Consider the following 57,671-nt stretch of genomic DNA (forward strand, 5'->3'; position numbering starts at 1 on the left):
AGGATGACTTGCCACAGATAGTTGTCCTCTGGTGCCGCTTCCTCAGGCACATAGAACGGAATGGCGATCGAAGTGGAACCATCAAGGACGGGTTCCCATACTTGGTCGATGAAGGCCCAAGAGTTTTCAAGCATTTGAAATAACTGGACTTGAACGATCGCATCGTCAGCAATGCTGTACGCGACGTCTATCTCGTAGAATGTTTCGGTTGTGATTTGAGTGGGCGGATTAGTGGCAACGATTGTCTGTGCATGCGATTGATCGGGTGGCATCGCGGCCAGTGCTATGGCAATGGACCATAATCCAAAGAACCCCTGCGAACGCTTGCATAGATAGCTGCGATTCATAACAAAATCCTTCTAAGAGAGACGCTCATTCGCAGGCGAGCTTCTGTCGCACTTTGCGCGATGAGGCATAGACAAGACCAAGCACGATTGCTTGGTGCATTTCTGAGCGTAACGAAGCCAACATCGCAATGCAAAATGTTGATCGCATCGTTCGCCAGCCTAGGGATGGTTTGTTAACAACGAGTTAGCATTTGGGTTCTGCGTGTCTCGCGAATCACTGATTCAAAAACTCGAAAGTGACTTTGTCATCGGCGGTAACTGCATCCGTAACGAGACAAAAGATGATGGCTGATGCAGCGTCAGCAGGAGGTTGGAAACGCAGAATGCAGCGTCTCGATTCCGACGGGGTTCCATCCTCAGGATAGGCGTAGAAGAGATCACCCGATGGCTGCGTGGGAAGTTGACGTTTATTTGAAATGGGTTCGCCGTCTTCGGACTGAAATTGAACCATCAATCGCGGCATGCCACGACCCGTTTGTGTGATCTGAGATTTAACCGAGTAGTGCATGCCGGCTTTGACCGAAGCGGTAGCCGTCGCGGCACCACCGACCGGGCCAACAATTGAAACTTGTTGATTGGCGATCTCAATTCGTGCGTTCGTGGTGGATCCATCGCTTGTCGCGTCTGAATTGGCAATCACCGCTTTCCAAGCGAGGTCGTTCAGCGGGGTTACTTCAATCGCATCCTCGTTGGATGGCAGGTTTAAGGCTGGCTCGGATGCGGTTGCCTGGTCGTCGGTTCGGTCTTGCACCAATTCTTGTGACGCTTGCAACGCTGTTGTGATTGCATCGTTACACCCCGGTAAGACCTCTTGCCAATCGCGAAAAACGTCTTTCCCGTTCCATAGTGCAGTACTGGTTGCCTCGGGCCACCATCGCCCGCGTTCGCTGTAAATCCAAACCAGTCCATCGGAAGACTGTTGAGCCCATCGAACTTGGTTTGTTAGAACCTTCAACCGATCCGTTTCCGCCGGATTGAGCGTCCAGTGGGGGATCGCATCGGCGGTGACCAAGTCCATGAATATGGGAAAGGCAAGTCGTACTTTGGATTGGTACTTCGATCGAACTTCGGGCTCAATGATATTGCAGCCGGAGACTCGAACCTGACGTGCATGTTCAATCATCTGCGATCGCGATTCCATCCAGTAGCCGAATTCGCAACCATCAAAAAACGTGACTGAGTCATCGGATGCTTCGAGCAAGCCAGCTAGGAATGCGGGCAGCAAACCATATTGATGTCCAGCCAAGCACCACTGGAAGTCGTCCCGTCTCTGCCCAGCGGAATTCACTGGTGAAGGCCCCATCATCAATCGATCATTGACCAGGAAACTCATTAGGAAGTACGAAAGGATCTCGATGTTGGGTGATTCTTTATTCACCGCGGTGATCACCTGACGACCGCGTTGACGCGCGGCCGCAGCGTAGTCCTGGAAAGAATACGAAGCGGCCGAGGCTTGGGCGGAGTACTGAAATTGGGAATGTGGAAGTGTGTACGCTTCGGGGTCGAATGCGATGCCTCGCAGTTTGCCGTTCGCGACAAGTCGCGCGGCGATTCGCCAATGTTCGGTAACCTGTTTCCAGCCTTCGTCATCAAAAAAGTCCACGTCCCCCGGGTTTGCGTTCAGTCCCAGATAGCACTGGGCCGCGATCTTGGGGTGTACGGTTTCCAGGATCTCGGTCGCGGATTCAAATACGCTCGCGTCCCATGGTGAAGCTGAATGGGCGACAGAGAACAAGTCGGGCGGATTGGTTTCGGTGCGAATCGAAACGACAGAACCGTCGATGGGAAGCTTGGGCAATTCATTCTGATCGCGAGCCAGTTGGTCGAGCGTGGGCTGGTTCCATCCCGCCGATATGATTCGCGTCCGTGTCGAGACGCGCGGTTCAACCGCGATGACGTTCAAACTGACAAAGCACAGGGCAACGCTCGCAAAAGTAACAGTGCCACTAAGCGGTAGCAGTCTCGTCACGTTGGCCTCCTTCCTGTTCTTCATCGTCGGCCCGATCAACTTCAGCTTCAACTTCAGCTTCAACTTCAGCTTCATCTTCATCAACTTCACCATCATCGTCCGACGTCGAGTCTGCGTACGCTAGGCCCGATAGGTTGGGTTGCTCGGGTGCGTCTTTCAGCCACAAAGGAACCAGCAAGATGATGGCTGCCCACGCGAGGACGACCATTGGTTGGCTAGTATCCGATGGCCAGTAAGGCGAGTCATGCAAACGCCACCAGGCGAACAAGTGAACCGAGAGTGATATCGGGATAGCGATTGCAAAGCTGCCGAGTCGATCGGTCTGTCGCAAAAAGAAACGTTGCAGTAACACGGCGAGAATCGATGCGGCGACCACCAAGGCAATCACCGACTGCCAACCGATGATCAAGCCGGGAACGGAGATGATCAAAATCACGTCCACCAATCTTGCTGTGGACTTGCCTAACGGATCAAGTTTCAGATCGGCCCTGGGGCACAGGCCTCTCGCGAGAGATCGGCCGATGATTGCTGCCGCCACGAGACCCGTGACAATGCGAATCGCGGCATCGATTCGCAGACTTGAACCGAACAAGCTAGGCAGGTCTGCATCGCCAAGCGTTCGCCAGGACACGATCATGAGCGGTGGGAACACCAACATCGCAAGGATGATCGGCATGATGCCCCACGCGACCAGTCGAGCAGGAATGCGATTGCGGTCATAGCGAATCAGGGCGAACGCCCACGAAATGGTGACCGCATAGATATGAAAGAACAGCGTCGTCAACACGTAACGGTCGACGATGGGCTGCCAAAGCGGTCCGCCACCATAGCGGCTTGTCACGTAGGGCAAGCTAAGTTGATAAAGTTGGCCAATCGCAATCAACGTTAGGCTTAGCCCGACCACAAGTTCAACGATTGGGTAACGGCGTGAAATCGGCAGGCGACATTGTCGGCATCGGCCGCCAAGCATGAGCCATCCGAAGACAGGGAAATTGTCTCTTGCCTGAAGTCGCGTTTGGCAGCGAGGGCAGTACGAACGTCCGTTCACGCTTTCGCCCCGCGGCATCCGCCAGGCAACGACGTTCAAGAAGCTTCCGATGGATGAACCAATCCAAAAGCACCATCCAAAGACGATAACGTCGATGAATCGCGGGCCGTACAAATCGCTGGGCCCGAGGAAAGCAGCGTGGGCAGCTTGAAGGTGTGCCAGACCGAAAACGTAGCCGAGGACTGCGGTTGCCAAGCCCAGCAAGGCTATCAACAGCGGAAATCGCGAACGGAGACGCTGGCCGAGCAAGGTAAATCTCTTGGGGGAAGTAGAATAAAGGGGCGAGGAAGCAATTTGCCAGATCTTACCCGTTCGTTAAGACCTGCATGAGGGAGCGGTGTCTTTCGGGCGTTCATGTTCCTGGGCCCCCATCGGCACTGGTTTGCCAGTAAGATAGTGAAAAGTCACGCCCCTTTTAGTATTTAGCTGCGTCACGCAAAGCGTCCCCGCAACCGCTCGGAAACGGTATCCGTGTCGGGATTCGGTTACGACATTCAGGCCTCCATCAACCTGTTGACCCTATAACTTTACTCTATGGCTGGTCCTTCTCATATTCTTGTCGTCGACGATAGCCCGACCCAGCTACGTCAGATGCAGATCCTCTTGGAGCAGGACGGTTACCAAGTTGAATCGGCTGTCGGCGTCGAAGAAGCGCTCGCCGCAATCGCCGAGAAGCCTCCGTTGCTAGTGGTCTCTGACATGCAGATGCCGGGAATGAGTGGCTTGGACTTGGTCGAAATCTTGCGTGGCACGAATCCCTCCTTACCGGTTGTATTGACCACCAGCGAAGGAAGCGAGGACGTGGCCGCCGATGCACTGCGTCGTGGCGCGGCTAGCTACGTTCCCAAGCGAGACTTAAATACGACACTGGCGCCAGTGGTGCGACAGGTATTGTCCATCGGAGAATCCCAGCGTTCCGTATTGGAAGTGGCTCAGTACACCAAAGAAGCGATGTTGACGCTTGAAATCGACAATCAAGAGTCCATTGTTCCCGCTGTGATCGCACGGCTGGAAAAAATGCTGATCGAGATGGATCTCTTTAGTGAGTGCACTCGAATGCAAATTGGCATGGCATTGGACGAAGCTTTGCTAAATGCGATTGTTCACGGCAACCTCGAGATTTCATCCGAACTTCGTGATCACGGCGAAGGTGATGAATACAACGAATTGATTGCCGTTCGCAAATCTGCCTTACCGTATGCGGATCGCCGGGTGACAATCATTCTGCACGCCACTCGCGACGAAGTTGCTTTTACGATTGCCGATGAAGGCCCAGGGTTTGATTTCTCGAAAGTCGGTGACCCAACGGATCCGGAAAACCTCGAGTGTGCTGGCGGTCGTGGTTTGTTCATGATTCACGCCTTCATGGATGACGTGGTGTACAACGATAAAGGCAACTGCTTGAAAATGGTTAAGTACGTTGCTTCCGAGGACGAGGAAGACGAGGAAAAAGATTGCCACGACGAGAGCGATTAATAGTTCGCCAAGCCGTGGGGTTTTGACCAGAAACGCGTTGGGTATATCCGCCTTGGTCATCTACTGACTGGGCTGCTCGCTACAGTAATTCATGTCTATTCCCAAAATCCGGCACTCCCACGCCAACGACCACGAAGTTCGCGAAGGTGGCGACTACGTCCTGTATTGGATGATCGCGTTTCGCCGTCCAAGGTACAATTTTGCTCTGCAGCATGCTGTTGATCGAGCCAAGGAATTTGGAAAGCCGCTGGTCATTTTCGAGCCTTTGCGAGTACGGTATCGCTGGGCCAGTGATCGGCTTCATCGTTTCGTTATCGAAGGAATGCGAGACAACGCGAGGCACTTTCAGGATCGTCCCGTTACCTACTTCCCGTATGTGGAACCGAAGCCCGGGGCGGGCACTCCGCTGTTGCATCAGCTAGCCAAGTCGGCATGCACGGTTGTGACCGATGAGTACCCCTGTTTTTTCCTGCCGCACTTGATCGAAGCCGTCAAAGATCGGATTCCTGCTCGGCTTGAACTTGTCGATTCCAACGGTGTGATGCCACTTCGCACGCCGGAGCGGACTTTCACCGTCGCTCACAGCTATCGACGTTGGATGCAAAAGAACATTCTGGACGCACTGACCGAGATGCCTCGCGAAGATCCGCTCAAGCGGGTCAAACTTGCCAAGCTCGAATCACTTCCGTCCAAGATCCTTCGGAAGTGGCCGGCAGCGGACTTTGATTCACTCCTTGATGGAGACGGTCTTTCTAAGATTCCGATCGACCATTCGGTTGTCCCAAGTCCCGTCGTTACTGGAGGTCACATCGATGCTGGAAAGCGATTGGCCAAATTTGTTGACGAAACACTGGACGTGTACAACGACGACCGAAATCACCCCGATGAGCACGCCACGTCTGGGTTGAGTCCCCACTTGCACTTTGGGCACCTATCGGCACATGAAATTGTGGCCGAGATTTTCGACAAAGAGGAATGGACGCCGGATAAGGCATCAGCCGCCAATGGCAAGAACAGCGGATTTTGGAATACGAGCGAGCCAGCCGAAGCGTTTCTCGACCAAGTCCTTACCTGGCGAGAAATGGGGTTCAACCTGTCGTTTCGTCATCCCGACACGTACGACAAATTCGATTCACTGCCTGATTGGTCAAAGAAAACTCTTTCGGAACACGAGCAGGACGAGCGGCCAGAGGTGTACTCACTCGAAGAATTTGAAAACGCTCAGACCCACGACGAACTTTGGAATTCGGCCCAGCGAGAATTGGTGGAAACCGGAGTCATGCACAATTACATGCGAATGCTGTGGGGCAAGAAGATCCTCCACTGGACTGAAAACCCTCGCGACGCCCTCGAGGTGATGGTGCATCTGAACAACAAATACGGCCTCGATGGTCGCGATCCGAACTCCTACAGCGGCATTTTTTGGGTGCTTGGTCGGTACGATCGAGCGTGGGGACCCAAGCGGCCGGTGTTCGGTAGCGTTCGTTACATGACCAGCGACAGCGCCCGAAAGAAGCTGCGTTTAAAGGAATATTTGAAGCGTTTTCAGGCCGATTGAACGCTCGCGGTCGCTCCGTCGGCGACGATGGAAGGCGAAACCGCCGCTCAGAGTGGCCCAAAACGCCTATCTCCTAAGGATTTTCTTTAAAAGGCCTTGCTGTTTGGTTGGCTTACCGATAGATTCCTCGATTCAAATTTTCCGCCAAATCACCGTTTTCCCGCAGAAATATCGTGGTCGCTCAAGCTTCTTACATGGCCAAGCCTGGTCAAGTCGAAAAACAATGGCATATCGTCGACGCATCCGACGAAGTTCTCGGTCGTTTGGCCAGTGATATTGCTGTCGTTTTGATGGGCAAGCATCGCCCCCAGTACACACCTCACGTGGACTGCGGCGACTTTGTGATCGTCACTAACGCTGAGAAAATCGCGATGACGGGTCGCAAGATGGATGTCCGGCACTACACCTGGTACACCGGTCACCCTGGACTTCGTTTGGAAAGCTACGGCGATCGTCGAGACCGTAAGCCCGAAGATTTGATCTTCCACGCTGTTCGCCGCATGTTGCCTAAGAACAAGCTGGCGACTCAAATGCTCAAGAAGCTGAAGATCTATGCAGGTCCCGAGCATCCACACACGGCGCAGCAACCGTCCGAATTGAAGCGGACCAGCAAGAAGGTCGGCTAAACGACTCTTTCGCGTCCTTTGTTATTAATCCAATATTCATTTCTAACGAAATCAACTTTCCATGTCTGTCGTAGCTAAAAAAGACAAAATCAACGGCGATTGCCTGGGTACCGGTCGTCGCAAGAGCAGCGTTGCCCGTGTTCGCGTTCGCCCCGGCAGCGGAAACATCAAAATCAACAACGTTCCTTTCGAGGAATACTTCGTCAACGACACTCACCGCACTCAAGTCATGCAAACACTTGATGTCGTTGAATGTGCCGGCAAGGTCGATGTTCTCGTCCGAGTCGGTGGCGGTGGAATGACTGGGCAAAGCGGTGCAGTCCGAATGGGATTGGCTCGTGCGTTGGTCAGCTTTGACGAATCCCTTCACGACGTTCTTCGTGAAGGCGGTTTCCTAACGCGAGATTCTCGCATGAAGGAACGTAAGAAGCCGGGTTTGCGTGGCGCACGTCGTGGCGTCCAGTTCAGCAAGCGTTAATCTGTTGCCGATGTCTTCGGTGGCAAGGCTCGACAGCGTTGTCATACTGATAATGTTGTTCCATATGTCACCAGAGGTTTAAGTTTTGGGAAAGAAAGAAGATGCCTTCGAAGTCGAAGGCACTGTTACACAAGCACTCGCTAACACACGGTTCCGTGTCCAATTGGAAACGGGATCCGAGGTGATGGCGCACGTAGCTGGCCGAATGCGAAAGCACTTTATTCGTATCGTGCCCGGCGATAAGGTTCGCGTTGAGTTATCGCCCTACGATTTGACGAAAGGTCGAATCGTTTACCGGGAACGCTAATTATCTAAGCGTTCTGTATTGAGTCGGCTCGTGACAAGGGCCGACCAAAGCTTGAGCGACCAACTGCTTTTGGTCGCTGGCTGTTTCTGGCACTTATGCTCGGCACGCCCCTACCGCACGTCAAGCAATTCATGCGGCACGCCAATTTGAGCAGTGCAGGCATCCCGTCTCGGGAAGAGCCTTATCGCTACTCGGTCTGGGAAACGGACAGCATTGGATAATAGTCGTCCCTTGCCTTTGGCTATGCCTGATATGGTTGTCGTTGCTAGGGCTCGCTGTCGTTGTCTCAGTTCTATTTTGTCTTGGTTGTCGTGGCCCAAACTCTCGGTCGACGCATTGCCCAGGCAATAAGTCCAGATTCTGAGTCGTGGCTCTGAATCCAACGTCGCTAAACCTGGGCTTTAGGCTCAGCCGCTGGGATTAATTGTTGGCTACGGCTCTATGATTAGACTCGCCCCGATTAGATGCGCCCCGTTTACACAGGCCCCAGGCCTATGAACTTGTGCCCTAGAGACATTCCGTAATTTTGCGAGAATAACGAAACTCTTGGATGATCACTGGGGTAAACCCAGCATCAACGGTATCTCAATATCAGTCACGGTTTTCCAAAACCCCAACTCCTTAGGACGAATTTCATGCACAACGGATTCCGAAATCTCCACCTCAAGCCTGTTGCAGGAAGGCTGACACGCGTCGCCGTCGCTTGCACGATGGCGCTAAGCCTCGCATTGGCTCCCTGCCAGGAATCCTTGGCTCAGGAGAAATTCCAACCCAAGGCGTCGCCCGGTGCCACCGCCAACGCAACCGAACCCGTGTTGGTCGTAACGCTTGGTTCAATCAACAAGCTGATGCAGGACATCAATTATGTTACGGCGGCCGTGGGGCAACCGAATGCCGGAATGACCTTTGGGATGTTTGCCGGGATGTTCGCCCAGGGCATCAATTTAGATCAGCCCATCGGTGTGCTAGTACCATTGGTCGACGGCGCACCTCAGCCCATTGCATTGCTTCCGACTAACGACATCAAGGCCACGCTAAAGCGGCTCGAGGCGCAAACTGGTCCCGCCGATCAACTTGATGATGGCACTTTTGTGATCTCGGTCGGTGCCAACACGATCTTCATTCGCCAAATGGATTCGTGGGCAGCGCTGGCTCCGCAAAAGGATCTGTTGGACCTTGCACCGGCCGATCCGAGCAGTTTGTTTGACGGAATGGGCAATAAGTATGACCTCGCGTTTCGCATCAAGTTGCAGCAAGTTCCCGCAGAGACGCGCAACATGTTGGTTGCTCAAATCCGCCAAGGATTTGAACAAGCGATGCAAAAGCAGGCTGGTGGCAACCCAGACCAAGCTCGCGACGTCGCCGAAACAAGCATGAAGCAGCTAGAGCAATTCATCAATGAAACCGATGAGCTCAATTTCGGGCTGAACATCGATCAAGCGAACAAAGAAATTGTCGCGGACACTGCTTTTGTCGCCGTCGACGGTACAAAGTTGGCATCACTTTACGGCGGGGCAAAACCGATTCCCTCTGCATTCGCTTCAGTCATTCGTGAGGATGCAGCCGCTTATTACCATGCGGCAACATCGATTAGTCCAGAAGCAATTGATCAAACTCGAGCGAGCATGCAATCGAGTTTGGGCACTCTGGCGAGTGCACTTGAAAATGAAGATGACTTGAATCCTGCTCAACGGGCCGACATCAAAGAGATGATCGATCGTATTGCCGAGCTCGCCATGGATTCGATTGCGGAAGGACGTGCCGATGTGGGAGCTCTGTTGCTGACCGATACCGAGAAGTTCCAGTTCGTATTTGGGTCCTTCGTCTCGGACGGTTCTGAAGCTGCCCAGATTGCAAAAGACATTGCAGCCAAAGTCGAAGATGACGCTAGTGCACCGCGATTTGAATTTGATAGAAGCGTCTACAACGGTGTGACCATGCACCTGATCGAAGCCGACGTTCCCGAAAGTGAAGACGAAGCTCGCCGCGTATTCGGCGATACGCTCCAGGTTCATATCGGTACCGGAGAAAAGTCCGTTTACGTCGCTATCGGACCTGATAGCGAGAATCTGCTGAAGGGTTTGATCGACAGCAAGGACGCCGACAAAGGTGCCGATCGTCCGATTGGTCAATTGAAGTTCCGCTTGTTGCCTATCCTAGAGTACGCCAACGCAGTGGAAGCCAACGACGCTATCTCGGCCATGATTGCTGAATTGTCTCGCTCCGCTGACCCAGGCTTGTTGACGGTTGTTCAGGATGTCATTCACAACGGTCAAGAGACAAAGATTACCGTTGGCGAAGGCTTGTTGAAGGCGATTGGTGCAGCCATCCAGCAGGCCCAGCAAGCGCAAATGCAGCAGGGGCAATTCTAGTCTGGATATCTCTGGGGCAAACCGGATTTTCGCCACGGCGTGACTCACTTGCCTATGCAGAACTTACATGAACTTGAAACGCTGGCCGGACATACGGCCAGCGTTTTTTAATGCTCTTTTCATTCTCGTTTTTGGTCATCGGTTTCTTGAAACGCATACTACTGATTACGGTTCCAATCATCCTGGCTACCGTTGCATTGCTATTGGTGCGTTCGCGCAACCTCGATGCGCGGACAACGACCATTTCCTCTCCTGCTCCCATTTCAACATCAGGCGTTGTTGAGTCGCCTCGTTCGGCAAGTGTCGCTGGTGCGTCGGGCGCAATTGCTTCTGCGGGGGCATCGGAGGCGTTGGGCAGCCATCGCGACATTCAAGTGCTGACGATGGCTCAGGTGATCGATCGAGCCAAGGCTGTGCGAGAATCTATGTCCGAAAATTTGTCGGACTACACGGCTCGTTTTGTTAAGCAAGAACGCGGCGACACCGGAGAGCTTGGCGAAGAAACCGTCATTCGTTTGAAGGTGCAAACGCGACTACGCAATTCTAGTGATGATGCTCCTATGCGTGTCTTCCTCCGCTTTGAAGCACCACAATCACAAGCTGGTCGCAAAGTGATATGGGGCAGCGATCTCTATGATGGCAAGATGGCTGTCCACGAAACGGGAATGCTTCTGGGGCTCAAGACGATCTATCTAGATCCCAATGGAATGATTGCGATGCAGGGCCAAAAGCACCCGGTAAGCGAAATCGGATTGGTCAAGCTGGTTGAGAAGTTAATCGAACGAGGAGGTGAAGATATTGATGATCCGGACCTTCAGATCACGCTCACGCCGAACTACGAATTTGATGGTCGGCAAGTTGAATTCTTGCGAGTGGTGAGAACGAAACGCAAAGAGAAAAAGACTGACGACGACTATCAAACTGCCGAAATTTTCTTGGACGTCGACCGTCAACTCATTCTTCGTTATCGCAGTTTCGGTTGGCCGACGATTGATGGCGAGGAACCACCACTGCTGGAATCCTACACCTACGAAAACGTCGAGTTAAACGTTGGTCTGACGGACACCGATTTTGATGTTACCAACCCCGAGTACGGTTATCCGGCATTCTAAAAGTCGTGCAGACCATCGTCCATTCGTAACCGGTAAGAAATGCTTCATTGCGGGCGTTAAGTCGGCGGATGCTATTGTTGCCATCGCTTGCATTTGCACGCCTAAGTAATTCCTTCTCGCGCAAGAATGGTGATCCAAGCAGTCTCAATGAATCTATGGAATGCTTGGTTTCCAATGGCGAGTGAAGCACGCCGCTTAGTTCAGCTCATTAGGCAGCCGGATGCGGATGCGTCGATACTCGACTTGTCCTCGGTCGCCTTCTAGTCCGATCGGTCCCTTCGCGGGCAGTGGCAAGGCTTGCTCTAGGACTTCGCCGTTGCATGTGCAATGGGCTACGTCATCTTTGACCGTGATCTCAAGTTCGTTCCATTGCTGCGGTTGATATCGCTTGAGGTTCTTGTAAGGGCCGGCAAGTGAGTAATCGCGTACTTGTAATTGCGGCATGCGGATGAAGACGCCACTGTCGCTATTGACTGAAGCTCGAAATTCCAATCGTAACGTAAAGTCGCCATCGAACTCTTGCTTGGTCCACAATTGCTCGATCACTCGACCGCTGGATGGAGTGGTCACCACAATACGACCGGGCATCGCAACGAAACGACCGTTGGGTGACTGCGTTGAGCCGTCAAAATGGGTCACACTTTCAACCAATGGCCATGTGACTCCCTTTGGGTTGGATCCAAGCCAGCGTGCCCTTCCCTTTCGCATTGGTTCAGGAGTAGGTCTGAACTGCCATCCGGTGAGATCCTTCCCGTTAAAAAGGCTTACGAATCCAGGCTCAACTTCGAAGTCATCGGCAACAAGATCAGTGAAGCCTAAAGTCGCAAAGATCGGTAGCAATGCAGCTCGCCATTTCGCGTAGCCAATTCCATTGGGATGGAGAAGGTCTGGAAATTCAGCCTCTTTGGCATCGCCGTTTTCATCAGCGAACAGTGTCCAGGTGTCGACAATGGTAACCTGGTCGTTCCCGCGAACTAGATCGCGAAGACCTTCATTGATTTGCTTGATTTTCTCGGCGGGACGATTCTTGGTTTCGCTGCTTGGCATGACGAGGCACAGCACAATCGGCATCTCGGAATTATGTTCGTTCATCCGCTCTAGAATCAGCCCAATGTTGCCGACCGTGGACTCGGGCGTCGCACCTTCGTCAAGGTCATTGGTTCCCATCAGCATCACCACCGCAGTTGGCTTGAGTGATAAAACATCGTCTTCAAGACGCAGTAGCATGCCACGCGTCGTGTCGCCACTGATGCCTCGGTTAGCGACTTTGAATCCGTTTTCGGTGATCGGCGAGAAATCGTCTCGAAAATCATCGGCCCATCCCTGAGTGATTGAGTCGCCCAGAAAAACGATGGCACCCGTACTTTCAGCGGCGTTCTTCGCAAACGTCGTGCGTCGCTCATTCCAAATGTTTTTCATCCAGTCGTAGCGACGAATCGGACCGGTACCGGCAAGTCCTTCGTCGGTGGCTGGGATTTCGAAAGTGAGCGGCGCTAAAGTGGCTTCCTGGCCAACAAGCGGTTTGCCGAGCACGAGTAAAGCGAGAACTAGCGAGTATCCGATTGCAGCACGCAACATGGGACATGACCTTCAGTAGGCGAGAAACAAAAGTACGATGATAACAAACACAGCCTGGGCAGGCTCGATGGTAGTTCGTAGCTCGTCTTGCCACGAACCATTTTATGGTTGGGGTCGGCGGAATGCCGACCGCGGGTTTGCGGCGACGTCCTTGGCTGATAAAGAGCTCAGCCCGGTCGTTTGCTCTTCGCTTTGTTTAGCTCTCCCTGTGGGAGAGTGATGCCATGGAAAGCTTGAGTGCGAGTGCTCGGCTAGCTCTTTCGCGTCTTGTCTTGCGATGGATGAAAGTTGGTGACCAACGTTGATGATCCATTAGGGGACATGGCTAGCCGAGGCTCAAAGAACGTTTGAGTCAGCTTTCGGTGACTTCGTCTTCGCGAGCTTTTGCCATTTCAACGACCTGAGCTTCGAACTTTTTCGTTAGCTCTTGGACTTCTTCTTTCAGGCGATCGCGATCATCTTCGCTAATCTCTTTTGCCTTCTCGGCCGTGTCGGCTGCTTTGTTGGCATCACGACGGATGTTGCGAATCGAAATCTTAGCTTCCTCGGAAAGCTCTTTGATTCGGGCAACCATCTTCTTGCGAACTTCCGTCGAAAGAGGCGGTACGTTCAGACGAATCATGCGGCCATCGTTTTGAGGGTTCAGGCCGAGGTCGCCAGCTACGATGGCTTTTTCAATCTCTTTGATGGTCGAAGTGTCGTAAGGGCGAATGACAATTTGCTGAGGTTCTGGTGTGCCCACCGAGGCGAGTTGTTTCAAAGGTGTTGCGGAACCATAAACATCAACTTTAATGGAATCGACAAGTCCTGGTGTAGCGCGTCCGGTACGAATGCCCGATAGGTTGTGTTGCAGAACGGCGATTGCCTTATCCATACGTTCTTCTGCGTCGACGAGGGTTTCTTCAACTGACATCATGCGTCCCTTTTTCCGAGGTGTGAAATAGCGTTTGAAAAGTTTGATACAGCGTGCAAGATCATGTGCGTCTTAAGAACGCTTGCCAATCCACGTTCCTACGGTGTCGCCTGAGATGGCTTTGACAATGTTGCCATCCTTTTTGAAATTGAACACCAAGATTGGTTTGGAATGTTCGTGGCAAAGAGCAATCGCTGTGGCATCCATGACTTTAAGGTTTTTGCGGATGACGTCTTCATACGAAAGCGAGTCGTAGAGTACAGCGTGTGGATTTTTCTCGGGGTCTTCGCTGTAGACTCCATCGACACGAGTCGCCTTTAAAATCACGTCTGCATCGAGTTCCAAAGCCCGCTGCGCCGCTGCTGTGTCGGTTGTGACAAACGGGTTTCCGATCCCCGCAGCCAAGATCACGATGCGACCTTTTTCAAGATGGCGAATGGCGCGTCGTCGAATGAATGTTTCGGCAAATTTTTCAATTGGTACGGCCGACATCACTCGGGTCTGCAGCCCAATGCGTTCGAGCGTATCCTGCATCGCCAAGGAGTTGATTACTGTCGCGAGCATTCCCATGGAATGGGCGGTTGCTTCTTGGACGAGCGAATTGCTCCCTGAGAATTGAGCACCGCGGAGTATGTTGCCGCCGCCGATGACAATCGCGATCTGGCAACCGCTCTTATGAGCTTGAGCAATCTGCTTGGCAATCTGGCCCGATTCTTCGCTGCTGATTCCTCGGCCTCCGGCATCCGCGAGACTCTCGCCACTGAGTTTTAGAATCACACGATGGTATTGTAGGGCAGGCGATTCCGGGTCCGAGTCTGTGGTCATGAGAGGCGTTCAAAAAGAGGGAAATCATGGGCACGGTGCCTTGGCACCGACCAGTCTATACCGAAGATCATAAACAAAAAAACCTCGTCGATCCGCTAGGGGGCGACGAGGTTCAAAATTCAACGATATTTGTTAGTCCCCAGGAGAAAGGGGCTTAGCTATACTAGCCGACCGAAACGCGTCGGAATTGAACGACTTCAGCTTCAGGGCTGAATTCTTTGACTGCAGCTTCGACAGTTTTGGTGTCATCGAGAGCATAGAATTGGCTCATCAAGCAACGCTCTTGGTCAAGCAACGTGTTGTCGGCAACAAAGCGATCGAGCTTTCCTGGAACGATCTTGTCCCAAATCTTCTCGGGCTTGCCTTCAGCGGCCAATTCGGCCTTGATCGCGTCTTCTGCTGCTTTCATTACTTCAGGGGTTAGCTGACGACGGCTGGCGAATTGAGGCACGGTCTTGACGGGTTTGCCAAGGTTTTCCTTTTCGTTCAATTCGTTCTCGGCGTTGATTTGGGCCTGCAACGCTTCGGTTTCCTTCTGCACGAAGTCTGCGTCGAATTCGTCTGGATGCAGGATGGAAGGCTTCATTGCAGCGATGTGCATTGCAACGCCACGGAAGAATTGATCCGCGCCGTCTTTGCCGCCATCCTTGAACGAAACAAGCACGCCAATCTTGCTGCCTGCGTGGATGTACGACGCGATGTTGTCGCCTTCGACAACTTGCAAGTCCGAGATTTGAATCTTCTCGCCGATCTTGCCGGTTTCGTCGATCAATCGCTCGCTGACCGTGCTGTTGCCAATCTTCAGCTCGTTGAGAGCTTCGATGGTGTCGACTTTGTTTTCCATCGCCAGCGTTGCAATTTGGTCAGCGAGTTCGATGAAGCCTTCGTTTTTGGCAACGAAGTCAGTTTCGCAGCACAGTGCAACAAGGATGCTGCGATTGCCATCGGTTTTGGCAACGACAACACCTTCACTTGCTTCGCGGTCGCCACGCTTTTCGGCAACTTTCTTGCCTTTCTTGCGAAGGTAGTCCAGAGCGCCGTCGATGTCGCCACCGGACTCTTCGAGGGCTTTCTTGCAGTCCATCATGCCTGCGCCGGTGGACTTTCTCAGGTCACTGACGTCTTTTGCTGAAATCGCCATAGTCTTCTTACTCGTTCTTATCTCTAACTGAAACAATGATTGGGACAGGTACACCGCGAACTAAGTTCGGGTGGTAAACAAAACGGGAGAACGCATTTGCGAGATGCAAAGTGCGTTCTCCGCGTGAATACAGGGGGGATCGAACGTAAGACGTCCGAAAGCCTAGGCTTCAGGTGCTGATTCTGCAGCAACCGGTTCGGCAACCACGGGCTGTGGTGCAGCGGAGGCAGCAGATGCTGTCGGCTTGTCCGAACCCTTGTTCATGGCAGCTTGGCCCTTGCCAGCGTTTACCGCATCGGCAAGTTGCTTCATGATCAATTCGATGCTGCGAATACCGTCATCGTTGCCAGGAATTGGCAGGTCGATTTGCGACGGGTCGCTGTCGGTGTCGATCAGGGCGACGGTCGGGATGCCAAGACGCTTAGCTTCGCGAACTGCATTGCGTTCCTTGCCTGGGTCGACGATGAACAGACACTCAGGGAGGCGGTTCATGGTGCGAAGACCGTTAAGGTTACGGTACATTTTGCGATACTCGCGGTTCAGCGAAGATTGCATCTTCTTGCTGTACTCGTTGATTCGTTCGCTGCTGCGAAGTTCTTCGAGTTCTTCCAAACGGCCCAATCGGCTGCGAATGGTGCGGAAATTGGTCAGCGTTCCACCGAGCCAACGTTCGCTAACGAAAGGCATTCCACAACGAAGAGCCTGTTCTTCGACAGCTTCACCCGCTTGTCGCTTGGTACCGACGAAAAGGATCAGGCTACCGCCGGCGGCAACTTGGGAAAGGTATTTCTTGGCGCGGAGCATGCCACGAAGTGTTTCGCGGATGTCCATGATGTGGATTTGGTTCTTTTTGCCGAAGATGTACGGGGCCATCTTCGGGTTCCACAGGCTGGTACGGTGTCCAAAGTGGACGCCAGCTTCGATCATGTCTTTGACGATGGGATTGGCCATGGGCGCAGGTTCCTGGTCGTTGTTCCATAGCGGGCTACGAGAGCTAAACACTGTTTTGCCTGCGATTTACAGTAAAAACAGTACTCCAGGGCATTGGAATGGGCGTCAAAACGCTACCAAACTGCTCGCCCTTCGTCCCAGATGCTATGAATGGGAAAGGGGAAATGTCTGCCAGATATGAAGTTCTGGTCGGACGTTGAAGCGGAGGAGCGTAGCGAAAAAATTGGGTTCCAGCAAGGCTTCCCGGCGATTTGACGAGGGATACAGTGATTTCAGCCAGGTATATGGTTCCTCGCCGAGGACCCCTAAGAACGCCTTGAATGAATCTGTTTCCAAGTCATCGCCCAACAGGCACCTGATAGAATGGTTTCCGCCCGCCTTTTCTGGTCCCCGCCCTCCCCTTCCCTCCCATTTTGCAGGCCAAGCACATGGTGTTGAGTTGGTTCCCTTCCGCCTTTCCTTTCGCCCGGGGAAAACGTTGCAGTGCCATATTTCTTTCGCTGCTCGTTTGGTGGGGGCCCGAAAGTGCTTGCGGAGAAGACGATCTTGTTGAGTACAACCGAGACGTGCGGCCAATCCTGGCTGGCCATTGCTTCGCCTGTCACGGTCTGGACAACTTGGCTCGCCAAGCCGACCTAAGGCTTGATCTGCGTGACGATGCGATTGATGGCGGGGCGTTGGTCCCGGGGGACCCGGACGCCAGTGAGTTGATCGCTCGCGTTCTAACCGACGCCTCCGACGAAGTGATGCCGCCGCCGGAATCCAAGAAGTCGCTGACCGATGCGCAGAAACAAACACTCGTTCGCTGGGTCGAGCAAGGTGGCCACTACGAGCAGCACTGGGCTTTGATTAAGCCAATCAAAACTACTCCACCGGAATCGGTCGATACTTCGTGGACGAAGAATCCGATCGACAGTTTTGTTCTCAAGCGTCTGACTGAGCAAGGGCTCTCGCCAGCGCCAGAAGCCAGTCCCCACCAACTGTTTCGGCGTCTCTCGCTCGACATCACTGGCTTGCCACCTACACCCGAAGATTCCCAATTGTTTGCGAAGACCTACGAGGACAATCCTGACCAGGCCATGTCCGAATGGATCGACCGCTTAATGCAATCGAAGGCTTGGGGAGAACATCGAGGACGCTATTGGCTTGATGCTGCGCGCTATGCTGACACGCACGGAATGCACTTTGACAACTATCGAGAGATGTGGCCGTATCGTGACTGGGTGATTCGGTCGTTCAATCGCAACCAACCGTTCGATGAGTTTACGATTGAACAACTTGCTGGTGACCTGCTCGACGAATCCACCACCGATCAATTGATTGCAACCGGATTCCAGCGATGTGCGATGACCACCAACGAAGGCGGCACTATCGATGAAGAGAACTTGGCGATCTATGCCGCCGATCGAGTGCAGACCTTTGGTTGGGTTTATTTGGGACTAACAACGAATTGTTGCCAATGCCATGATCACAAGTTTGATCCCATTTCAATCAAAGATTACTACTCACTCGCGGCGTTCTTTCGTAACACGACACAACCTGCCAAGGATCGCAACGCCAAAGATGGTGGGGGGCCGACGATTGTGGTGCCCAGTGAAATGGATATGCCGCGGTGGTCAGTTATAGACAACGAAATCAGCACCGCAAAAACCAAGCGAGATGATCACGTGGTCCAAGCAACCACGTCATTCGAACAGTGGCTCGGCGGTGCTTCCGTGGAAGCAAGCCCATCCAATGCGTCCAGCGCAGTGCTCGATTCCATTGAGCGATTGGAACCTGTTCTCGGGCGTCTTGCTCGCATCCGATTGGATGGAGATCAAAAGGAAGATCTGAAACTGGCTTTGAACCGGCAATCGGCTTCTTACCTCCCCGCCGCCACAGGCGAACTGGAATGGGTTTCGGAGGGGGCAAGCGGCGAATCTGTTCGATTTCGATCGGGACATACCATCGAAGTCGGCGAGCTTGGCGATTTTGCAGTCCAAGATGCATTCTCGGTATCGGCCTGGGTTCGTGTTTCAAACCTAGACCAAAGTGCTGCGGTGGTCGCAAGGATGGATGACCAAAACAAACATCGCGGTTGGGATCTATTTACCAGTGCCGGTAAGTTGAGCTTTCATTTGATCCACGCTTGGCCCGAAAAGGCCTTGAAAGTTTCGACAAAGGCTAAGGCGTTAAAGGCTAACCAGTGGCATCATATTTGTGTGACATATGACGGCAGCACCAAGCCAGACGGCGTGAAAGTTTATATCGACGCATCAGATCAGCCATTGCAGGTTGACAATGATTCGTTGGAGATCAACTCCGACGTGCGAACGACGACGCCATTTCGAATCGGACAGCGTAGTCATGGCTCGATCTTTGAAGGTGGCTCTGTTCAGGACGTGCAGATCTTCAGTCGAGTATTGGAACCAAGCGAAGCGGTATTCATTGGAAACGCCCCTGCCTTGAAGAAAGCGTTGTTAAAGAAGGCCACCGATCGCAGCGAAGAAGAGCGAAAGCAGTTGCTTGATCATTTTCTCAAGCACAACGATCCCACTTACGTGGCATTGAACGACGAGGTCGTTCGGTTGGAAACCGAGCGTGCAGGGATTGTGGATCGAAGTCCATTGACCCATGTCCAGGTGGAACGCGACGATCGGCCCGCGATGGCGAACATACTCTTGCGTGGAGCTTATGATTCGATCGGTGAGGAGGTCTTGGCGGAGACTCCGCAGGCGCTTCATCCGATGGATTCTGCACTTCCCCGCAATCGACTTGGTTTGGCAAAGTGGGTGGTCGCGGATGATAATCCACTCACCGCGCGAGTCACGGTCAACCGCTTTTGGCAGGAAGTGTTCGGGCAAGGAATTGTCACTACCGCCGAAGATTTCGGAGTCATGGGAGCCCCACCATCGCATCCCGAGTTGCTCGATTGGTTGGCGATTGACTTTGTCGAAAGTGGCTGGGACGTCAAACGCTTTTTCAAGCAGATCTTCATGAGTGCGACGTATCGCCAAGCAGCGGTCACGACAGCCGATAAATTGTTGAGAGACCGCGACAACTTACTGCTATCCCGCGGCCCTCGCTTTCGTATGGACGCCGAGATGGTTCGCGACCACGCTCTCGCAGCGAGCGGGTTGTTGTCGTCAACGATGTTTGGTCCGGGAACGCGTCCCTACCAACCTACCAATATTTGGAACATGGTTGGTTTACCCGGTGGCGACACTCGTGAATATGAACCCGATACGGGTGAGGGAGTTTATCGACGTTCGCTCTACAATTTCTGGAAACGCATGTCGCCGCCGCCAAGCCTCGAAACTTTCAACGCTCCCAATCGCGAAGTGTGCACTGTTCGGCGCGAACGAACCAATACTCCGCTGCAGGCACTTGTGACGCTGAATGATCCGCAGTTTGTTGAAGCGGCGAGAAAGCTTGCCGAGTTGGCCATTGCGCAATGTGGCGACAATGATCGAGAAATCTTGGGTCTAATGTATTGGCGAGTGCTGGGCAGGCCGATTCACGAGGATGAATTCGAAGTCATCATGCAAACCAAACGAGACTTGGTTGCCCACTACAAGGCTCATCCAGGCGATGCCTCTAAGCTCCTTAACGTTGGCCAGTCAGACATGAATCCTAAGATCGAGCTTGTTTCGCTTGCGACCTGGACATTGACGGCAAACCAACTCATGAACCTTGACGAAACGCTTTGCAAGTAATTCCAGACCGCCCTTTTTTATCCGATGGCTATGAATCTTCACGACCAAATGATGGCTCAAACGCGTCTGGCTCAAACACGTCGCCAATTTCTGACCAGCGGCAAGCACTTGCTAGGTGGGGCTGCGTTAACGTCACTTGCGGGTGCGGGGTTAGCATCCCTGGTTGATCCAGCGAATGCCCTTGCATCACCCGGTGCAATGCCGATGCACTTCGCCCCCAAAGCGAAACGCGTGATCTATTTGCACATGGTTGGCGGGCCGTCGCAGATGGACTTGTTCGATTACAAGCCAGCGATGAACACGTATTTTGACAAAGACCTACCTGAGTCCATTCGACAAGGACAGCGATTGACCACTATGACCAGTGGCCAATCTCGCTTTCCAATCGCTCCGTCAAAATTTGCGTTCCAACAATACGGCGAATGTGGAATGTGGATGAACTCGGATCACTTGCCTTGGCTATCTAAAAAGGCTGATGAAATTTGCTGGATGCGAAGTTTGCACACCGAGGCGATTAACCATGAGCCCGCGATCACGGCAATGCAGACTGGTAATCAAATCACCGGGCGGCCCTGTTTAGGGTCATGGGCGTCGTACGGACTGGGTTCGATGAACGACAATCTGCCCGCGTTTGTCGTGCTTGTCGCGATCCCGACCAATCGTGAACAGGAACAGGCCATTTCATCGCGACTTTGGAGTGCAGGCTACTTGTCAGGAGAACACTCGGGAGTGTCATTTCGCAGCAGCGGTGATCCGATCCTATACATCAACAATCCCCCGGGCGTTCCCGATGCCATTCGCCGCCGCACGATTGACGGTCTCAACGCGTTGAATCAAATGACGTATCAATCGCTCGGTGATCCAGAAACGCATACACGGATTCAGCAGTACGAAATGGCCTTTCGCATGCAGGCGAGTGTGCCAGAGCTAGTCGATATCAATTCCGAATCGCAGCACATATTTGACCTTTATGGCGAGGACGCCAAGAAGCCGGGCACCTTTGCAAACACGGCGCTAATGGCACGCCGCTTGTCAGAGCGGGGCGTGCGGTTCGTTCAGGTCTATCACAACAATTGGGATCACCACGCCAACGTGGCAACCCGCCTGCCCGATCAATGCAAAGACGTTGATCGTCCGTGCTACGCGTTGTTGGAAGATTTAAAGCAGCGTGGAATGCTCGACGATACCCTCGTGATCTGGGGAGGAGAGTTCGGTCGCACGATTTACACGCAAGGCAAGCTGACGAAGGAAAACTACGGGCGCGATCATCATCCGCGTTGCTTCACGATGTGGATGGCCGGTGGCGGAGCGAAAGGCGGTACGATCTATGGCGAGACAGACGATTTTTCGTACAACATCGTCAAAGATCCCCTGCACATTCGAGACTTTCACGCCACTGTCCTGCACTTGCTCGGTTTTGACCACGAGCGATTCACCTACAAGTATCAAGGCCTCGATCAGAAACTCACTGGCGTTGAACCGGCGCACGTTATTCGCGATTTAATTGCCTAACGCGGATGCAGATCGGGATCGGGTTTACTCGTCCTGCGGATCCAAGTCATTGAGTTCAATGTCGATCACTTGTTCTCCTTCGGTGACCTCGAAGGAAAGCGGTGTCTTGGCGGGATTGACCCACTCGATATTGGTGCGGCTTTCAGGGATTTTTCCGTCGCGATTGTTCTCTAAAGACAAGTCCTCGAGGACCACTTTGTGCCAACCGAGTTCGGCTCCGTGCTTAGAGGGGTCCGAAGCATAAGTCAGGTCGTATTCGCCCTGGGCATTTGTGATGCCAGTCGACATAAGTCCGCCGACCACGGGTTGGTCGCCGCCCTCGCGTTTGTCGGGATCGGGCATGAATCGAACGCGAATCTCACTGAGAGGTTCACCGCCTCGAGTCACCTTTCCCATGACCTTCGAAATGTTCGGACCAGAATCGCAACCAGCGATCATGCCGACAATGACCAGAGCGAGAGCCATTGCTGAGTGCGCTGTGATGTGCATTCCCGCCATTCTTGAGAAACCTAAGTTTCGCTTTCCATTCAAGTTTGAGGTCATCAACATTTACACGCTCCGGGAATTAGTTTGGTTCGCTTCAGGGGTCGCTGGCGTGACTAGGGCGGCCACGCGACATTTCAGTGTGTTCGATTCAACGAACCGAATTCAAAATCGCGAATTCGACTAGTTAGGATCGAACTGGTTTTCAGCTTGGTCGTTGCCACGCTTGGTGCTTAAGGCACGGTAGAGCACCATGTTGATGCTGTCGGTGATGAAGTGAACGCTACCGTCTGCAAACGCAAAGTTTGCTCCACCGGTGTGTCCGCTACCGTAGGCAGCCATGCGGTCGTTCACTGACGCGTACGACGCAGGAGCGTCTTCGGGAGTTTTGTAGTTCAGCGGTGATCGAGTGGAAGCGAACACATGAGTGGTTCCGTTGCCTCCGCCAGTCCAACCCCATGTGCCCCAACCTTCAATCGGATAGCGGGAATATCGTGACGGGTGGTTGTAGAGCTTTTGGTCAAAGATCGGGTCGTAGTGGAAACGTTCGCCGAACAGCATCGTGTGCGAAGTTCCGTCGAGCACGTCCGAGAACTTTGCGGGAACGGCATCGTCCTGCAAGAACTGTTGGAAAGTCTCTGGTTGGCTATCCATTCCGGTCATGTAGAACATGCCGTCATCTTGCATCAGCGGATCACGGAAGTAGGTGCTATGTGTTCCGCCGTTAGCGACGTAACTTGTCATTCCGAAGTACCCGGTTGGATAACCGGCAAGGACGAAATCCAAGAGCTGTGGAGTGTTCTGGATCAAGTCGGAAGGACACAGAAAAGCTTCGGGTTGGTGAGCCGATGGAGCTTCAAGGCTGTAGTCATAGCGATCAGCAGGATTGGTGAAGCTCGCGCCCGGTCGGCGAGTGTTGGACCATGCTGCTTCATAGGTGTCGTCGAAGTCCCAGTTCTCGTACGCAGCAGATTCTTCCAGGTAGGGAAGCAAGTATGAGAATACCGTGTTTCCGTACCAATCTCGCGGGCGATTTCGAATGAAGGTGGTTAGCCCGGCGGGGAACTTTCGGTTCGCCGATTCAAAGTTGTGGCTGGCCAGTGCGATTTGCTTGATGTTGTTTTGGCAACTCATTCGGCGTGCCGCCTCTCGAGCAGCTTGAACGCTAGGCAGCAACAAAGCGACAAGAATGCCAATGATCGCAATGACAACAAGCAACTCGATCAGCGTGAACGCGAAGCGTTGGTGAGCATGTTTGTTCATGGGAAGGGTCCACATAGATGGAGGTAAAAGGTCAAAAAGAAAATGCAGGGGTCAAAAGGAAACGTCGCTCAAGATGATGAGTAGAGTTCGCCGAATCTCTCTAACCCACATATCTTGCCTGAAAGGAGGTAGTCAAGTTCATGTTTGCATCGGACGCTGTCGTAGTTGATACGCGTCGTTGACTCGTCTGATCCTCAATATGATACCGGTCGTTGGCAGAAATCAACGGATCTTTATCGGATCTTAAACATCCGCCGCAGGTCGCTCCGTTGATGGCGCTTAACAGCGGATCTTGGCCCATAGCCTTCGCGGTTTCTATCAACGTTCACGCTGGGGAAACTGACTTTGTCAATGGCCGCCGTCTTGTTCTTCCAATTGCAATTGCAGATTCGACGTAGCTTCATCCAACAAATGCATCGACTTGACAGTCGATGGTTTCGTAAACCTTGGTCAACCATGGAAGCACACATCGCTCCGATTCTTCGGACTCGGCATGCTTACCGTTGAAATGAATCCCGATTTTGAAAGCGTTCTTATCTGTTGTTGGGATCGAACATTGCCGTCGGAATGACTCGAGAGTCTTTCCAGATTAGAACTCTCCCTAAACCGATGAAGGGCTCGCACTTAGCCTGGGTTCCGGTTGGGCCGGTGCGAAACGACCCAACCGTTGCTCCAAGTTGTCGATCAGAGCAATTCTATAGTTCTGCAAGAATTGCTTCGTCGACGGCTTCAGCTTGCCACTGGAACTCATCGTCGTCATCGTCTTCGCTGGTCCACGACAGCAGCGGTTGCTCGGACGACGCGGCCGCTATTTCAGCGACTTCAACGTCCACCGTAGCGGTCGACGTTCTGAGGTCGAAGACGTAAGCGCCGCCCGTGTTGTTGGACGGGCGATTGTCCAACCATGAACCCACCACCGCGACGCTCGCGTCGACCGCTACCGCGATGCCGTACTCGTCAGCCGTGGTGACCTCGTCATTGTTGAGCACGCGTGTTTGCATCCACGTGCCACCGACGTTCTCAAACAGGTAGGCGTTGCCGGATGCGACACCACCGATGTCCGAACCGATCGCACCGGCCACCAAACGATCGCCCGACAGATCGACTGAATAACCCAACCGGTCACCGGCCACACCGTCAGAGGCCAGCAACTTGGTGACTTGGCCCCAGTTGCCCGCGCCGCCTTCGTTCTGATCGAACAGATACACCGAACCGAGTTGGTTCAGTCCACCTTCATCGTCAAACCGCGAACCGATCGCAACCCTGGTTCCGTCGATCGACAACGCGTAAGCGAAGTGATCGTTTGCTAAGCCATCAGCAGCCTCGATGATGGCTTCCTCACCCCAGTTGTCGGCTCCACCGTTATCACGAGCGAAGATGTAAGCAGCACCCGTGTTGCTGGCGGTTCCGTCGTACTGGAAGGCACCAACCGCGATCAGATCGCCATCGATCGAAACGGTTTGTCCAAACCGATCGCCGGCTTCACCATCACTGGCAACCAGTTTCATGGATTGGCCCCAGTTTTCCACGCCACCGAGGTCACGTTCGAAGACGTAGGCTGCACCGGAGGAGAGTCCTACGGGGTCAGCCACACTGGCTCCGACAACGAGCGTGTCTCCCGAGAGTGCCAGCGAGCGACCGAACAGATCACGCTTGACCGTGTCGCTGCCAGCCACCTTGGAAACTTGTCCCCAGTTGTCCGCTCCACCTTCGTTGCGATTGAAGATGTAAACCGCACCGGCCTGGAATCCGTTTTCACGATCCCGTTGGGCGCTGACGGCCACCGTGTCGCCGTCGATGGCGACCGAGTAACCGAACTGTGCAGCGACGCCGTTAGGTGCACCGTCACCGCTTAGTTCCGCGACTTGCGTCCAAGTGGTATCGTCGGTGCGATGATAAATGAACGCCGATCCGGCACTGTTCACCCCATTTGGATCATCAAGGAACGATCCCACCACCGCGTAGTCACCATCAATGGCAACGGCGTTTCCGAACCGGTCACCACCCGAGGCAGCCGAATTAGTCAGTTCGACATCGTTGAGCGTGATCGTGTAATCGAACGAGTCGGATCCAACGAAGCCGTTGTCCGGTGTATACGTGATTACGCCGCCGGAGCCGATTGTTGCTATTCCGTTGGCACCATCGGTCGTTGAAAGAATCTGCGTTTGACCGTCTGGCAAATCGTTCAGCAACACGTTTACATCAACGGGTGTGTTGACGTCAGTATCGGCTACGTCATCGATCGCAATGAACGTTGGGATAGGCGGTAACTCATTGGTTTCACCGGCTGTATCGAGCTCTGCATCGGCGAAATTCAGTAACGCAAATGGTCCCGTCTCATCGGTCGTTCGGTAGCCGCCCGCTGGCGTGAAATTGCCATCGGGTCCGAAAACCTCGGCGGAGTAATTCACGTCTGCGTTGGCGTCACCGTCAACGATCGAAAGCGAAGCGAGGATCGATGTCCATGGCACGATGTCGAATGTTCCATCATTGTCCGTGTCGAGGTCATCCCCCGCAACAGCCGTTGGCGAAAGGCCGTCCACGACAAGAATCGTTTGTGGTGAACCGAACGGATTGAAGCTTGCGTCCAGGACATCGCCCGGATCGGTAGCAACCGATGTTCCATCGTCAGTGACTAGCAAGAAACCGTTGGCATCGGTAAAGCCCGAGGACAGATCAACGATGTCGTCAATCGAACCCGGAGAAAATTCGCCGCTAATTAAGACCAGCGAGTAGCCAGTGAATCCAGAGTCCGGATCGCCGATGAGTTCGACGAAATCCGTGATCGAACCGCCCGAGCTGTTGACGCGGAACTCGTTGATCGCAACCGAGGTCGTTTGAGGAGCCGAGTCGTTATCCGAAATCGTCACTGCGATATCTGGCGAAGTCAAAGCGTCGAACTGAGTGTCCGAGCTTGTGATTGCCACTGAAAACGCACTGGCGTGAGTGCCTTCGACGGCTGAATCATCATCCGCAACAACCGTTACGCTTTGAGGCGTACCCGCGTTGCCGCTGTTGAAGGTAAGCGTGGTCGCGACGCCAGCACCTGCACCTAGGTCGATTTGCGAATCGGTGGGGGTCAACGTGACCGTGACGGTCGACGTTGGAGTGCCGGTGAATGAGAACGCAACGGTGTCACCCACGGCGTCACCCTCGGTCACGTCGGTCGAGCCATCCGACTCAGCCACGATCAGGCTGGCACCAATTTCAAACTCGATGCCGTCCGTATTGGTCAGGCCGGGCGTTTGCAAGAACTGTCCCGCGGAGAACTCGGAGTCCAAGAAGTCGCCGGTACCGTCAGCTTGCAAGCGAGCAAGGGATTGGTCCTCTCCATCGTTGAACAAAAGGTCTTCATTGTCATCGACCGCCCATGACATGAAGTCGAGGGTTCGGACGGTGTCAAAGAGCGTGACGGAGTCACCATCATTGCTTAGGCCCAGGCCACCTGAGGACGCAGTTTGAGCGAGCGAATTGCCATACGTTCCCAGCGTTCCGCCACCGAAGACGACGATGGCTTGCCCAGCCGCCAAGGTGGTTCCAGCAAGGAACTCATGCTTGACACCGGCGGCGTCACTGAGGGTCCAGCCACTAATGTCGATTGTCGAAGTGCCGGTGTTGAGCACTTCAACGAACTCATCTTGGGTCGGACTGAATGTTCCATCACCGTTGGCGTCGCCACTGTACAGGTTGTAATCCGGGTCGCTTGGCAAGGGATCAAACTCTGACGACGGTGCAGGATCCTTCAAGACTTCGTTGATCACGACGGCGTGATTGACGTTGTCGTTGTCGACGATCGAGGCGGTCACGTCCGGAGGCGTCAGTGCCGCGTAGTCAACATCGCCAGTCGCCGAAACGCTGATCAAACCTTGGTGGTCCCCTTCGTCCGCAGCGTCATCTTCGGCAGCGACGGTGACCGTTTGCGGAGTGAACCAGTTGCTCGTGGTGAACGTCAATGTGATCGCTTGATCGCTAGGTGAACCATTGAGGCCAACGTTAGCGTCGGGATCCAAAGTGACCGTGATGGTCGCAGTCGGAGCCGCGTCGAGCACCACAGCGAAGCTGTCCGTCAGGCCGTTCTCGCTGAGATTCAAATCAGCGTCCGTTCCAGGATTGGTGTCCTCATCGGCGTCGACGATTCGAATGGCCGCTGGCAAGACGTTGGTAAAACCAGGAGTGTCTTGGCCTTCGTCAGCAAAGCTGAGGGACAGGAAGTTGCCAGTGCCATCTGGGACCCGGCGAATGCCCGAAGGTGCATTGTCATCGGTCGAATTAACGGTGGTTGACGTGCCGTACTTGAATGCTGAATTGGCGGCCACGTCCAGCGATACGGAGTCGAAAACGGTAACCCATGGCTGAGTATCAAGGATTCCATCGTCGCCCGGATCCAAGTCCGTGCCAGCGGTGCCCGTGAATCCGCTTACCAAGAACAGCGATTGAGGCGATCCAAACAGGTCGAGGCTAGGGAATTCCAAGTCTCCGACGTCCTTCAAGATTCCTGCATCGGAACCATCGTCGTGCAGCAACAAGAACCCGTCGTCATCGGTCAGGCCACCGTCGAGTGGGAAGGCGAAGTCGATCAGCCCAGGGTTGAAGGCCCCTGAGACAACCACAAGGGTCAAGCCATCTGACGATGTCGCAGCACCCGCGGTGGTGTCGAACAATTCAATGAAGTTGTTCGAAGCGTTGTCCGCAGTTGAGTGCGAGATACGAGCTTCGTTGATCTTCAAATTCGTCGAAGCAACCGCGTTATCGGCAATCGCAACATTGATATCGCTAACGCTGAGGGCATCAAACTTAGGATCGGTGGACGATGAAGTGATCGAGATCACTCCACTGTGCAAACCTTCGGTATCGTCAACATCGTCCACTGCCGTCACCGTGACGGTTTGAGCGGTGCCGAAATTACTAGGGGTGAACGTGATCGAGTTAGTCGAGGTCGTCGTTTGACCATCGGCAATCGTGAAGGTGAAAATCACGTTGGCGGTGGGGGCTGTCAGCAAACGGATGCTGAAGGTGTCCGTTGGACCGCCTTCAACGACTCCCGTGGTGTCACCGGTTTCGACAATTTCAAAGACGGGAACGTTCGTTGATCCCGGTGTGTCGTTGCTGTCGTCGGCGAAGGTGTCTGCACCGGCGGTAAGCTGAAAGGCGCCGGTGCCGTCAACCGCTCGGGCTGCTGCGGCTGGCGTGAAGCCATCAGTCGATACAACAACACTTCCGCCGGTCACACCTGGGTCCGTTATGGCGTAGTTCTTAGCCGCTGGTGCGACGTTGTCATTGTCGTCAAGCGATACCGCGTCAAGGATTGAATCCCACGGAGTGACGTCAAAGATCCCGTCTCCACCTTCGGTTTCATCTGTATCCAGGTCGGTTCCCGAGATAAAGCTGCCCAGTGGGCCGGTGTACCCTGAAACAAGCAAGAAGGTCGACGGTGAACCGAAGAAGTCAAAGTTGGCAGCGATGTCACCGGGAACTAGCGGCGACGCGGCCCCATCGTCCTGCAATAAGAAGAATCCGTTCGCGTCGGTGAAGCCACCGGTGAGGTCGAACGCGAAGTTCAGGTCACCAGCGGTAAAGGATGGAGGCACCGCAGTGTCGGATTCGCTAGTGACTGCCAAAAGAGTCAGCCCATCAGTAGACAAACCTGCTGCGCCGCCGGTTTCGTAAAGCTCAATGAAGTTGTTTGAATCGTCGTCTTTGGACTGATGCGAGATGCGGAGCTCGTTGATCTTGAAATTGACGTCATCATCAATCACGCTCACTGACAACGATTGAGTCAGTCCATCAAAGGCTCCGTCACCGCTTGCGAGTGCGAAGTCAATTGAACTCAACTGCCCACCCTCAAGATCAGAGTCGTCTACTGCCGTAAATGTGAGCGTCTGCGGGGTATTCCAATCCGCAGGAGTGAACGTCAGCGATGTTGAACCTGGGGTCACTTCGCCATCGGCACTTGAGATCGTCACGACAACATTCGCAGTCGGTGCTTTATCGAGAACAATATCAACCGAATCGGTGCTGCCGCCTTCCGTCACAACGGTTGACCCATTGCTTTCGGTAATTACCAAGCCACCGGGGGCATCGCCAGGATTCGTGGCACCGATGTGGTTCAGCGACGTTCCGGTGACGCTGAAGTTCGGAGCCGTTCCACTGACTTCACCCACGAACCAGTCGTTGACGGTGTTGCCGGTGGAGTTGCCCACGCGACCAACGTACCCGGTGCTGCCGCCGGCAAGCGTGAATGCTGGCACGGAGTAAACGACATCGCCTGCACCGCCGTCGTTGATGCCGATGCTGTCAAGCAAGGTCCAGTTGGCCACGATCGAACCGTCAAGAATGCCATCGTCGTTGGCATCCAAGTCATCGCCGAAGTCGTCGGCGTCGATGGTCACTGGCGAACTGACCAGCAAGAACGAATTGGTTGCGTTCTCGAGCTCGTTGCTGCCCGCTTGAGCAGGGTTGTCTTGGTCGGAAGCGAAGAAGCTGAAGCCGCCGAAGTCATCGGTCGTGCTTACCAACGAGTTCGAAGCGGCGTCGATGGTGTAGCCGCTGCCCAATTGCGAAAGAACAAGCAATCCGTTGGAGCCAAATTCAAGTCCCGATAGATCGAAGCGATTGGAAACCTTACCAATTCCGAATCCCGAATCCGAATCGCCTTCGACATCAAGCAGGTAGGTTCCGCTTGCGATCGCGGTGTTCGCTTCGCCGCGAAGTTCGACGTACTCGCTCGGGCCATCGTTGCCCGGCACGTCGTAAAGAATCTCATTGATCAAGACGAAACTGCTGGTTGGAAGTCCGCCGACGGTGTGGCTGCCCAGATCACTGAACGTGTCTTGTGGGAAACCGTTCCATTCGGCAGTCAGATTCGTGATCGGATTGAAGCCGGCTGGATTGCCTTCATCAATCGAACCCTTGCGGACCAGGGTGCGATTAGCGGTGCCAAGCGAGCCGTCGGTCCAGGCTGATCCTGGGTCTTCGCCCACGACCCCAAACGTGTCGATGACCGTCGTGCCTTGCAATAGCTGGTAAGCATCGTCGCCATTGTGCGAAATGTTACTGTTGGTCATGTCGGCTTCATCCAAGATCGCTTGTGTCGAGCTTGGGTTTGCGATCACAAAAACGTCGCCTGCCGCGATTTCGTCAGTTGCGGAAAATGTGATGGTTGCGTCGGAGGTGCCACCATTGTTGGACTTGTACAACGAGTATCCGTCGAGCGAGAGCGTTGCCCCCGAGTTGTTGTAAAGCTCAATCGCCTTATTGTTGCTGCTACCTTCGATGTACTCACTGATGAAGAGGTCACCGGCAAGCAGTTGACGTGACTCTAGCTGTTCGATGATTTGACGACGACGACTGCGTCGTGCAGGTCGCAATCGTTCGCTGGAAGATCTCTTAAAATTGGTTGGCAATGCCTGCAGAATCCTAGAAAGTCCGCGCATATTTTCCTCGTTCGAGAGTGGGGTAGAATGGGGCTTCAACACCTTCCTGGTATTAACTTCCATGGCCTCTTTAGCGCAGGGCAACGCGTGGTCAATCATCACTCTTCAACGCAAGCTTTAGCACTCTTCAACGCAAACGTTGGCGAGTCTCCGGCGAGCTGTGTTTGACAATCTTGTCGGTTAGATCGTTTGGAACGACTTTGCCGATGGTTCGAACTTACCCAAGAAAGTCAAAATGCCTATCCCCGTTCACACAATATTCATTTGACCAAGTAGGGGCTGTAGAGGGGGTGGGTTGTTGCAGTGTCCAGGCGTTCCGGGCCCGCAAGTCCCGAGCCGCAAGACACTCATCGAACGTGCCAATCGAAAGAAAAATTCCAGCTCAGTATCGCATTGTCCGTCGATCGCGCCTAAGCTCACACGAGTGGAGTAGAACACGGCGATATCGCGTGCCCAATCTCACTCTTTGTGCTCGGTGGCTTTATTGCCGCAGTTCGGCTGGAATAGCCCTGTGGTGTGGTTAGTTTTTTCGAGTGTGCCGCGTCGTTGGGGGCTCAAATTTTTTAGGTCGGAACGCAAAAAATAGAAGCTTTGCTTCATTTTTTCTTGTTCAAAACCTACAAACCGGCAACGTTTACCCTGCGGAGCTTCATAATCCGTCCCGCGATGTTCCAGTCTTGCACGTAGAGATTGCCTTCGGCATCCCACTGTGACCCATGCGTTCCGCTGAAAATCCCTTCGATCCATTGCGATTGGGGGATCGCGAATTTGCGGCCTAGGGCTGGGTTCGGGTTGTAGCCCAAAACGGACATGATTGAGTTGTTCTTATCCAGGATGACGACGCGCCCGGCCAAGTCAGGGACGCTGACATAATCACCCTGAATGGATACCGATGTGGGCATGCCCAATCCCGTGATCACTTCCTCGATGAAGTTACCGTCAAGGTCGTAGTGAACTAGTCGTCCTTTGGGTTGGTGATTGCGATCGCAGATGAGCAAACGATTGGGTTCGTATCGCGTATCGAGCGTCATTCCATGAGCGGTGTTGAATTGCTTCATGCCGTTTCCTTTTTCGCCGAAGTGCGAAAGGTACTTGCCGGTTTTGTCGTACTTAAAGATGTGGTTGCTTCCATAGCCATCGGACAAGTAGATGTTGCCGTCGTCGTCCACCGTAATCGCGGTCGGGTTGAACGCTTCGATGGTCAGGCCGGATTCGTCTGGAAAGGGAAGTTTCAAAACAACTTCGCCAGTCCGGGCATTGAACTTCATTCCTTCTGCGTTTTCGTTTCGCGCAGCGTAGATGTACTCGGTACCGTTCTCGTTTCGTAATTCCATATCGTGCATCTGTGAATAGTCTGGACCGAGATGCGAGTGGATCACTTTTCCTTCAGGTGAGAATACAAATACGCCCGCCTTCGCACTCGTGTAGATGTTGCCGTCCTTGTCAATTACCACCGCACCGTGAGTCGGCCCAATGGCCGAGTTGCCATCAGGTCGCAGGCCCCATCCAGGCACTGTGTCAAAAGTCATGATGCCTGCACCCATGCGGACCGGTGCTGTCGATACCTTGGCTGTTGACTCTTTGGTGCGTGTTCCCACCGACTCATCCGCGGATGCGGTCGGACGGTACGGTGCAGTCAAAAACAATAATGCGATGGTGGTGATAAAGGTTAGTTGATGATTCATTGGTTCCAGGTTGCCTTATCAAATTTAAGAGAGTGATCGGGGACGCCTTAAGATAGTCGATTGCGAACTTCGGCACCGGCTTGAAGCGAGCTTTTGAACACTTCGAACGATGCGACGGTCGTTCGTTCGGGCTCGCTTGATAGGTAATGTTCAGTGAGAATCAAAAGGTGGGGCTGAGGGGTTAGGGTCAAGGGATTGGTTGGCTATTGGGCGAAGCGGATGGTGTTGGCTGCGGTTTTGCCGTCGATAGTATCCCCGGTTATGCTGGGCTTTATGTTCATCCAAAGGGCTTCTCGTATACCTACCTTTTTCGTGATTGCATTCGTTGTGGCGATTGCGATGCCGCGTGTCGGCATCGGTCAGGACGGCAAGAGTTTGTTTCCGATCGAGCTTGAGCGATGGCAGAAGTCTGAGCCTGAGTTAGCTCGAGGACTGGTTGAAGCGGATCGGTTGAGGCTGAAGCTGTTATTGCCAGGCAACGATGGCGTGTGCTGTGCGACTCGCATTTGCCAAGTTATCAACAGTTTACAGCAGCAATGTCGAGCAACCGCATTTCCAGGAAAGTCAATCGCGACGTTTGAAGTGACGCCGGAGCGATTGCTGGGGCAGTTGCGTGGCGAGCAGTCGATCGACAAGGCAGCGTTCGATGCGTTCAGCGGGAAATGGTTCGGCAATTGGGATGGGTCCGACGTGAATCACGATTGGCGACCGGCCTTATCCTTCGCTCCGCCACGTGTCTTAGGCGAAGGGGCGCTAGCCATTCAGAGCCTGCAGTACGCGTGGATCGGCAATGGCTTTGGGTGGAACTATGTCGCCTGCGAAAAGAGCGATCCGTCACGCCACTATGTCTTGGGGATGGTCTACTACTTTGCTGGTCCCAATTATCGCGACATCGTGAGTGAGGCGGCTCACGTTGGTTTTGTGGACGGGCCTAGTCGGCTTGTTTGGATGACCGAGTCGAGCGTTTATCTTGAGGAGGCGTTTGTCGACGAAGGTTGTTCACCGCACTACGTTATCACGGCATTACGGCATGACTTGCTGGGCAGCGAAATGAAGGTTTCGCCCAACGTCGTTCAGGCAACTTACACGCGAGACTCAGGCACGCGTCCGGCGTTCTTGAAATTTTCGTGGAAGCCAGATCGCTTGCCATAAGAACTCGCCACGGAAACTTCCCGTTGCAATTGGGGAGGTCGTCTCGGTGCGATTGCAGCCTTGGTGTCGCCATCACCATTGGTCGCACCGACGGTTGAGCGTCGTTTGAAGTGATCGCGAGTGTTGAGTACTGGGATTACTCTTCTTGAACAGCCGTTTGTTTTTGAACGCCAAGACCTTCGATGCCCAGTTCAATCACATCACCTGCCTTCAAGAACTCCGGTGGTTTCAATCCAAGTCCCACGCCTGCTGGCGTTCCGGTTGAAATCACATCGCCTGGAAGGAGCGTCATGAATTGGCTGACGTAACTAACGACTTCTTTAATGCCAAAGATGAAATCGCTGGTGTTGGAATCCTGGAGTGTTTGGCCGTTTCGTTTCAGCCACAAATGCAAATTGTCTGGGTTGGGGACTTCGTCAGCCGTTGCCATAAACGGTCCAAATGGTGCATAGGTATCCGCTGACTTTCCTTTGACCCATTGGCCCCCTCGTTCAAGCTGCCAATGGCGTTCGGAGTAATCGTTGTGGATTGCGTATCCCGCTACATGATTCATCGCATCGTCAATGGAAACATACTTCGCCCGCTTTCCGATCACAAAGGCAAGTTCAACTTCCCAGTCCGACTTCAGTGAGCCTCGTGGGATGACCACTGGGTCGTTCGGTCCACTCCAAGCAGTGGTCGCTTTGAAAAACAGTACCGGTTCGGTGGGGGCGTCCATGCCGGATTCGGCGGCGTGCTTAGCGTAGTTGAGTCCAATGCAAACGATTTTCGATGGTCGCGCAATCGCAGGTGCAAGCCGAACATCGTTCACGTCATGCGAAGGTAAGCTCGAACCGTTCGTGGCAACAAAGTCCGTCAACCGGGCCAGGCCATCGCCGGCGAAGAAATCTTCGTTCCAGTCTTGGCCAAACGAAGAGCAATCCAATAGCGTTTGCTCATCGGCGAAAACGGCGGGAGCGATACCGGCGTCGTTGTGGAATCGTGTCAGTTTCATGAGAGTCGATCTGGTTAGCGTAGAGAATATTAGCGAAGCAGCGTGAAGCCGCCGTCGATGTCGTAGGCGCTTCCCGTGATGAAGCTCGCTTCATCGGAGCAAAGGAAAGCCGCCAGCCCAGCGATCTCGGAAGGTTCGCCCATTCGCCCAATCGGTTGAGCCTTGGCCAGCTTTTCTTCCATCGCCGGTCGTTCTTCATCCGAGTAAGAGTTCTTCAGGAACCCTTCGACGAACGGAGTTCGGACACGGGCCGGGCAAATGCAATTCGCGCGAATGCCCTTGTCAACGTAGTCCCTGGCAACCGAGAGCGTCATGGTCAGTACGGCACCCTTGGACATCGAGTAGGCAAAGCGATCAGGGATCGCGACTTTGCTGACTACCGACGCGAGGCTAAGCACCACTCCACCGCCGGATTCCAACATCTTGGGGATAGCGAAATAGAGGCAGTGGTAAACGCCTTTAACGTTGACGCGATAGACTCGGTCAAGTTCATCTGGCGTGCAAGCTTCGAGGTTACCAATGGAAGCGATGCCCGCATTGTTAACAAGAATATCGACCTGTGGGATCTGGTCGAACGCATCACGTACCGATTCAGTGGACCCGACATCCGTGACAATGTACTTCGCGTTTCCGCCGCTTGCGCGAATTGATTCGACTGTTTCCGCGGCGGTTTCTTCGCTGTAGTCAAGGATCACCACGTGATGACCATCACTTGCTAGACGCGAGGAAATTGCTTGGCCGATGCCAGCACCACCGCCAGTAACTATGGCGGTCTTAACTTTTGATTGATGCATTGGATTTGAAAAACGCGAGGTGCACAGCCACGTAAAGCAGCACGCCCAGTAGGATTCGAACCTACGACCTACGGATTAGAAGTCCGTTGCTCTATCCAGCTGAGCTATGGGCGCGAGAATGAATGGGAGGCAACAGTCTAGCTCAGTCGAGGCTCGTCGCGAAGCCTTGCAGGGTTCCTTCATCTTAACTCATTTTTTAGACCGTTTTCTGGTCCAGCTTCACGTGATCGAAATACACTTCGGGAGTCCCATGAAAACTTCCGGTGAAGCGGAAAGCGCTAGCCGATTGAACGATCTATAAACGACGATTCGAACGAGTTGACCGTTCGGGATTAAGTCCTCGGCGCCGGCTCGATTAGCAAACTTCTTTTCTTTGTGTGGCGACGCCGGAATCGTGAGCGAGTCCAGGTTGCGTTGTCATGCGTCCTCGGTTTGCAAGGAGTTCTTCATGAATGGCGAGCATGATGGCGTGGAATCTGGTAGCCCAATGCCTGGCAATCGAGACTTGGGCGAACAAGCTTCGGGCGAGCAAGCTTCGGGTGAGCAAGCTTCGGGTGAGCAAGCTTCGGGCGAACAAGCTTTGAGTGATGTGCCACCTCAAGACGGTGCGGTGTCACCGTCTAAGCCCAGAGTTGACGATTCGGAGCGACCCACGCTCGGTCGTTTTCTTTACACTCACAATCCGTTCTATCTGATTAGCTGCTTCTTGGTCATCTATGGGCTGCAGGGATGGGCCGTTCGAGGCGAAGATCTTTGGCTCAAGTCAGCGTCGATGGCGGGTGGCTTGGTCGCTTACACGTTGCTGATGATGGTGACCTGCATTGCGGTTGTGCGTTGGGGGAAGGTTTGGGAAGACGCTCGCTCGATTTTTTTGGTAGTGCTTATTGGGGTCACCGCTCTGTCGATCAGCTATGACGAGCTGTGTATGTTCAATCCTGGGTTAGCGCTCGCAATGGCAGTCGCGTGCGGGCTGTTCAGCATCATGGTTTGCGAGTCAGTAATGCGAGGTTGTCGATTGCGATTGTCGCGATGGTATCGCACGGCGTTGTATGCAATGTTGGCTGTGTTCTTCATCTCGCCGGTTGCTTTCGGGGCGGCGTTGCACAATCGCTTAGATGACTATGCGAACTCGGGTGCAATTGTTTTCTCGTTTGCTATGGGGGCGGCAATGTTGTTCTTGGTGCCGACGGTGCGCAAGGGGCAGGCATCGGCTGGTATCAATGACGCTCCCTGGCGTTGGCCTTGGTATCCGCTTTCTGCGTTTGGCCTATTGGTTGTGCTCGCTGGCATTCGATCGCATGCCATTTGGATGTCGTTTGGGTTTCGAGGGTCACCGGTGGTATTCGAGCCAATTTTGTTGATGCCGATGATGGCGTCGTGCATCTTGCTGCTGGCTGAAGCAGGGCTTGGTCAGCAGCGCGAGAAATGGGTGCGGGTTGCATTGTTGTCAACGCCGCTGTTGTTGCTGATGGGGCTTTCACGCCAGGGGATGACAAACTTGCCGATGCAGAGCGATTTGCACTACTGGGTTGGTTCCGGTTGGACATTGGCCTTGTTGGTAGTGCTGGCGATCTACGCATGCTTGACGCTGCGCAGAGTACGGTTTGCCGAATTTGGAATCCCCGGGGTGCTGTTGCTCTCCAGTGCAACGGCAAGAATGCCAGGCGTGTTGGAGCCACTGGGTTTGGAGTATTGGATGCTGGCTGCGGCAGCGGTGCTTGTGTCGCTTTCGATGGTGCTTCGTCATCGAGATAGCGATTGGTTGTGGTCGCTTTGGGCTGCGATGGTCACCATGGCGATTGCGATGGCAGGTCGAGCATATGGGCTCGATCGCGAGGGCTACTTGGCTTCATCGCTTTTCGCGATCGGATCCATGATGGTCATCGGAGCATGTTTTGAAACGTCGCTGGGGCAATGCCTAAGAGTGGTCGCTGCGGTGGGGTTTGTGATAGCCGCTGGGATGGCTTCCTATCGTTGGGAACGAATTGGCGACGTATCGAGTGCGGTGCTCGTGCTGCTTTTCTGTGGAGCAGTGGCATCCGCCTACGCGTTCTGGATCAAGCGATGGGGATGGTTCTGCGTAACGGGGGTGCAGGTGATGGTATTCGTGATGATGGTGAGTTGGTCGGGCTATCGATCGGGAAGATTTAGAGAGGTCAATTGGCCAATTTCTTCCGGGTTGGCCTGCTTTGGCGTCGGCGTGGCGATCACCACGTCCAAAACTGCATTCTACGACCGCTTGAAGCGTTGGAGGCAGGTAGAGCGAGGGCGGGCAGACGGAAGCGGTGAAGCTGGCGAGTCCTCGTTCCTCTTCGGTTTGTAGTGCCGTACAATGAAGGCACCTATGTCAGAGTCACCCATCATACTGTCAGCCACCGACGCTGATCTGCCGCGCAACATCCCGTCGGGGATTGGTCGCTACACGGGCTTTCGCGATATGGCCCGTGGTGGCAGTGCGAGGTTGCGTTCCTGTTACGATCGGGTGACCGGGCGGACTGTTGTGATCAAATCGTTGTTACCGGAGTCGCTGCTGGACCGCAGGGAACGACGGCGATTGCTGCGTGAGGCCAGGATTACAGCCCAGTTGCAGCATCCCAACACGGTGCCCGTCTATGACATCGGTGAAGATGAGACCGAGGGGATCTACTTCGTAATGAAGCGGATCTCGGGAGAAAACCTGTTTGAAATTTTGAAGCGAATTGCCCGAGGCGATGAAGCGACCTGTCAGGCGTTTCCCATCATTCGGCGTATCGAGATCATTGCTGACGCCTGCCAAGCACTTGCCTACGCGCATGCTCGAGGCGTCATTCACCGCGATGTGAAGCCCGAGAACATTTGGGTGGGGAATTTCGGCGAAGTCATTCTGCTCGACTGGGGTGTGGCCAAGGTTTGGGGGGCCGCTGACGACGATGCGCCGATGCGGCAGAGCACGTTGCGGCCCGCTGACGAGGCGGCGGCATCGGAAGGCCATTCGCCTGGATTGTCGCTGACCAGTTTGGATCAGCGTCCCGGAACACCTCTTTATATGTCACCGGAGCAAGTGGCAGGAAAGCGAAGCATTGACGAGCGAAGCGATGTCTTCAGTGCGGGAGTGTGCTTATATGAGGTGCTGGCTATTCGAGAGCCGTTTAAGGGTGGCAACATCGAGGAAACCTTTCACAACATCCTGAATTGCCAAGTGCCTCCGCCGAGTGAGCGTTCGCCTGACGCCGGTATACCCAATTCTGCGGATCAGGTGGTGATGCGAGCGTTACAGAAAAATCCGGCTCTGCGTTATCAATCGATTCGCGAAATGGTCCACGATTTACGGGAAATCGATGTTTAGGACACGGTTGTCAGACGCGTTCGGCCGGCTTTCGGATCGAGCGTAGCGTCGATCGGGGCCGCGGCAGAGGGCTCTCGCGAAATGAAGCAGAGGGCGCTCGCGAAATGAAGCAGAGGGCTCTCGCGAAGTGATTGAACTCAAGCAGGGCTTAGCCGGTCGCTGGCTGAACCTGCGGTGCCGGGCCGGGGTCTCTGTTTTCGAGCGTTTTCAAGCCGAAAGCCGCAATTCCGTCTTGTCCCAAAACGACGGATCGCTACACTCTGCCCTTCCGGTTCGAGCGGTTAGCGACCCTGCGGTTGGCGGCCCGAGCGGTTGCTACGCCCTGACGGCACTGTTTTGTGCCAAGATGGCGGCTCGCGAAACGCTTGTCGGAATTGGCCAGTGTAGCTCAGTTGGTAGAGCTGCTGATTTGTAATCAGCAGGTCGTGGGTTCGAGTCCCTCCGCTGGCTCCTCAAACTGAGGTTGCAACGGTTCATTCGCTAGGATGAACGGGAGCAGGTTGATAGCACCACAGAAATTAGGGATAAGAAAGAATCAGTTGAACTGAATCGAACAGAACAAAACTTGGGGGTTTGTCCGAGTGGTTAAAGGAGACGGACTGTAAATCCGTTCGCTATGCGTACACAGGTTCGAATCCTGTAGCCCCCACTTAGAAATTTTGAAGTCAAAAGAGTCGAGCATGAAGGTTTCCCCCTTCGGTTTTCTGCTCTTCGGACTTCCGTCGCGGGTATTTCCGTCGCGGGTGTAGCACAATGGTAGTGCAGCAGCCTTCCAAGCTGAATACGAGGGTTCGATTCCCTTCACCCGCTTTAGTAGGTTTTAGGCATTGTTGAAATGGGTTTGGTTGCGCGAGCGTTCGCGTTTTCCAAGGATTCATTTCGCCGCGTCTAGGGCTTGCTTCCCGCTGCTGTAGCTCAGTGGTAGAGCACTTCCTTGGTAAGGAAGAGGTCATGGGTTCAAGTCCCATCAGCAGCTTTTGGAACTCATTGGGATTGGCTGGCAACCCGGGCTCTGTGGCCCATTGTCGGTTGGCCTGATGAATGACAAACTGACAACTTCGTTTCGATACTTGATTTAAGCGAGCTTGACTCGTGCGGCCAAGACGCCGTCGAACCACCGCGGGTGTGAAACGCGGTCGATATCGTTTTGGGCTGGTGGGAGCGTATCTCCTTCCCAGTAGTGGCACAGTCTCGCCAATAAAAAGACCCACATGATCTGTGGTGCAGGTGATTTAGAATGGCTAAGGCAAAATTTGAACGGGTCAAACCTCACGTCAACGTCGGTACCATTGGCCACATTGACCACGGTAAAACGACCACAACCGGAGCGATCCTCGCAGTGCAAGCCGCTAAGGGTTTGGCTGAGATGAAGAGCTACGCCGATATCGCCAAGGGCGGTACCGTGCGGGACGCGACCAAGACCGTGACCATCGCCGTGGCTCACGTTGAATACAACACTGAAAAGCGTCACTACGCTCACATCGACTGCCCAGGCCACGCTGACTTCGTGAAGAACATGATCACGGGTGCGGCACAAATGGACGGTGCTATCCTCGTCGTTTCGGCTGCGGATGGTCCAATGCCACAAACCAAGGAGCACGTGCTTCTTGCTCGTCAGGTTGGTGTGCCATACATCGTTGTTTACCTCAACAAGTGTGACCTCGTCGACGACGAAGAACTGCTTGAGTTGGTTGAATTGGAAGCTCGTGAGTTGCTTTCGAAGTACGACTTCCCTGGCGACGACGTTCCTGTCGTACGTGGATCATCGCTTCCTGCTTACAACTCCCCTGCCGATCCAGAAGCCAGCAAGTGCATCAGCGACTTGATGGACGCACTCGACGAATTCATTCCTGATCCTGTTCGCGAAGAAGACAAGCCATTCTTGATGGCGATCGAAGACGTCTTCTCGATCGAAGGTCGTGGAACGGTTGCAACGGGTCGTATCGAACGTGGTGTGGTTAAGGTTGGTGAAGAAGTCGAGATCATTGGTCTTGGCCCGAACCCACAAAAGACGACCTGCACCGGTGTTGAAATGTTCCGCAAGGAAATGACCGAAGGTCACGCTGGCGACAACGTTGGTTGCTTGCTTCGTGGTATCCGTCGTGAAGACATCCAACGTGGTCAAGTGCTCGCTAAGCCAGGCAGCATCAAACCACACATGAAGTTCGAAGCTGAGGTTTACTGCCTAAGCAAGGACGAAGGCGGACGTCACACGCCGTTCTTCTCCGGCTACCGTCCTCAGTTCTACTTCCGAACCACCGACGTGACCGGAACCGCCAACTTGGTAGGTGCTGAAATGTGCATGCCTGGTGACAACGTGAAAGTAACTGTTGAGCTTCACAAGCCAATCGCGATGGACGACGGCGTTCGTTTCGCGATTCGCGAAGGCGGCCGAACCGTTGGTTCGGGCGTGGTAACGAAGATCGTCGAGTAAAAGAAAACGTGGAGATCCCGGTGGTTTAAGGCCACCGGGTCTCTGCATACTGAATCATTGGGAACCTCGGGTAGCACTGTTTTTTGCCACCTGAGGTTTCGGTGATTCCCAAGGGAGCCTTTTGTGGGTCGAATAAAGATGAGCGAAAGCTTGCTTATTGGCTTACGTTTGGTTCACTCTCAGGGGTGTAGCTCAATTGGCAGAGCACTGGTTTCCAAAACCAGCGGTTGCGGGTTCAAGTCCCTCCGCCCCTGCTTAAATTAACCATTACGAATACTCGCCGGTCAAGGATTGACCCCAGCGTGACTGAATTACTCAAGTAGGAGCCGTCCGGTGTCCCGAGACATTGCACAAACCAACAGCACGAGTGCTAGTTCGCCATTGATGAGCGAACTGTTCCATGCTGCCGTATACAAGCCCAACCAAGGACGCATTGTTCGCCAATTGACGGCACTGGCGATCTGGGTCGTGGTTGCCTTGGCTTGTTGGTCGCTTTACGGGACCCTGCGAGGGGCGATGGAGGCGAGTTCGCCAGTCATCTTCGCAGTTCCCCTGGTATTGCTGGCCGCTGGCTTGTGGTTTGGTTTTCGAGTGGTGAATTGGCCGCGATTTGCGGACTTTTTGATCGCTGTGGAAGCCGAGATGAACAAGGTCACTTGGCCAAGCAAAGACGAACTCAAGCGAGCCTCCGTGGTGGTGATCTTCACGATCTTCTTCCTCGCGGTGGCCTTGTTTATGTTTGACGTGGTTTGGCAAGCCATTTTCAATTGGATTGGTGTGACTTCCTAGTCCCGCAAAATCACGCATTTTAATACCACTGGTTTACCGGTGATTTCTTTGACTCAAGCTGACACATTGAACGACTCCATGGCACCGGACGAATCGAACCCCGACGAACTGCCGGTTGACGCCGACGAAACGGCCGCAGCCGAAGAGGCCGTAGTGGCTCAACAGGACGCCGAAGATGTGGATGCACCCGCATCCAAGCCTGCTCCACCCCCGGCCGCGCCTCCGCCTGCTGCACAATCCGTTGCAGTCGAAGAGCCAAAGGACACGGTTCGTCCTATCAAGCTCGACGGTAGCCCCGACATGGGCGAAGCTCCGGCGATGGATTGGTACATCTTGAAGGTCGCGTTCAATCGCGAAGACTCAATTGCAGATGCCCTTCGCAAAAAAGTGAAGATGGAAGGCATGGGCGAGTACTTCGGCGAAATTGTCGTTCCTACCGAAGATGTTGCCACGTTCACGCGAGACGGCAAACGACGGATTACCAAACGCAAACTTTTGCCTGGCTACATCATGGTCAATATGTTGATCAACGATGACACATGGTTCTTGGTTCGCGAAACCGGTGGTATCAGCGATTTCACTGGTGCGGCGGGTAAGCCAATGCCCATGGAGCCATCAGACATCGATCGCTTTATTAATCGTCCGATTGATGAGGATGAAGAAGAAGCACCGATCAAGATCGGCATTCCGTTCAAGGTCGGTGACCGCGTACGCGTCAAGGAAGGTAATTTCGAAAACCAAGAGGGCGATGTGGATACCGTGGATGAAGCCAATGGCCGCATCACCGTGATCATCAATATTTTCGGCCGCAGTGTTCCGATGGAACTCGATCACTGGCAAGTCGAACCCCTGTAACGAGAATTCGGATGTAAGGTGTTCGGTTGGAAAACCAAACCGTTACCAACGCATCGCTTCCTCCTGAATCTAATTCCTACAACCTAACTCCTAAAACCAACTTCAATGGCTAAACAAGTTTCCGGCGTTGCCAAGTTTCAAATTCCTGGTGGCGCAGCGACCCCCGCTCCTCCCGTCGGTACCGCACTGGGTAAGTATGGTGTGAACCTTGGGCAATTCGTATCCGCATTCAACGACCGCACCAAGGAATACAACGGCACGCCGATTCCTGTGATCGTGACGGTCTACAATGACCGTAGCTTCGAGTTTGTCACCAAGAGCCCGCCTGCTGCTTCGATGCTTAAAGCAGCCGCCAACATCGCCAAAGGCAGTGGCGTTCCTAACAAGAACAAGGTCGGCACCGTCACTCGCGCTCAATGTGAAGAAATCGCCACCAAAAAGATGGCTGACTTGAATGCACGCAGCATGGATCAGGCTGTATTGATGATCGAAGGGACAGCCCGCAGCATGGGGCTGGTTGTCGAAGGCTAGTCATTGCGGCTAGTCGCGATGGTCATCGGCAAATGCAAGCTGAGCTTTAAACGCTCGGCACGTTCTCGGGAACCGTACGCGGTTGTTGCATCACTTGCCATGCTTTTTCTGCCCAGCGGAGATCTTCTCCGCTGGCCGCGCCTTGGCCGTACACGATGCGGTTGTAGCACTCGATCACTTGGGTCGAGGATTCCGAAAGCTGCGGAAACGTGTGTTGGACTCTTCGAAGAAATTCGCTCGGAGTTTCGCCTTTTCGTCGAGGTAGGCCCGCTTCACGACACCAAGCGTCCATGGCCGAGAAGGTGATCAGTATCGCTCGCTTCGAATCAGACGGATTCATTGTAGGTTTGCGATAAGCTGAAAACGGTCGTGGCGGCGCGGTACTGACGAGGTCCAGGAACTCGTCCGTGTCTTCGGATAGCCCTTCGCTAGTGCGATCAAAGAGGCGTCGCAGCATCTCGGCGATCATATGTCGGTTAAACCATACGTAAGCGGCGACGACTCCGACCAAGATAAGCACAATCAAGCTTTTGATCATCGCTGCAATGCCTGGCAGTTGGTTCGCCAGAGATTCGACCGGATTGGCAGTCGGTTGCTTGGGTGAGGAGTTTTCAGTTGCCGCAGGATCACGGCTCTTGGATTCAGCCGATTGAGATTCGTTGGGACTCTTCTCGCCTGATTCGCGTGGCGTTGCATCAGCCTCGGATGATTCTTGCTTCGACGATTGGGATTGAGATTGGTTTGCGTCAGTTTGATCGGGGGACTTGTTAGGCTTCTGGTCGCCAGCTTCTTGGGACGGCGACTGTGGTGAATTGTCTTGCTTCTGATTTTGGCTCTTGGGCTGCGGCGTATTCGATTCAGTTTTATCCGATGAGGATTCGGCTGGTGAAGGTTCACCCGATGGCGATTTGTCTGCGGACGATTTATCTGCGGAGGATTCTTTAGCGGGCGATTGGTTTGAGGACGTTTGGGCTGGCGGCTGCGGTTGAGATTGGTTTTGCTCCGGACCACTAGACTTTGACGTTTCTGGTGTTGTCTTTCCAGGTTGTGATTGATTGGGTTGTGATTGATTGGGTTGTGATTGATTGGGTTGTGATTGATTGGGTTGTGATTGATTTGGTTGTGATTGATTTGGTTGTGATTGATTTGGTTGCGATTGATTGGGTTGCGATTGATTGGGTTGCGATTGATTGGGTTGCGAATTTCCCTTCTGTTCGCCGCCGGATTCTTTGCCCCCTTCCCCCGGATTTTGCTTGCCGCCCTGCTGTTTTCCGGACGCGCCCGTTTCTTTGTCGCCATCGCCAACATCGCCAGCTTCAGCTCCCCTCTCGGCGGTGAGACTGCCGATTTCTTTTTCTTTGTCGGATTGGTCGCCCCGAGTTGAAGCCGCGTTTTGACCGGCCTTATCGGCCCCGTCCTTGCCCCATCCGGATTGACTGGCAACCGTATCGCCCGGCGAATCAAGAAATGCGGGAAGTTCGAACGATGCCAGTAATTGTCCAGGCACGGGAACCAGGTAAGCCGTTCCCAGGATCAACGCGATCACGGCCATTCCGCCCGCGATCCAACCGACCGAAACCTGCTGAGGCATATCCGCCCCGCGTTGGCGAAGGTATCGACGCAAACCTAAGAAGCTTGTGGTGACCAGCAAAGCGAGAGCAGCAAAGAGATACGTGGCGAGCAACCATTGAGCTCGCGACCATGTGGAAGAACCGCCTCGAAGGAAGAACTGCCCGAGACCATAAAGAGGTAATGCAGCGAGTGCCAAATACAACACGCTGCGGCCGGGTTGGCCAGACTTAATTTTTCGAGATGCCGACTCAACGAGTGATTGATCCGCTTTGTCAATGATTGGTTCTTTGCGATCGGCTTCCTTCGACGTTTGCATGAACAGGCGACCTGAGTCGATTAGGCCCTGGTCGCTCGAATCAGCTTCCTCATCAATAAGCGTGCAATCGCGAACGACCCAATCCGACAGGTATGCGATCACCGCGAGTAGGATGATTGATGCCAAGGGCGAATTGACGAACCGCATCATGGACAAAAACGAGACCGCACCTAAGACAACCGCGTAGCCAAGCGAGTAAGTGCGATCCTTTTCGATTGCGACTCTAGCGATGCCCACGGTTCCAAGTGTGAACATGAGAATTGTCCACGAAACTCGCGTTGGTTGTCCGCCGCGATAGATGACCAACATCAAGAAGTTGGCCAGGCTGCTAATCATCAGATAGATCAGCAGAGGAGCCAAGGCGATGACAACGTAGTCGGTCGTTGTCTTGCTGCGACGCGACGTTAGCGGAGGCATCGTCGCCTTGGTTTGAAAAGGATCATGCGCTTTCTTCGCTTCCAGGATGCGATTTCTTCCATCGGTTCATCGCCGGTCCAATGCTGCTCATCGGCACCCACTTGCCTTTTGTCTTCATGCTCTGCAGCAAGGTTTCAGGCACTATCTTACCTTGATCGATTCGCAGCAGCAGATCTGCTTCAGAAATTGGCCCGACGCGCCGGCCTTTTCGAAGCCATCCCGTGCACATGTAGTACCATCCCGAACTCATCGCGTTACTCCCGAAAAGCAGATTTCGTGACGGTCAACTTTGTGAGCCACGTTGCCTAGGTTCATCCGAGGCGCAACGAGTCAAAGTGCATCCTGCGCAAATAGAAGCTAACCGTCCTGGAATGTGATAACGATTGCGTGTTTCGCAAGAACCATCGGGCGGTGAGCCTGATCGTCAAGGAGCACCAATCGCCAACATCCATTGTAATGTTGTTGTGAGCGACGGTGATAGAGAAATGAGGGGGCGTTGTTTCACGAAGTGCGTGGCCGAATTTTTGCCTTTCCGCCCGGTAGAGGGCCCGGGGAAATGGTGGTTACCAGCGGCCGGAATGCCGGTCGGAATCGACGATTCGCCTGGCCTCGGCACTGATGCCGTAGGGTAGGTTTGGCTGGTTTAGCTCCATAAAAACCGTGTATTTCTGATGCACAGCATCCGAATAGACGACCGGTGCGTGAGTGAGTCGTAGGAAGTGCATGGGCCGCCCGTTCCATCGTTTTGTGTAAACGCCAGCCTCAAGCGTTGGCTCACTTTGCAGGCCGTAGTCACGAGTAACGATTTGTACCATTTTCGATGGGTCGCCCGTGAACCCATGAACCGTCAAACGTTGAAGTTTTCCTCTTGAATCGAAGTAATACGTGATGGTTCCTGCCAAGTCATCAGCTCGCGTTCCCGTGACCACAGGTACGCGAAGTCCTTCGAGGTTCAGATCCGCAAGCACCGTACTGACGCGGGCAAAGTGACTTAAGACCCAACTGGGTGAAATGTCGAATCGCATCACTTGCCGCAAGTCGTCGACTTGGATGCCGGCTAGCTTCGGTGTTGCTTCAACATCTTGCGGAATCGCTCCGAGCTTTCGAGCTAAGTCTTCGTCGTAGCGGAACTGCCGGGAGTCGATCTTGCGAAGCTTCTCGACTTCATGGTGGGCGTGGTTGCCATAACCAACCATGGTCGTTCGCGATTGCCCGTTTTCATCAACGGTAACGCTTTCAACTTGAACCGTGTTCGATAGTCGCCCTAGTGTGCTGCGACCGAGGTCAGTCTCGGACGCGATGTAAGGCGTGCCCGCGGCGGCGGCGAGTAAAGCGGCGAGATGAGTTTTACGGAACATGCTCTAGTTATCGTCACTCGCGCCGCTGGTGATCGTTTGATTTTCCAGCAAGCATGTTGCCGGAACAACCGATGCTATCGAACGAGGGCGGTACCCGTTTACAATCGGCTCGATCTGTCCTTGTCAGCGCAATCCTCACCATCAGCATATTTGCTTCATGCCTTCTGTCGAACAGTCCAGCGAATTTGAACCTAGCGAATTCGAAGCCGGTGAATTCGAAGCCAGTGGATTCGAAGCCAGTGGATTCCGCAGTCGGGAATTCAGTGATGTCGTTCGCGATCTGACAACTTCTGACGCGTCTAGCGTTGCGAAAGAAAACGATTTGCGAACTCGATATGGTCCGTACTGGGCGCGCGTATTGTGCGACGTCGCATCAGCACAACCGAAGTCAATCAAAAAGTTCCCAGCACTTGCCCAGTCGGATTCTGTTTGTTGGGCTACGACGCGTTCGATTCAGCAGGCCACGTCATGGCAGGTTGCAATGATGAAGGCGAAATGGCTTGGTGACCGCAAAGTTTATGATTTGTGCTGTGGTTGTGGCGGCGATGCGTGCGCGATCGCCACTCGAGGTGACGTGGTTGCTGTGGATCGTGACCGCTTATTGGTGGAGTTTGCCCAAGCAAATCTTCGACGTTTGGCACCTTCGCATTCTGCGATAGTCCAACACGGTGACGTAGAAAAGATTTCGTTGCCTTCGGATGTGGCAGTTCACATTGATCCCGATCGGCGAACCATCGAAAACCAATCCAGCACGCGAACGGTTTCCGCGGACCATTTCCAACCCTCTTGGTCGTTCGTTCGGCGGCTGATGCTTGCGCAGCCATCAACGATCGTAAAGGTAGCTCCCGCGACGCAGGTTCAAGATGACGAAGTATCGCAAGCGATGCATCGTTGCTGGATTTCGCTATCGGGCAGCGTTCGAGAACAAGTATTGCTCGCTGGCGAATCCATCGAGGTCGCTGGTTTGAAACGCGGGTCATGTTCAGCAATTTCGATATCCGCCGATGGCGCGTCGCATCGGTTTGAGCCGAGATGTCAGGAAGTCGGCGGCGTGAAGTATGCGTCGAAGCCCCTGGTTTGGTTGATTGATCCCGATGCAGCAGTGCGCGCGGCCATGCTGACGGAAGCTTTCGCACGCCAACATGAACTGGCGGTGCTGGGCCAGTTTTCTGGCTTCCTGACTAGCGATGCGAGCAGCCTTCCGTCGGACGTACGTGCGATGGCAATTACTGGCGAAGTGTTATGGATCGGTTCGGCTGATGACCGGAAATTACGTCGCGAATTGCGAGCTCATGATTGGTTTCCGCAAACCATCAAGTGTCGTGGAGTGCAACAGGATCCGGCTCAACTGGTTCGTCGTTATCGCGAGTGTGGATCGCATCCGGTGACGTTGTGGATCGGCAAACAAGGTAAACGGGTTTACGCCGCGATTACCGATGAAGTTTCAGCGATCCGTCCCTCGGACGATCGTCTTGGCAGTTGATGACGCCCAGCCTTGTTTTCCTTCCACATGTGCTCGAATCACAAGGGGACCGCTGAAGTTTGCAGGCGGGGTTAACGACACCAGCCGATCGGTACCCTGCTGCACTTCGGCTTTGACGAGTTCAACACTTCGTTCGTTGGCGTCTCCATCGACGACTGAGCCAAGCGGATGTTCGAGAAGCAAATGCAGGGTACCGTCGATGGAACTATTGATCAACGTCTCGATTGTGCTTCCGTAATCATACCCCGGACCTACCTCAATCTTCACGTCGGACGGATGTTGAAGTGCTAATGTCGGGTCACCAATTAGGTTGTAAAGTTGGCTGTGTTCAATGCGCTCTTTCGCCAAGTCCGAACCTGCGGGACTGACCATAGCGGCCATCGCATCGATCATCATGCGTGCACCGGACTGGTCAGGGTTGGTTGCCAAACGCATGCTTTGAACGGATGCAAGCCAAGCATCACCGAGTCGTTCTTGTTTCTGGGTGTAAACCGAGTCGATCAAACCCACCGCCGCCGTTGTATTTCCATAGGGCATCGTCACGCGGCATCCCGAGATAACGCCAATGGGACCACCGGGCCGCAACCACATGCGTTCGGCAATCGAATCCTCGCTCGCGTCGATCGCTCCGGTGTAGCACGCCAGCAACAGTGCGATGGGCCAGCGTCCCGGTTCGGTTTGAAGTTTTGCGGCGCTGTTACGATCGAGTACGGGTTCGCGATTGGAAGTTTGTCCCGCTGGGACTTCGCGTTGGGCAACGTGATCCAAGTGAGTCACTTGGCCATGGCCGGCGTAAACCCAAAACCGCGAACCTGCGCGATAGTCGTTCAGAACCGTATCGGTAAAGCTTGCATTCTTGGGGAAGAACGCGTGACCCGGACTCGCAAATCGAACTCGCGTATTCGTGGATGTTGGCAGCACGCCGGTCACGATCGAACGAGTGACGGATTCGATGGTTGCGTCGACCAGTGCGCCGAACCCACCAACGCCGCCGATTAATTGGACATCATTTCGCCAAGTGCCAAAGTCTTGGCATGTTTCGTAGCAAATGACCTTCTCGATAAAGGCTTGAAGCTGTGATTCGTCATCCACGGGCAATCGACCAACCGCGACATCGGGCGTACCGTCTTGGTCAAGGTCGCCATAAGGCAGATCGGTCGCGAGCGTAGGCGTAGATCGCCAAGCGGCAGTGACGGTCGTTGGCCGGTAGTGGATTGGAACTTGTGAGTTCAGATTCGTTGGCACTCCGATCGTAGGAGCGTCCCCGACCAACATCACGTACTTCGTCGAATGATCTGCTACCGATGCGATGGCTCGCAGTGTTTCCATCGAATCAGACATCGGAGCGATGACGACGCTTCGAATACCCTGGTCGTTGCGATAGGTCAGCCAGGGTTGCAGTGATTCTTGAAAACGCGGTGGGCAAACGACGACAACCTCAGCGGCAACGCAAAGTCGTGGTGTCGCGAGCAGCAGTAAAATGGCAGTTAAAGTCAATCGAATATTCATGGCAACCATTTCCGCAGGCTAACGTTGATGCCCTTGCAGCGTCAAATCCATCTTGTGCTGTTGCCCCCGGGTTAGCTATCGCAGCACAGAGGATTTAGCTTTCCAGGTTTAGGAAGATTCCGCAGATGTTTCACGCCCACCGTTTCACCGCTCACCATTTCGTCGCTTGGTCGTTGCCGATCGTTGCTATCTTGTCCTGTACGCTCGCAAAAGCGGACGACGGCACATTGTTGCAGCCTTACTCGGTATTCGTTTCTCAGGCGGCAAGTTTCGCTCGCAGCGGACCTCGAACGGAAGACTACCGAACGGACCCCTTGCGCCACGGGCAACAGCTAGAAGTTTATGCTGAAACTCAAGACGGTTGGCTCGGGATTCGTCCACCCGAAGGCAGTTTTAGCTGGATTCCAGCAGAAGCAGTCGAAGTCGATGGCAGTGGCGATCAAGGCACCGTGGTGGAAGATGCGAGCATCGTTTGGATCGGAACGCAGTTAGGGCAAGCGCGGAAATATGGCTGGCAGGTCCGGCTCTACGAAGGCGAGCCTGTCACAATCATCGGGCGATCCGAGCGAGATGGCCCCGATGGTCCTCAGTTGTGGTATCGAATCGTGCCACCCTCCGGCGAGTTCCGGTTCGTCCACCGCAGCGAGATCGTGCGTACGGCAGAGGATCTTGTCGCGAGCATCAAGCCGGTAAGCATGGCCGAATCGGGTCGAAACATTCCGGCTGGTCCAACCGGGCCCACTCATATTCCCAGTCAACCAAGTAAAGAATTCGAAACCGTCGCTGCGTCCACGTCGGCAAAAAGTCGGCAACGTATCGAAGCAGATGCGAGAGCGGTTCCTGATTCAACCGTTGTTGCCAATGCAGGATCAAGTGTCCTTGATTCTGACTTGGTTCAACAAGCTTCTCACGTCGACGACTGGCAATCCAACGTGAACCGAAGCGGAAATGCTCAACCACTTCCACCGACATTGGCACAAGCCGGAGTCGCGCCGAAGTCGACACCAGGTTCAGCCGAAGAAACAAATCCCCGTCCTCGAGGATTGCTTGCGTCGGTCGCGATGTTGGGCCGTCCAAAGATTCGCGAGATCGGTGCTGCCGATACTCCCGAGGCGGTGAATGACGACAAGAGTTGGGTGGCGGGACTGACTCGGCGACTAAGCCCTAGTGCCGAGACACCTTCAGTGCCGATGACGCAGCCTTTTCAGCAAAGCTATGTTGACGAAGCCCAGGTCGCTCAAGTTTCCGGCATCGCACCGTTACCTGCACAAGAGCTCTACCCTGCTCGGGATCCGTTGCCCGCAACAACTGCATCAACGCCTCTTTCAAATATTTCTAGTCCACCTCGGCTCTCGCCCATCGGCAATCAGCCCGTGTTGCGAACCGCGCCGTCGGTATCGCCGGCTCGCGTCACCGAATTGCAACGCCAAGTCCAGGGTGCCGACCTAGCCACCATGCAGGTCCTGCTATCGCAGTTGATGGCTTCGCAAGGTTCAGCCGCTGAAGCTCGCATCATTTCCGAGACCGCTTCGTCGCTCGCTAGTCGAAGCGCCGATGCAACCACAATTCACCAAGCTCAAACCTTGGCAAGCCGTGCGAGCGATTACGCTCACTTGGCAATGCGTCGAGATGGCAATGGCGGAGTTCAGCAATTGGACGCTCCCGTCTTTCCAACGTCACCTTCATCTGCACCAAGCATGCTGCCTGTTAGCGATGTGGCGACGTCAACGCTTCCATCGGAATCGGGACCTCAGCTTGAGTCGATCTCGGGCCAATTAGTTCAAGTCTATTCGGCTCGTCCGCAAAGCCCACCTTTTGCTTTGACCGATGGGACCGGCCGTACGGTTGCCTACGTGACTCCATCGCCTGGGATCAACCTACGCATGCACCTTAACAGCCAAGTCACAGTGACGGGCGAAAAGGGATTCGTAAACGGCGTAAACCTGCCTCACGTTTTCGCGGAAAAAGCCGAACGAGTTGCCTCGTCGGGTCTTCAGTTTCGCTAGGTTGCATGGGGCCGGCATTGACGCTTTTTCATGAGGATTTGGCCATCGCCCGCTTCCCCTCGTTGTGATTGCCCTCTGCCACGCCGCCATGAGACCCGGTAACATGGTGGCATGAATGAAAACGAGCTAACGAAACGTCGCCGCCAGCTTCGCAACATCGTCGTAATGGCGTTCGCCGATGGTTCGCTAGGCGAACGTGAAGTCAACCTAGTCGCCGACCGTTGTGCCGATCTAGGACTCGATGAGTACGACCTTCAAAAGGCGGTTGAGTTTGGTCTGGGGGACGACGCGGCCCTCGATTTCCCCTCCGACTCCGACGAGCAACGCGAATTGCTTAAAGATCTGATTCGAATGATGGCCGCCGATGGTCACCTCGATGAAAGCGAGAAGCGTTTATTTGCGTTTGCCGCTGCGAAGATGTCGGTGTCATCGAAGGATGTGGAATCGCTGATCAGCGAAGTGCTGGGAGCGTAAATACCCTTGGCTCGTATCTTGATCACTTCCGGTCCGACACGGCAATATCTTGACCCGGTCCGATACATCACCAATGCGTCAAGCGGACGAATGGGCGTCGCCCTTACCCAGGCTGCTTTAGATTTGGGGCACGAGGTTGTCGTGATAAGCGGACCCGTCTCGGTAACCTATCCCGCCGGCGCCAAAGTGGTGCCTGTTATCACGACGGACGAAATGTTGTCGGCCGCGATGGAGCATTTTGAATCTTGTGATGGTGCCATCGGTGCGGCAGCACCGTGCGATTACATGCCGCGGAAGATTCACACTCAAAAAATCTCCAAGACGGGACAACCTCTGACCATTGAACTTGTTGAAACCGCAGACGTGGTCGCCACGCTTGGGCAAAACAAGAAAGAGGGACAATGGGTGGTTGGTTTCGCGCTCGAAACCGAAGACCAACGTTTTCGCGCGATCGTTAAGTTAGAAAAGAAACTCTGCGACCTGATGGTCAGCAACGGACCCACGGCAATCGATTCGGATGACAACGAAGTTGAACTGCTTGATCCATCGGGGCACGTGATTGAAGCGATCTCTGGTTCAAAATCCCATGTCGCTAAACGAATCCTCGCACAACTTCAACAACGCTTAGTAAAACGAAACTGATGATCACTGCACGCTCTGTCGATCTCGAAGTCCAACTTGGACGATTAAAACTGTCCAATCCCATCATGGTGGCGTCAGGGACGTTTGGTTATGCGCGTGAGATGGAAAACATTGTTGATGTTTCCCAACTTGGCGCGGTATTGCCCAAGACGATCACCGCTGAGCCAAGGATTGGTAATGCGCCTTGGCGAACGGTTGAAACGTCCGGTGGATTGCTCAACGCGATTGGACTCGACAACGATGGCGTCGATGTATTTCTCGAGCACCACTTGCCATATCTTGCAAAAATTGGCACCTCCGTCGTGGTAAGTATTGCTGGCAGAACGGAAGACGATTTCGTGCAGCTTGCTGAAAAGGTTGGATCGCAGGAAGGCGTTTCGGCGGTCGAGTTGAACTTGTCATGTCCAAACGTCAGCGGCGGAATTGATTTTGGAACCAATGCTGAAAGTTGCCGCAGCGTTGTCGCGGCAGCTCGTTCAAAAACTGGGGTTCCGATTCTCGCGAAGCTGACTCCCAATGTCACCAAGATTGCGGACATCGCCAAAGGTGCCGCAGATGGCGGTGCCGATGCTGTTTGTTTGATCAATACGGTGCTCGGCATCGCGGTCGATTGGCGAAAGCAGAAACCGATACTGGGCAACGGAATGGGCGGTTTGAGTGGTCCAGCTATCAAGCCGATCGCGCTACGCTGCGTGCATCAGGTGGCTCAAGCAGTCGACATTCCCATCATCGGAATCGGTGGCATTGCCAACATTGATGATGTGATGCAGTTCTTGGTCACGGGCGCGTCGGCGGTCCAGATTGGCACGGCAAACTATTACGACCCCACCGTGTCTACGCGATTGATCGAACAGTTGCCGCATGCGGTTGCCGAACTAGGACATCAAGCGGTCTCGCAATGCATTGGTACGCTCCGCGTTTAAGAGTAGGAAGCGACAATGAACGACCCTTTGCACAGCAACGTCCTAGCGGTCTTGGACTTGGCTGAGCACTTTGATCGACTGCGATCACGGGCGGATCAGTTCATTGCAAGTTTTGATACCGGCACACGAGGTTTCTTTTCACCCAGCGAAGATGACGACGTCACATCGTTGTGGGTTTCGTATCACACAGGCCGGTCAGCGCTGCTCGAAACGATCCATTCGCTGCGTAACGAATTTGGATCGCTGTCATCTGCTGATCTGGTCGCAAAGCACGGCATTGAATTTCTAGTCGGGTACGCCGCTTCATTAGTCTTGGTCGATGCGGCACGGTCGATTCGCGACCGTTTTTCTCGCGATGCGTTGGTTCGCAGGAAGCTCAATGAGCCTCTCGTTCTTCACGGCATCCCTCAAAACTCTTTCGATCGTATTCAAGAATCGCTCACTGATCCACGTAACGCTTTAGCGGTGCGCCAATTCGGGCAGTATTACGAAGTTCATCGAAATGAGTTGCAATCAATCGCCAACGCGTATGGCGGTGAATCACGTGCCTCGGGCAAGCTTGTTGACTTGATCGACGCTCTGCGGTTCCACATTCAGGTTTCTGCATCACAGTACATTCGAGCACGCGCGGCCGATCGAAGTCAGCAAGTTACCCATCGTGTGATCCGCGGTGGAGCCGTGAAGGTGGTGTATGCGATTCAGCAATGGGGATCCCGTTTGGTGAGTCGTCTCAGTACTAACCCATCGCATGAGCCAAGTTTGCCTTCTTCGATTGTGCGCGAGTTGAATTCGATGATTGTTCCCGGGGACGTTTTCGTCACTCGCAAGGAATTTGCCATCACGAATTACTTTCTGCCAGGGTTCTGGCCGCACGCGGCTCTTTATGTCGGAGAAGGACGAGTGGTGGAATCGCTTAAGGACGGTGTGCATGTTCGCGGCATGGAATCGCCCTATGGAAACGACTGTGTGGCTATCATTCGTCCGAAGTTGCAATCAACTGAAATTGATATGGCGATTCAACGGGCTCACACACACGTGGGGAAACCTTATGATTTCGATTTCGACTTTACTCGTAGCGATCGAATGGTTTGCACCGAAGTCGTTTACCGTAGCTACGAAGGTGTTGGCGGAATGCAGTTTGAGTTGACTAAACGTGCTGGGCGGCAAACGCTGTCCGCCGAGGATTTGTTGTCTCTCGCGGTGGCCGGCATCCACTTTGAGCCTTTAGCAGTCTATTGTCCGTCTCGCAACGAAACGGTTTGCCAGTCCGACGCCATGACTGAAATTTTACGAAACACGATGGGACGAGAAGTCTAGTGAAGCTACTTGAGAAACTTGATCGCATCGTTCGTCCGGTCGCGATTCCCAACCTGACCGAAATCTTGGTGATCGGGCAAGTTGCCACGTTCTTGCTGACTCTTTTGGAACCCGGGTTCACCGAGCGGTTGAATCTGGTTTGGGATCGTGTTTACGAAGGCGAAGTTTGGCGATTGATTACGTTCGTGTTTTTCCCTCCCGCATGGGGAATCTTCGTCATTTTCTATTTTTACATCTTCATGTTCTTGGGAAAGACGCTTGAAGGTTATTGGGGGACGGTGCGTTTCAACACGTATTTTTATGTTGGAACGCTAATGACCCTGCTCGTGGGACTCATCGTGCCCTCGGAACCGTTCACGGGGCTGTATTTTCAGTCGACGGTCTTTCTGGCATTCGCGACGCTTAATCCGAACTACGAGTTTCTGATCATGCTCGTGCTTCCGGTCAAAGTGAAGTGGTTAGCACTTCTGCAGTTCATCACGTTTTTTCTGATGCTTTCCTCGGGGGTTCCCGCCATTCAATTGATGGTGGTGGCCTCTCTGGCGAACTACTTCTTGTTCTTTGGTGCGGACCTATTTCGATCTCTCGTGCGAATTCGGACCCGTGCAAAGTGGGCGGCCAGCCAAATGCAGCAAAACAAGTCGGTAAAGGTCGCCAGGCATAAGTGCTCTGTTTGTGGAATTGATAGCCAATCACATCCCAATGAAGACTTCCGATACTGCAGCAAGTGTGAGGGCCAGCACGCTTACTGCGAAGCTCATTTGCGAAATCACGTTCATAAAACCTAAGTGAGTTCCATTTTTCTCTGCAATTTCTGGGCAGTCTGGATTTGTGCTAGCTTAGGCTTTTAAGGCGGTATTCGTGGGGGAAAGCGCGGTCATCGGACAGCCAAGCCTCAGATAATTTGCGTAAGATGCAAAGATCATCGAGACCATGCCATCGCTTTTTCAGCATCACAACGCTAGGATGCGGGGGTAGCAGAGTGCGATTTGAATGACGATTGTCTTCAGGCAGACTGCAGACAAAAAATTTTCAGGAATGAACAGATGGCAGAAGGTACGATCAAACGAGTCACCGACAAGGGCTTTGGCTTTATCGACAACGGCGGGGAAAAAGACTTGTTTTTCCACTCGTCAAGTCTTCAAGGGGTGAACTTCGATGATCTTCGCGAAGGACAAAAAGTCACTTACACCGAAGGCCGTGGTCCTAAGGGTCCATGTGCAGAAAACGTCCAACTTGCGTAATCGCAAGCTGAAGACGAAGTACTAACGAATTTTAAGACCAGCTCTGCTGAAGGTGAAACACCCTGACGCAGAGCTGGCTTTTTTTACGCGCCAACTTGATTGCAGTCGTTCGGCGTTATTCTTTCTCGGCCCATGAAAATAAGGGCGACGCGATCCCAGTCGAATCCACTTGCCATGGAGTCCAGATGAGCCACGGATCGTCGACCTTCAAATCGCTCTTTCGAGGTGGAACCGTAGTCGTTTCAAGGGTCCAGTCTTCGACGCGGTACTCTTCGCCAAGTTTTTCAAGGTCTTCGTTAAGCTCATCGTCGAGTTCGTGAATATCAAGAGCGAGTTGTTTGAGTTGTTCTTCCGCTCGCATCACGTCGCCCTTTTGTTGAGCTGCACGCCCCGCACCCCTCATTGCCGTGGACATTTTTGAAACGTTGGTTCGGCTGGCTACTTTGTTGCCCATGAACGCACCAAGTATTGAAGCCCCAAATGAGATCACGGATGACATCTTTGCCTGCTTGTATTGTTCGGCTTCACGGTCGACGCGATCCTGAGCCGTTTGCATCTTGCTGTTGATGCGTTCCATTTTAACCGCGTATTTGTTTCGGAGTTTCTCGGTTTCGCGATCAAGGGCTTCACGTGCGGCATGCTTGAAGTGATTGCGGGCTTCTTGCTCGGTCAATCCACCAGGTGCGTACTCTTTCAATAATCCGCTTTTGTAAATGGTCATTGCGTGATGGCGATACAGATAGCTTTTGAACTGCTTTTCGAAT

The 57,671-nt window shown here is 53.8% G+C and carries 42 protein-coding genes and 6 tRNA genes (2 of these 48 only partly in view); 29 read left to right on the plus strand and 19 right to left on the minus strand.

Going from position 1 to position 57,671, the window contains the following annotated elements; all coding sequences use genetic code 11:
* The 3 genes from Pla22_RS08810 to Pla22_RS08820 form a co-directional block, all read right to left on the minus strand.
* Positions 1 to 347: the 5' portion of a glycoside hydrolase family 16 protein gene (locus Pla22_RS08810; protein WP_146514289.1), read on the minus strand. The gene continues 1,402 nt to the left of window position 1, outside the view; only the first 347 of its 1,749 coding nucleotides appear in the window; the start codon lies at positions 345 to 347; its stop codon lies beyond the left edge, outside the window.
* Between the two features lie 214 nt (positions 348 to 561).
* The gene (locus tag Pla22_RS08815; RefSeq protein ID WP_146514290.1) at positions 562 to 2,316 is read right to left on the minus strand and encodes a hypothetical protein; all 1,755 of its coding nucleotides are present in this window, start codon (positions 2,314 to 2,316) and stop codon (positions 562 to 564) included.
* A complete protein-coding gene (locus tag Pla22_RS08820) occupies positions 2,294 to 3,577 on the minus strand; it encodes a prepilin peptidase (protein WP_146514291.1) in 1,284 nt (427 codons plus the stop codon). The genes Pla22_RS08815 and Pla22_RS08820 overlap by 23 nt, the downstream gene beginning before the upstream one ends.
* A 321-nt stretch (positions 3,578 to 3,898) precedes the next feature.
* Here Pla22_RS08820 and Pla22_RS08825 point away from each other — a divergent pair, with 321 nt between their 5' ends.
* The 7 genes from Pla22_RS08825 (at position 3,899) to Pla22_RS08855 (ending at position 11,293) form a co-directional block, all read left to right on the plus strand.
* The gene (locus tag Pla22_RS08825) at positions 3,899 to 4,840 is read left to right on the plus strand and encodes an ATP-binding response regulator (protein WP_146514292.1); all 942 of its coding nucleotides are present in this window, start codon (positions 3,899 to 3,901) and stop codon (positions 4,838 to 4,840) included.
* Between the two features lie 169 nt (positions 4,841 to 5,009).
* Positions 5,010 to 6,398, plus strand: coding sequence for a cryptochrome/DNA photolyase family protein (locus Pla22_RS08830; RefSeq protein ID WP_146515327.1), 1,389 nt, complete (start codon positions 5,010 to 5,012; stop codon positions 6,396 to 6,398).
* 194 nt (positions 6,399 to 6,592) lie between these two features.
* Positions 6,593 to 7,024, plus strand: coding sequence for a 50S ribosomal protein L13 (gene rplM, locus Pla22_RS08835; protein ID WP_146515328.1), 432 nt, complete (start codon positions 6,593 to 6,595; stop codon positions 7,022 to 7,024).
* Between the two features lie 61 nt (positions 7,025 to 7,085).
* Positions 7,086 to 7,502, plus strand: a complete 417-nt coding sequence (gene rpsI, locus Pla22_RS08840) for a 30S ribosomal protein S9 (protein ID WP_146514293.1) — start codon at positions 7,086 to 7,088, stop codon at positions 7,500 to 7,502.
* An 85-nt stretch (positions 7,503 to 7,587) separates the two neighbouring features.
* Positions 7,588 to 7,809, plus strand: coding sequence for a translation initiation factor IF-1 (gene infA, locus Pla22_RS08845; protein ID WP_068259019.1), 222 nt, complete (start codon positions 7,588 to 7,590; stop codon positions 7,807 to 7,809).
* A 635-nt stretch (positions 7,810 to 8,444) separates the two neighbouring features.
* The gene (locus Pla22_RS08850; protein ID WP_146514294.1) at positions 8,445 to 10,181 is read left to right on the plus strand and encodes a hypothetical protein; all 1,737 of its coding nucleotides are present in this window, start codon (positions 8,445 to 8,447) and stop codon (positions 10,179 to 10,181) included.
* Between the two features lie 110 nt (positions 10,182 to 10,291).
* Positions 10,292 to 11,293, plus strand: a complete 1,002-nt coding sequence (locus Pla22_RS08855) for a DUF1571 domain-containing protein (protein ID WP_146514295.1) — start codon at positions 10,292 to 10,294, stop codon at positions 11,291 to 11,293.
* A 195-nt stretch (positions 11,294 to 11,488) separates the two neighbouring features.
* On the opposite strand, the gene Pla22_RS08860 is transcribed toward Pla22_RS08855, so the two are convergent.
* The 5 genes from Pla22_RS08860 to rpsB all read right to left on the minus strand — a co-directional run bounded on the left by Pla22_RS08860 (position 11,489) and on the right by rpsB (position 16,701).
* Complete coding sequence (locus Pla22_RS08860) at positions 11,489 to 12,871, minus strand: GDSL-type esterase/lipase family protein (protein ID WP_146514296.1); 1,383 nt, start codon at positions 12,869 to 12,871, stop codon at positions 11,489 to 11,491.
* 352 nt (positions 12,872 to 13,223) lie between these two features.
* Positions 13,224 to 13,784: a ribosome recycling factor gene (gene frr / locus Pla22_RS08865; RefSeq protein ID WP_146514297.1), complete on the minus strand. Its 561-nt coding sequence runs from the start codon at positions 13,782 to 13,784 to the stop codon at positions 13,224 to 13,226.
* 72 nt (positions 13,785 to 13,856) lie between these two features.
* Positions 13,857 to 14,609, minus strand: a complete 753-nt coding sequence (gene pyrH, locus Pla22_RS08870) for a UMP kinase (RefSeq protein WP_146514298.1) — start codon at positions 14,607 to 14,609, stop codon at positions 13,857 to 13,859.
* Positions 14,610 to 14,772: 163 nt separating this feature from the next.
* Positions 14,773 to 15,750, minus strand: a complete 978-nt coding sequence (tsf, locus tag Pla22_RS08875) for a translation elongation factor Ts (RefSeq protein ID WP_146514299.1) — start codon at positions 15,748 to 15,750, stop codon at positions 14,773 to 14,775.
* A 162-nt stretch (positions 15,751 to 15,912) separates the two neighbouring features.
* Positions 15,913 to 16,701 (minus strand): 30S ribosomal protein S2, encoded by a 789-nt coding sequence (gene rpsB, locus Pla22_RS08880; RefSeq protein ID WP_146514300.1) that lies wholly within the window; start codon positions 16,699 to 16,701, stop codon positions 15,913 to 15,915.
* A gap of 566 nt (positions 16,702 to 17,267) precedes the next feature.
* Here rpsB and Pla22_RS08885 point away from each other — a divergent pair.
* Both Pla22_RS08885 and Pla22_RS08890 read left to right on the plus strand, forming a co-directional pair.
* The gene (locus Pla22_RS08885; protein ID WP_165440570.1) at positions 17,268 to 20,396 is read left to right on the plus strand and encodes a DUF1553 domain-containing protein; all 3,129 of its coding nucleotides are present in this window, start codon (positions 17,268 to 17,270) and stop codon (positions 20,394 to 20,396) included.
* A 30-nt stretch (positions 20,397 to 20,426) separates the two neighbouring features.
* A complete protein-coding gene (locus Pla22_RS08890) occupies positions 20,427 to 21,908 on the plus strand; it encodes a DUF1501 domain-containing protein (protein WP_207310317.1) in 1,482 nt (493 codons plus the stop codon).
* A gap of 24 nt (positions 21,909 to 21,932) precedes the next feature.
* Here Pla22_RS08890 and Pla22_RS08895 read toward each other — a convergent pair whose 3' ends face one another.
* From Pla22_RS08895 to Pla22_RS08910, 4 genes are all read right to left on the minus strand, one after another.
* Entirely contained in the window at positions 21,933 to 22,457 is a 525-nt protein-coding gene (locus tag Pla22_RS08895) for a hypothetical protein (RefSeq protein ID WP_146514302.1), read from the minus strand.
* A 117-nt stretch (positions 22,458 to 22,574) separates the two neighbouring features.
* The gene (locus tag Pla22_RS08900) at positions 22,575 to 23,654 is read right to left on the minus strand and encodes a DUF1559 domain-containing protein (RefSeq protein ID WP_242631891.1); all 1,080 of its coding nucleotides are present in this window, start codon (positions 23,652 to 23,654) and stop codon (positions 22,575 to 22,577) included.
* A gap of 695 nt (positions 23,655 to 24,349) precedes the next feature.
* Positions 24,350 to 31,087, minus strand: coding sequence for a lamin tail domain-containing protein (locus Pla22_RS08905; protein WP_165440571.1), 6,738 nt, complete (start codon positions 31,085 to 31,087; stop codon positions 24,350 to 24,352).
* Between the two features lie 617 nt (positions 31,088 to 31,704).
* On the minus strand, positions 31,705 to 32,772 hold the full coding sequence (locus tag Pla22_RS08910; RefSeq protein ID WP_207310318.1) for a 6-bladed beta-propeller: 1,068 nt from the start codon (positions 32,770 to 32,772) through the stop codon (positions 31,705 to 31,707).
* Between the two features lie 312 nt (positions 32,773 to 33,084).
* Here Pla22_RS08910 and Pla22_RS08915 point away from each other — a divergent pair, with 312 nt between their 5' ends.
* Entirely contained in the window at positions 33,085 to 33,924 is an 840-nt protein-coding gene (locus Pla22_RS08915) for a hypothetical protein (protein ID WP_146514305.1), read from the plus strand.
* A gap of 136 nt (positions 33,925 to 34,060) precedes the next feature.
* Here the strand turns inward: Pla22_RS08915 and Pla22_RS08920 are convergent, their stop codons facing one another.
* The 3 genes from Pla22_RS08920 to Pla22_RS08930 form a co-directional block, all read right to left on the minus strand.
* The gene (locus tag Pla22_RS08920) at positions 34,061 to 34,918 is read right to left on the minus strand and encodes a fumarylacetoacetate hydrolase family protein (RefSeq protein ID WP_146514306.1); all 858 of its coding nucleotides are present in this window, start codon (positions 34,916 to 34,918) and stop codon (positions 34,061 to 34,063) included.
* A 29-nt stretch (positions 34,919 to 34,947) separates the two neighbouring features.
* Positions 34,948 to 35,712 carry an SDR family NAD(P)-dependent oxidoreductase gene (locus Pla22_RS08925; RefSeq protein ID WP_146514307.1) on the minus strand — a complete coding sequence of 255 codons (765 nt, stop codon included), beginning with the start codon at positions 35,710 to 35,712 and terminating at the stop codon, positions 34,948 to 34,950.
* Between the two features lie 40 nt (positions 35,713 to 35,752).
* A tRNA-Arg gene (locus Pla22_RS08930) sits at positions 35,753 to 35,826 on the minus strand.
* Between the two features lie 334 nt (positions 35,827 to 36,160).
* Here Pla22_RS08930 and Pla22_RS08935 point away from each other — a divergent pair.
* From Pla22_RS08935 to rplK, 11 genes are all read left to right on the plus strand, one after another.
* Positions 36,161 to 38,035, plus strand: coding sequence for a hypothetical protein (locus tag Pla22_RS08935; RefSeq protein ID WP_146514308.1), 1,875 nt, complete (start codon positions 36,161 to 36,163; stop codon positions 38,033 to 38,035).
* A 21-nt stretch (positions 38,036 to 38,056) separates the two neighbouring features.
* Positions 38,057 to 39,037, plus strand: coding sequence for a serine/threonine protein kinase (locus tag Pla22_RS08940; protein WP_146514309.1), 981 nt, complete (start codon positions 38,057 to 38,059; stop codon positions 39,035 to 39,037).
* A gap of 377 nt (positions 39,038 to 39,414) precedes the next feature.
* Positions 39,415 to 39,487, plus strand: a tRNA-Thr gene (locus Pla22_RS08945).
* A 117-nt stretch (positions 39,488 to 39,604) separates the two neighbouring features.
* A tRNA-Tyr gene (locus tag Pla22_RS08950) sits at positions 39,605 to 39,686 on the plus strand.
* 90 nt (positions 39,687 to 39,776) lie between these two features.
* Positions 39,777 to 39,847: transfer RNA gene (locus Pla22_RS08955), tRNA-Gly, on the plus strand.
* A gap of 94 nt (positions 39,848 to 39,941) precedes the next feature.
* Positions 39,942 to 40,013 (plus strand) — tRNA-Thr (locus Pla22_RS08960).
* Positions 40,014 to 40,274: 261 nt separating this feature from the next.
* Positions 40,275 to 41,471: an elongation factor Tu gene (gene tuf / locus Pla22_RS08965; protein WP_146514310.1), complete on the plus strand. Its 1,197-nt coding sequence runs from the start codon at positions 40,275 to 40,277 to the stop codon at positions 41,469 to 41,471.
* Positions 41,472 to 41,652: 181 nt separating this feature from the next.
* Positions 41,653 to 41,725 (plus strand) — tRNA-Trp (locus tag Pla22_RS08970).
* Positions 41,726 to 41,855: 130 nt separating this feature from the next.
* Complete coding sequence (secE, locus tag Pla22_RS08975; protein WP_390620257.1) at positions 41,856 to 42,260, plus strand: preprotein translocase subunit SecE; 405 nt, start codon at positions 41,856 to 41,858, stop codon at positions 42,258 to 42,260.
* Positions 42,261 to 42,299: 39 nt separating this feature from the next.
* Positions 42,300 to 43,115 (plus strand): transcription termination/antitermination protein NusG, encoded by an 816-nt coding sequence (gene nusG, locus Pla22_RS08980; RefSeq protein ID WP_242631892.1) that lies wholly within the window; start codon positions 42,300 to 42,302, stop codon positions 43,113 to 43,115.
* 105 nt (positions 43,116 to 43,220) lie between these two features.
* Complete coding sequence (gene rplK / locus Pla22_RS08985; protein WP_146514312.1) at positions 43,221 to 43,646, plus strand: 50S ribosomal protein L11; 426 nt, start codon at positions 43,221 to 43,223, stop codon at positions 43,644 to 43,646.
* Between the two features lie 46 nt (positions 43,647 to 43,692).
* Here the strand turns inward: rplK and Pla22_RS08990 are convergent, their stop codons facing one another.
* Together Pla22_RS08990 and Pla22_RS09000 are read right to left on the minus strand one after the other, a co-directional pair.
* Positions 43,693 to 45,951: a DUF4129 domain-containing protein gene (locus Pla22_RS08990; protein ID WP_146514313.1), complete on the minus strand. Its 2,259-nt coding sequence runs from the start codon at positions 45,949 to 45,951 to the stop codon at positions 43,693 to 43,695.
* Between the two features lie 563 nt (positions 45,952 to 46,514).
* On the minus strand, positions 46,515 to 47,309 hold the full coding sequence (locus Pla22_RS09000) for a DUF6690 family protein (RefSeq protein WP_146514314.1): 795 nt from the start codon (positions 47,307 to 47,309) through the stop codon (positions 46,515 to 46,517).
* A gap of 157 nt (positions 47,310 to 47,466) precedes the next feature.
* Here Pla22_RS09000 and Pla22_RS09005 point away from each other — a divergent pair, with 157 nt between their 5' ends.
* Positions 47,467 to 48,792, plus strand: coding sequence for a class I SAM-dependent methyltransferase (locus Pla22_RS09005; RefSeq protein ID WP_146514315.1), 1,326 nt, complete (start codon positions 47,467 to 47,469; stop codon positions 48,790 to 48,792).
* On the opposite strand, the gene Pla22_RS09010 is transcribed toward Pla22_RS09005, so the two are convergent.
* Entirely contained in the window at positions 48,754 to 50,301 is a 1,548-nt protein-coding gene (locus Pla22_RS09010) for a C25 family cysteine peptidase (RefSeq protein ID WP_165440572.1), read from the minus strand. The genes Pla22_RS09005 and Pla22_RS09010 overlap by 39 nt on opposite strands.
* A gap of 125 nt (positions 50,302 to 50,426) precedes the next feature.
* Here Pla22_RS09010 and Pla22_RS09015 point away from each other — a divergent pair, with 125 nt between their 5' ends.
* The 7 genes from Pla22_RS09015 (at position 50,427) to Pla22_RS09045 (ending at position 56,907) form a co-directional block, all read left to right on the plus strand.
* Complete coding sequence (locus Pla22_RS09015; RefSeq protein ID WP_146514317.1) at positions 50,427 to 52,307, plus strand: hypothetical protein; 1,881 nt, start codon at positions 50,427 to 50,429, stop codon at positions 52,305 to 52,307.
* Between the two features lie 111 nt (positions 52,308 to 52,418).
* On the plus strand, positions 52,419 to 52,781 hold the full coding sequence (locus Pla22_RS09020; protein WP_146514318.1) for a tellurite resistance TerB family protein: 363 nt from the start codon (positions 52,419 to 52,421) through the stop codon (positions 52,779 to 52,781).
* 6 nt (positions 52,782 to 52,787) lie between these two features.
* Entirely contained in the window at positions 52,788 to 53,423 is a 636-nt protein-coding gene (locus Pla22_RS09025) for a phosphopantothenoylcysteine decarboxylase domain-containing protein (protein ID WP_242631893.1), read from the plus strand.
* Between the two features lie 2 nt (positions 53,424 to 53,425).
* The gene (locus tag Pla22_RS09030; RefSeq protein WP_390620258.1) at positions 53,426 to 54,346 is read left to right on the plus strand and encodes a dihydroorotate dehydrogenase; all 921 of its coding nucleotides are present in this window, start codon (positions 53,426 to 53,428) and stop codon (positions 54,344 to 54,346) included.
* Between the two features lie 15 nt (positions 54,347 to 54,361).
* Positions 54,362 to 55,663 carry a YiiX/YebB-like N1pC/P60 family cysteine hydrolase gene (locus Pla22_RS09035; RefSeq protein WP_146514320.1) on the plus strand — a complete coding sequence of 434 codons (1,302 nt, stop codon included), beginning with the start codon at positions 54,362 to 54,364 and terminating at the stop codon, positions 55,661 to 55,663.
* Positions 55,663 to 56,451: a hypothetical protein gene (locus Pla22_RS09040; protein WP_146514321.1), complete on the plus strand. Its 789-nt coding sequence runs from the start codon at positions 55,663 to 55,665 to the stop codon at positions 56,449 to 56,451. Before Pla22_RS09035 ends, Pla22_RS09040 begins: the two co-directional genes overlap by 1 nt.
* A gap of 258 nt (positions 56,452 to 56,709) precedes the next feature.
* A complete protein-coding gene (locus Pla22_RS09045; protein WP_146514322.1) occupies positions 56,710 to 56,907 on the plus strand; it encodes a cold-shock protein in 198 nt (65 codons plus the stop codon).
* Positions 56,908 to 57,022: 115 nt separating this feature from the next.
* Here Pla22_RS09045 and Pla22_RS09050 read toward each other — a convergent pair whose 3' ends face one another.
* A protein-coding gene (locus tag Pla22_RS09050) for an ATP-binding protein (protein ID WP_146514323.1) crosses the window boundary here: on the minus strand, positions 57,023 to 57,671 show its 3' end. Its footprint extends 1,805 nt past the window's final position; 649 of the gene's 2,454 nt are visible here — the last part of the coding sequence; its start codon lies off the right edge, out of view — the gene reads right to left on this strand; it ends in the stop codon at positions 57,023 to 57,025.

The sequence above is a fragment of the Rubripirellula amarantea genome (assembly GCF_007859865.1).
Lineage (GTDB): Bacteria > Planctomycetota > Planctomycetia > Pirellulales > Pirellulaceae > Rubripirellula > Rubripirellula amarantea.

Bases quoted from the DNA above. Each gene is read 5' to 3' on its own strand.
- Pla22_RS08825 (WP_146514292.1), top strand. From the start codon at position 3,899: ATGGCTGGTCCTTCTCATATTCTTGTCGTCGACGATAGCCCGACCCAG.
- Pla22_RS08830 (WP_146515327.1), top strand. From the start codon at position 5,010: ATGATCGCGTTTCGCCGTCCAAGGTACAATTTTGCTCTGCAGCATGCT.
- rplM (WP_146515328.1), top strand. From the start codon at position 6,593: ATGGCCAAGCCTGGTCAAGTCGAAAAACAATGGCATATCGTCGACGCA.
- rpsI (WP_146514293.1), top strand. From the start codon at position 7,086: ATGTCTGTCGTAGCTAAAAAAGACAAAATCAACGGCGATTGCCTGGGT.
- Pla22_RS08850 (WP_146514294.1), top strand. From the start codon at position 8,445: ATGCACAACGGATTCCGAAATCTCCACCTCAAGCCTGTTGCAGGAAGG.
- Pla22_RS08855 (WP_146514295.1), top strand. From the start codon at position 10,292: ATGCTCTTTTCATTCTCGTTTTTGGTCATCGGTTTCTTGAAACGCATA.
- Pla22_RS08860 (WP_146514296.1), bottom strand. From the start codon at position 12,871: ATGTTGCGTGCTGCAATCGGATACTCGCTAGTTCTCGCTTTACTCGTG.
- frr (WP_146514297.1), bottom strand. From the start codon at position 13,784: ATGTCAGTTGAAGAAACCCTCGTCGACGCAGAAGAACGTATGGATAAG.
- pyrH (WP_146514298.1), bottom strand. From the start codon at position 14,609: ATGACCACAGACTCGGACCCGGAATCGCCTGCCCTACAATACCATCGT.
- tsf (WP_146514299.1), bottom strand. From the start codon at position 15,750: ATGGCGATTTCAGCAAAAGACGTCAGTGACCTGAGAAAGTCCACCGGC.
- rpsB (WP_146514300.1), bottom strand. From the start codon at position 16,701: ATGGCCAATCCCATCGTCAAAGACATGATCGAAGCTGGCGTCCACTTT.
- Pla22_RS08890 (WP_207310317.1), top strand. From the start codon at position 20,427: ATGAATCTTCACGACCAAATGATGGCTCAAACGCGTCTGGCTCAAACA.
- Pla22_RS08895 (WP_146514302.1), bottom strand. From the start codon at position 22,457: ATGTTGATGACCTCAAACTTGAATGGAAAGCGAAACTTAGGTTTCTCA.
- Pla22_RS08900 (WP_242631891.1), bottom strand. From the start codon at position 23,654: ATGAACAAACATGCTCACCAACGCTTCGCGTTCACGCTGATCGAGTTG.
- Pla22_RS08905 (WP_165440571.1), bottom strand. From the start codon at position 31,087: ATGCGCGGACTTTCTAGGATTCTGCAGGCATTGCCAACCAATTTTAAG.
- Pla22_RS08910 (WP_207310318.1), bottom strand. From the start codon at position 32,772: ATGAATCATCAACTAACCTTTATCACCACCATCGCATTATTGTTTTTG.
- Pla22_RS08920 (WP_146514306.1), bottom strand. From the start codon at position 34,918: ATGAAACTGACACGATTCCACAACGACGCCGGTATCGCTCCCGCCGTT.
- Pla22_RS08925 (WP_146514307.1), bottom strand. From the start codon at position 35,712: ATGCATCAATCAAAAGTTAAGACCGCCATAGTTACTGGCGGTGGTGCT.
- Pla22_RS08935 (WP_146514308.1), top strand. From the start codon at position 36,161: ATGAATGGCGAGCATGATGGCGTGGAATCTGGTAGCCCAATGCCTGGC.
- Pla22_RS08940 (WP_146514309.1), top strand. From the start codon at position 38,057: ATGTCAGAGTCACCCATCATACTGTCAGCCACCGACGCTGATCTGCCG.
- tuf (WP_146514310.1), top strand. From the start codon at position 40,275: ATGGCTAAGGCAAAATTTGAACGGGTCAAACCTCACGTCAACGTCGGT.
- secE (WP_390620257.1), top strand. From the start codon at position 41,856: ATGAGCGAACTGTTCCATGCTGCCGTATACAAGCCCAACCAAGGACGC.
- rplK (WP_146514312.1), top strand. From the start codon at position 43,221: ATGGCTAAACAAGTTTCCGGCGTTGCCAAGTTTCAAATTCCTGGTGGC.
- Pla22_RS08990 (WP_146514313.1), bottom strand. From the start codon at position 45,951: ATGCCTCCGCTAACGTCGCGTCGCAGCAAGACAACGACCGACTACGTT.
- Pla22_RS09000 (WP_146514314.1), bottom strand. From the start codon at position 47,309: ATGTTCCGTAAAACTCATCTCGCCGCTTTACTCGCCGCCGCCGCGGGC.
- Pla22_RS09005 (WP_146514315.1), top strand. From the start codon at position 47,467: ATGCCTTCTGTCGAACAGTCCAGCGAATTTGAACCTAGCGAATTCGAA.
- Pla22_RS09010 (WP_165440572.1), bottom strand. From the start codon at position 50,301: ATGAATATTCGATTGACTTTAACTGCCATTTTACTGCTGCTCGCGACA.
- Pla22_RS09015 (WP_146514317.1), top strand. From the start codon at position 50,427: ATGTTTCACGCCCACCGTTTCACCGCTCACCATTTCGTCGCTTGGTCG.
- Pla22_RS09020 (WP_146514318.1), top strand. From the start codon at position 52,419: ATGAATGAAAACGAGCTAACGAAACGTCGCCGCCAGCTTCGCAACATC.
- Pla22_RS09035 (WP_146514320.1), top strand. From the start codon at position 54,362: ATGAACGACCCTTTGCACAGCAACGTCCTAGCGGTCTTGGACTTGGCT.
- Pla22_RS09045 (WP_146514322.1), top strand. From the start codon at position 56,710: ATGGCAGAAGGTACGATCAAACGAGTCACCGACAAGGGCTTTGGCTTT.